General features: G+C 42.0%; 55 protein-coding genes, 1 tRNA gene, 1 other RNA gene, 1 pseudogene and 1 CRISPR repeat array (1 of these 59 only partly in view). Of the genes and pseudogenes, 37 read left to right on the top strand and 21 right to left on the bottom strand.

Going from position 1 to position 57,671, the window contains the following annotated elements; translation table 11 throughout:
- The 5 genes from ACGF7G_RS02870 to ACGF7G_RS02850 all read right to left on the bottom strand — a co-directional run.
- Positions 1 to 53 carry the start of a siderophore-interacting protein gene (locus ACGF7G_RS02870; protein ID WP_387463406.1) on the bottom strand. It extends 784 nt beyond the left edge of the window, so 53 of the gene's 837 nt are visible here — the first part of the coding sequence; its start codon is at positions 51 to 53; its stop codon lies beyond the left edge, outside the window.
- Positions 54 to 190: 137 nt separating this feature from the next.
- Positions 191 to 1,240 carry a histidine kinase gene (locus ACGF7G_RS02865; protein ID WP_339959206.1) on the bottom strand — a complete coding sequence of 350 codons (1,050 nt, stop codon included), beginning with the start codon at positions 1,238 to 1,240 and terminating at the stop codon, positions 191 to 193.
- Positions 1,241 to 1,487: 247 nt separating this feature from the next.
- Positions 1,488 to 1,646 (bottom strand): DUF2474 domain-containing protein, encoded by a 159-nt coding sequence (locus tag ACGF7G_RS02860; protein WP_133813203.1) that lies wholly within the window; start codon positions 1,644 to 1,646, stop codon positions 1,488 to 1,490.
- Positions 1,627 to 2,634 carry a cytochrome d ubiquinol oxidase subunit II gene (gene cydB / locus ACGF7G_RS02855; protein ID WP_387463403.1) on the bottom strand — a complete coding sequence of 336 codons (1,008 nt, stop codon included), beginning with the start codon at positions 2,632 to 2,634 and terminating at the stop codon, positions 1,627 to 1,629. The genes ACGF7G_RS02860 and cydB overlap by 20 nt, the downstream gene beginning before the upstream one ends.
- On the bottom strand, positions 2,624 to 3,961 hold the full coding sequence (locus ACGF7G_RS02850) for a cytochrome ubiquinol oxidase subunit I (protein WP_387463401.1): 1,338 nt from the start codon (positions 3,959 to 3,961) through the stop codon (positions 2,624 to 2,626). The genes cydB and ACGF7G_RS02850 overlap by 11 nt, the downstream gene beginning before the upstream one ends.
- A 130-nt stretch (positions 3,962 to 4,091) precedes the next feature.
- Between ACGF7G_RS02850 and ACGF7G_RS02845 the strand changes: the two genes are divergently transcribed.
- On the top strand, positions 4,092 to 5,513 hold the full coding sequence (locus ACGF7G_RS02845; RefSeq protein WP_387463399.1) for a PLP-dependent aminotransferase family protein: 1,422 nt from the start codon (positions 4,092 to 4,094) through the stop codon (positions 5,511 to 5,513).
- Between the two features lie 186 nt (positions 5,514 to 5,699).
- Here the strand turns inward: ACGF7G_RS02845 and ACGF7G_RS02840 are convergent, their stop codons facing one another.
- The 3 genes and pseudogenes from ACGF7G_RS02840 to ACGF7G_RS02830 form a co-directional block, all read right to left on the bottom strand.
- Positions 5,700 to 6,512 (bottom strand): hypothetical protein, encoded by an 813-nt coding sequence (locus tag ACGF7G_RS02840; protein ID WP_387463397.1) that lies wholly within the window; start codon positions 6,510 to 6,512, stop codon positions 5,700 to 5,702.
- 124 nt (positions 6,513 to 6,636) lie between these two features.
- Positions 6,637 to 7,443 (bottom strand): hypothetical protein, encoded by an 807-nt coding sequence (locus ACGF7G_RS02835; protein WP_133813199.1) that lies wholly within the window; start codon positions 7,441 to 7,443, stop codon positions 6,637 to 6,639.
- A 454-nt stretch (positions 7,444 to 7,897) separates the two neighbouring features.
- Positions 7,898 to 8,403, bottom strand: a pseudogene (locus ACGF7G_RS02830) (DNA helicase); the annotation flags it as partial.
- A gap of 110 nt (positions 8,404 to 8,513) precedes the next feature.
- Here ACGF7G_RS02830 and ACGF7G_RS02825 point away from each other — a divergent pair.
- Both ACGF7G_RS02825 and ACGF7G_RS02820 read left to right on the top strand, forming a co-directional pair.
- A complete protein-coding gene (locus tag ACGF7G_RS02825) occupies positions 8,514 to 9,170 on the top strand; it encodes a DUF4433 domain-containing protein (protein ID WP_387463395.1) in 657 nt (218 codons plus the stop codon).
- A complete protein-coding gene (locus tag ACGF7G_RS02820; protein ID WP_387463393.1) occupies positions 9,167 to 10,234 on the top strand; it encodes a macro domain-containing protein in 1,068 nt (355 codons plus the stop codon). Before ACGF7G_RS02825 ends, ACGF7G_RS02820 begins: the two co-directional genes overlap by 4 nt.
- Positions 10,235 to 10,387: 153 nt before the next feature.
- On the opposite strand, the gene ychF is transcribed toward ACGF7G_RS02820, so the two are convergent.
- On the bottom strand, positions 10,388 to 11,479 hold the full coding sequence (gene ychF, locus ACGF7G_RS02815; protein ID WP_133813197.1) for a redox-regulated ATPase YchF: 1,092 nt from the start codon (positions 11,477 to 11,479) through the stop codon (positions 10,388 to 10,390).
- Between the two features lie 137 nt (positions 11,480 to 11,616).
- On the bottom strand, positions 11,617 to 12,207 hold the full coding sequence (pth, locus tag ACGF7G_RS02810; RefSeq protein ID WP_387463390.1) for an aminoacyl-tRNA hydrolase: 591 nt from the start codon (positions 12,205 to 12,207) through the stop codon (positions 11,617 to 11,619).
- Between the two features lie 286 nt (positions 12,208 to 12,493).
- On the opposite strand from pth, the gene ACGF7G_RS02805 reads away from it, so the two are divergent.
- Both ACGF7G_RS02805 and ychH read left to right on the top strand, forming a co-directional pair.
- Positions 12,494 to 14,203, top strand: a complete 1,710-nt coding sequence (locus ACGF7G_RS02805; RefSeq protein ID WP_387463389.1) for a phage tail protein — start codon at positions 12,494 to 12,496, stop codon at positions 14,201 to 14,203.
- 142 nt (positions 14,204 to 14,345) lie between these two features.
- A complete protein-coding gene (gene ychH / locus ACGF7G_RS02800; RefSeq protein WP_133813194.1) occupies positions 14,346 to 14,621 on the top strand; it encodes a stress-induced protein YchH in 276 nt (91 codons plus the stop codon).
- A 123-nt stretch (positions 14,622 to 14,744) separates the two neighbouring features.
- Here ychH and prs read toward each other — a convergent pair whose 3' ends face one another.
- The 3 genes from prs to lolB all read right to left on the bottom strand — a co-directional run bounded on the left by prs (position 14,745) and on the right by lolB (position 17,256).
- Complete coding sequence (gene prs, locus ACGF7G_RS02795) at positions 14,745 to 15,692, bottom strand: ribose-phosphate diphosphokinase (protein ID WP_133813193.1); 948 nt, start codon at positions 15,690 to 15,692, stop codon at positions 14,745 to 14,747.
- Between the two features lie 74 nt (positions 15,693 to 15,766).
- Positions 15,767 to 16,633 (bottom strand): 4-(cytidine 5'-diphospho)-2-C-methyl-D-erythritol kinase, encoded by an 867-nt coding sequence (gene ispE, locus ACGF7G_RS02790; RefSeq protein ID WP_387463387.1) that lies wholly within the window; start codon positions 16,631 to 16,633, stop codon positions 15,767 to 15,769.
- The gene (gene lolB / locus ACGF7G_RS02785; protein WP_387463385.1) at positions 16,633 to 17,256 is read right to left on the bottom strand and encodes a lipoprotein insertase outer membrane protein LolB; all 624 of its coding nucleotides are present in this window, start codon (positions 17,254 to 17,256) and stop codon (positions 16,633 to 16,635) included. The genes ispE and lolB overlap by 1 nt, the downstream gene beginning before the upstream one ends.
- Positions 17,257 to 17,498: 242 nt before the next feature.
- On the opposite strand from lolB, the gene hemA reads away from it, so the two are divergent.
- The 5 genes from hemA to kdsA are packed head-to-tail and all read left to right on the top strand — an operon-like array spanning position 17,499 to position 22,429.
- A complete protein-coding gene (gene hemA / locus ACGF7G_RS02780; RefSeq protein ID WP_387463383.1) occupies positions 17,499 to 18,761 on the top strand; it encodes a glutamyl-tRNA reductase in 1,263 nt (420 codons plus the stop codon).
- A gap of 31 nt (positions 18,762 to 18,792) precedes the next feature.
- Positions 18,793 to 19,875, top strand: a complete 1,083-nt coding sequence (prfA, locus tag ACGF7G_RS02775) for a peptide chain release factor 1 (RefSeq protein ID WP_387463381.1) — start codon at positions 18,793 to 18,795, stop codon at positions 19,873 to 19,875.
- Entirely contained in the window at positions 19,875 to 20,723 is an 849-nt protein-coding gene (gene prmC / locus ACGF7G_RS02770) for a peptide chain release factor N(5)-glutamine methyltransferase (protein WP_387463380.1), read from the top strand. Before prfA ends, prmC begins: the two co-directional genes overlap by 1 nt.
- A complete protein-coding gene (gene sirB1, locus ACGF7G_RS02765; protein ID WP_387463378.1) occupies positions 20,707 to 21,516 on the top strand; it encodes an invasion regulator SirB1 in 810 nt (269 codons plus the stop codon). Before prmC ends, sirB1 begins: the two co-directional genes overlap by 17 nt.
- Before the next feature lie 58 nt (positions 21,517 to 21,574).
- A complete protein-coding gene (gene kdsA / locus ACGF7G_RS02760) occupies positions 21,575 to 22,429 on the top strand; it encodes a 3-deoxy-8-phosphooctulonate synthase (RefSeq protein ID WP_133813186.1) in 855 nt (284 codons plus the stop codon).
- An 89-nt stretch (positions 22,430 to 22,518) separates the two neighbouring features.
- Here the strand turns inward: kdsA and dauA are convergent, their stop codons facing one another.
- Positions 22,519 to 24,234: a C4-dicarboxylic acid transporter DauA gene (dauA, locus tag ACGF7G_RS02755; RefSeq protein WP_387463376.1), complete on the bottom strand. Its 1,716-nt coding sequence runs from the start codon at positions 24,232 to 24,234 to the stop codon at positions 22,519 to 22,521.
- 678 nt (positions 24,235 to 24,912) lie between these two features.
- Here dauA and ACGF7G_RS02750 point away from each other — a divergent pair.
- The 13 genes from ACGF7G_RS02750 to ACGF7G_RS02690 all read left to right on the top strand — a co-directional run bounded on the left by ACGF7G_RS02750 (position 24,913) and on the right by ACGF7G_RS02690 (position 38,891).
- A complete protein-coding gene (locus tag ACGF7G_RS02750) occupies positions 24,913 to 25,605 on the top strand; it encodes an SDR family NAD(P)-dependent oxidoreductase (RefSeq protein ID WP_387463375.1) in 693 nt (230 codons plus the stop codon).
- A 243-nt stretch (positions 25,606 to 25,848) separates the two neighbouring features.
- Positions 25,849 to 26,097, top strand: a complete 249-nt coding sequence (locus tag ACGF7G_RS02745; RefSeq protein WP_133813183.1) for an acyl carrier protein — start codon at positions 25,849 to 25,851, stop codon at positions 26,095 to 26,097.
- Between the two features lie 81 nt (positions 26,098 to 26,178).
- The gene (locus tag ACGF7G_RS02740; protein WP_387463374.1) at positions 26,179 to 27,099 is read left to right on the top strand and encodes a hypothetical protein; all 921 of its coding nucleotides are present in this window, start codon (positions 26,179 to 26,181) and stop codon (positions 27,097 to 27,099) included.
- A 106-nt stretch (positions 27,100 to 27,205) separates the two neighbouring features.
- Positions 27,206 to 27,841 carry a hypothetical protein gene (locus ACGF7G_RS02735; protein WP_387463372.1) on the top strand — a complete coding sequence of 212 codons (636 nt, stop codon included), beginning with the start codon at positions 27,206 to 27,208 and terminating at the stop codon, positions 27,839 to 27,841.
- The gene (locus tag ACGF7G_RS02730) at positions 27,831 to 29,015 is read left to right on the top strand and encodes a beta-ketoacyl synthase N-terminal-like domain-containing protein (RefSeq protein ID WP_387463371.1); all 1,185 of its coding nucleotides are present in this window, start codon (positions 27,831 to 27,833) and stop codon (positions 29,013 to 29,015) included. The genes ACGF7G_RS02735 and ACGF7G_RS02730 overlap by 11 nt, the downstream gene beginning before the upstream one ends.
- Positions 29,016 to 29,101: 86 nt before the next feature.
- Complete coding sequence (locus tag ACGF7G_RS02725; RefSeq protein ID WP_387463369.1) at positions 29,102 to 30,853, top strand: carbamoyltransferase; 1,752 nt, start codon at positions 29,102 to 29,104, stop codon at positions 30,851 to 30,853.
- Positions 30,854 to 31,068: 215 nt separating this feature from the next.
- Positions 31,069 to 31,944 carry a hypothetical protein gene (locus tag ACGF7G_RS02720; RefSeq protein WP_387463368.1) on the top strand — a complete coding sequence of 292 codons (876 nt, stop codon included), beginning with the start codon at positions 31,069 to 31,071 and terminating at the stop codon, positions 31,942 to 31,944.
- Positions 31,945 to 32,019: 75 nt separating this feature from the next.
- Positions 32,020 to 33,012, top strand: a complete 993-nt coding sequence (locus ACGF7G_RS02715) for a hypothetical protein (protein ID WP_133813177.1) — start codon at positions 32,020 to 32,022, stop codon at positions 33,010 to 33,012.
- Between the two features lie 219 nt (positions 33,013 to 33,231).
- On the top strand, positions 33,232 to 34,674 hold the full coding sequence (locus ACGF7G_RS02710; protein WP_387463366.1) for an acyl-CoA reductase: 1,443 nt from the start codon (positions 33,232 to 33,234) through the stop codon (positions 34,672 to 34,674).
- 12 nt (positions 34,675 to 34,686) lie between these two features.
- Entirely contained in the window at positions 34,687 to 35,610 is a 924-nt protein-coding gene (locus ACGF7G_RS02705; RefSeq protein WP_133813175.1) for an acyl transferase, read from the top strand.
- Positions 35,611 to 35,644: 34 nt separating this feature from the next.
- A complete protein-coding gene (locus ACGF7G_RS02700; protein WP_387463365.1) occupies positions 35,645 to 36,727 on the top strand; it encodes an alkanal monooxygenase in 1,083 nt (360 codons plus the stop codon).
- Positions 36,728 to 36,741: 14 nt separating this feature from the next.
- The gene (locus ACGF7G_RS02695) at positions 36,742 to 37,716 is read left to right on the top strand and encodes an alkanal monooxygenase (protein WP_387463363.1); all 975 of its coding nucleotides are present in this window, start codon (positions 36,742 to 36,744) and stop codon (positions 37,714 to 37,716) included.
- A 62-nt stretch (positions 37,717 to 37,778) separates the two neighbouring features.
- Positions 37,779 to 38,891 carry a long-chain fatty acid--CoA ligase gene (locus ACGF7G_RS02690; RefSeq protein WP_387463362.1) on the top strand — a complete coding sequence of 371 codons (1,113 nt, stop codon included), beginning with the start codon at positions 37,779 to 37,781 and terminating at the stop codon, positions 38,889 to 38,891.
- Between the two features lie 323 nt (positions 38,892 to 39,214).
- Here ACGF7G_RS02690 and ACGF7G_RS02685 read toward each other — a convergent pair.
- Positions 39,215 to 39,340: non-coding RNA, RtT sRNA (locus ACGF7G_RS02685), on the bottom strand.
- Between the two features lie 46 nt (positions 39,341 to 39,386).
- Positions 39,387 to 39,476 (bottom strand) — tRNA-Ser (locus ACGF7G_RS02680).
- 324 nt (positions 39,477 to 39,800) lie between these two features.
- Between ACGF7G_RS02680 and ghrA the strand changes: the two genes are divergently transcribed.
- Both ghrA and ACGF7G_RS02670 read left to right on the top strand, forming a co-directional pair.
- Positions 39,801 to 40,742 carry a glyoxylate/hydroxypyruvate reductase GhrA gene (ghrA, locus tag ACGF7G_RS02675; RefSeq protein WP_387463360.1) on the top strand — a complete coding sequence of 314 codons (942 nt, stop codon included), beginning with the start codon at positions 39,801 to 39,803 and terminating at the stop codon, positions 40,740 to 40,742.
- A gap of 72 nt (positions 40,743 to 40,814) precedes the next feature.
- Positions 40,815 to 41,354: a molecular chaperone gene (locus tag ACGF7G_RS02670; protein WP_387463359.1), complete on the top strand. Its 540-nt coding sequence runs from the start codon at positions 40,815 to 40,817 to the stop codon at positions 41,352 to 41,354.
- 66 nt (positions 41,355 to 41,420) lie between these two features.
- On the opposite strand, the gene ACGF7G_RS02665 is transcribed toward ACGF7G_RS02670, so the two are convergent.
- Both ACGF7G_RS02665 and mdtH read right to left on the bottom strand, forming a co-directional pair.
- Entirely contained in the window at positions 41,421 to 41,984 is a 564-nt protein-coding gene (locus tag ACGF7G_RS02665; RefSeq protein ID WP_387463357.1) for a lipoprotein, read from the bottom strand.
- Positions 41,985 to 42,021: 37 nt separating this feature from the next.
- Positions 42,022 to 43,227, bottom strand: coding sequence for a multidrug efflux MFS transporter MdtH (mdtH, locus tag ACGF7G_RS02660; protein WP_387463355.1), 1,206 nt, complete (start codon positions 43,225 to 43,227; stop codon positions 42,022 to 42,024).
- A gap of 188 nt (positions 43,228 to 43,415) precedes the next feature.
- Here mdtH and rimJ point away from each other — a divergent pair, with 188 nt between their 5' ends.
- From rimJ to ACGF7G_RS02640, 4 genes are all read left to right on the top strand, one after another.
- Entirely contained in the window at positions 43,416 to 44,000 is a 585-nt protein-coding gene (gene rimJ, locus ACGF7G_RS02655) for a ribosomal protein S5-alanine N-acetyltransferase (protein ID WP_133813167.1), read from the top strand.
- A 283-nt stretch (positions 44,001 to 44,283) separates the two neighbouring features.
- A CRISPR array of direct repeats spans positions 44,284 to 44,853; the repeat unit is 28 nt; unit sequence GTTCACTGCCGTACAGGCAGCTTAGAAA.
- A gap of 112 nt (positions 44,854 to 44,965) precedes the next feature.
- Positions 44,966 to 45,400 (top strand): DUF29 domain-containing protein, encoded by a 435-nt coding sequence (locus ACGF7G_RS02650; RefSeq protein ID WP_133813166.1) that lies wholly within the window; start codon positions 44,966 to 44,968, stop codon positions 45,398 to 45,400.
- Between the two features lie 68 nt (positions 45,401 to 45,468).
- Entirely contained in the window at positions 45,469 to 47,007 is a 1,539-nt protein-coding gene (gene murJ / locus ACGF7G_RS02645) for a murein biosynthesis integral membrane protein MurJ (protein ID WP_387463353.1), read from the top strand.
- Positions 47,008 to 47,393: 386 nt separating this feature from the next.
- A complete protein-coding gene (locus ACGF7G_RS02640) occupies positions 47,394 to 48,161 on the top strand; it encodes a thioesterase II family protein (protein WP_133813164.1) in 768 nt (255 codons plus the stop codon).
- A gap of 78 nt (positions 48,162 to 48,239) precedes the next feature.
- On the opposite strand, the gene argS is transcribed toward ACGF7G_RS02640, so the two are convergent.
- Entirely contained in the window at positions 48,240 to 49,970 is a 1,731-nt protein-coding gene (argS, locus tag ACGF7G_RS02635) for an arginine--tRNA ligase (RefSeq protein ID WP_133813163.1), read from the bottom strand.
- 859 nt (positions 49,971 to 50,829) lie between these two features.
- On the opposite strand from argS, the gene ACGF7G_RS02630 reads away from it, so the two are divergent.
- The 6 genes from ACGF7G_RS02630 to cutC all read left to right on the top strand — a co-directional run bounded on the left by ACGF7G_RS02630 (position 50,830) and on the right by cutC (position 54,987).
- Positions 50,830 to 50,985: a hypothetical protein gene (locus ACGF7G_RS02630; protein WP_387463352.1), complete on the top strand. Its 156-nt coding sequence runs from the start codon at positions 50,830 to 50,832 to the stop codon at positions 50,983 to 50,985.
- Complete coding sequence (locus tag ACGF7G_RS02625) at positions 50,982 to 51,251, top strand: hypothetical protein (protein WP_387463351.1); 270 nt, start codon at positions 50,982 to 50,984, stop codon at positions 51,249 to 51,251. Before ACGF7G_RS02630 ends, ACGF7G_RS02625 begins: the two co-directional genes overlap by 4 nt.
- A 409-nt stretch (positions 51,252 to 51,660) precedes the next feature.
- Positions 51,661 to 52,215, top strand: a complete 555-nt coding sequence (locus ACGF7G_RS02620; protein ID WP_387463350.1) for a cytochrome b — start codon at positions 51,661 to 51,663, stop codon at positions 52,213 to 52,215.
- Between the two features lie 24 nt (positions 52,216 to 52,239).
- The gene (locus tag ACGF7G_RS02615) at positions 52,240 to 52,818 is read left to right on the top strand and encodes a YceI family protein (protein WP_387463348.1); all 579 of its coding nucleotides are present in this window, start codon (positions 52,240 to 52,242) and stop codon (positions 52,816 to 52,818) included.
- A gap of 664 nt (positions 52,819 to 53,482) precedes the next feature.
- Positions 53,483 to 54,073 (top strand): VOC family protein, encoded by a 591-nt coding sequence (locus tag ACGF7G_RS02610; RefSeq protein ID WP_387463426.1) that lies wholly within the window; start codon positions 53,483 to 53,485, stop codon positions 54,071 to 54,073.
- A 167-nt stretch (positions 54,074 to 54,240) separates the two neighbouring features.
- The gene (gene cutC, locus ACGF7G_RS02605) at positions 54,241 to 54,987 is read left to right on the top strand and encodes a copper homeostasis protein CutC (protein ID WP_387463346.1); all 747 of its coding nucleotides are present in this window, start codon (positions 54,241 to 54,243) and stop codon (positions 54,985 to 54,987) included.
- 52 nt (positions 54,988 to 55,039) lie between these two features.
- Here cutC and cmoB read toward each other — a convergent pair whose 3' ends face one another.
- Entirely contained in the window at positions 55,040 to 56,011 is a 972-nt protein-coding gene (gene cmoB / locus ACGF7G_RS02600; RefSeq protein ID WP_387463344.1) for a tRNA 5-methoxyuridine(34)/uridine 5-oxyacetic acid(34) synthase CmoB, read from the bottom strand.
- A complete protein-coding gene (gene cmoA / locus ACGF7G_RS02595) occupies positions 56,008 to 56,766 on the bottom strand; it encodes a carboxy-S-adenosyl-L-methionine synthase CmoA (RefSeq protein ID WP_387463343.1) in 759 nt (252 codons plus the stop codon). Before cmoA ends, cmoB begins: the two co-directional genes overlap by 4 nt.
- A 287-nt stretch (positions 56,767 to 57,053) precedes the next feature.
- On the opposite strand from cmoA, the gene ACGF7G_RS02590 reads away from it, so the two are divergent.
- On the top strand, positions 57,054 to 57,305 hold the full coding sequence (locus ACGF7G_RS02590; RefSeq protein ID WP_133813157.1) for a type II toxin-antitoxin system Phd/YefM family antitoxin: 252 nt from the start codon (positions 57,054 to 57,056) through the stop codon (positions 57,303 to 57,305).
- On the top strand, positions 57,295 to 57,576 hold the full coding sequence (locus tag ACGF7G_RS02585) for a type II toxin-antitoxin system RelE/ParE family toxin (RefSeq protein WP_387463340.1): 282 nt from the start codon (positions 57,295 to 57,297) through the stop codon (positions 57,574 to 57,576). Before ACGF7G_RS02590 ends, ACGF7G_RS02585 begins: the two co-directional genes overlap by 11 nt.
- The last annotated feature ends 95 nt before the right edge of the window (positions 57,577 to 57,671 follow it).

Below are 57,671 nucleotides of genomic sequence, written 5' to 3'. Positions count from 1 at the left end.
CTCGGGGGTGCAGGGCGGTAAATATTTTTCTCTTCAATTGTTTTATTAGCCACGTAAAATTCCTCTGGAAAATTTATTGAAGGTAATGATCTGATAAAGCGAAATGCAGTGTAACAGTAAATAACACAAATGCTAATCATTATCATTCAATAAGTTGCGCTGATGCCAGTAATTTGATTTATCTGTCTTTTCAGTCCAGTGATAATTGAATTTCTATTTCTGTACCACCATTTTTACGGTTTTTTATCTGTAATTGTCCACCGATGAGCGTGACTCTGTCTTGGATAATCGCCAGCCCAAATCTGTTTTTATCAATTGCAGTTAGATTGATGCCCCGGCCATTGTCACTGACAACAGCAATGACTTTGTCATCAAGAGGATAAATACGGATACTGATCCAGTTTGCATTGGAATGCTTGTAGCAATTGTTTAAACATTCCCGGATGATTTGGATTAAATGTTTACAGTAACTGTCAGGGATGTGTTGATGTGTCAGGCGGTAATTGAATTCAATATTGAAGCCCAGACGATGGTTAAACTCGTTAATCAACGTCTGTAAAGATTCTTGCAGATGACATTGAGGCTGCTCGTTCCTAAAGGTTGCCAATAATTCTCTTAGTTGGCGGTAAGCGATATTCAACTCATCCTTAATCATATTGAGCGAGGTTAAACTTTGCTTGGATAAGTGATCACTACCGATATACAAGCAATTAACCTGAATCTTAAGGAAAGAGAGCGATTGGGCAATTGAATCATGGAGTTCTCGGGAAATAGCCGCCCTTTCTGCCGCTAAGATACTTTGATGGTGGCACTGGATTTGGTTTTCCCGTAACAGTTTATTCGTCATTAAGGCAACCACATTCTGAACCAGGCTTTTTTCATCGGGGGTCAAGTCACTATTTCTGTGTGTTTTTATCCAGAGTGTTCCATAGTTATCAATATTATCATCCAGACTCCATCTCATAATCAGAGGCATATCGAAATAGGGGCACTGGTGAGGATTGCGGAAGAAATATTCTTGTTGCGATGGATAAAAGATGATTTTGGCTTCACAGAAAGGGATCAGGCGATTGAGATGAGAAAAAATCTCCTGTAACTTTTCAGGAAGAAGTTTACAGTTTTGTAGTTTGAAATGGCTTTGACAAAGGAAATCCAAATGGCCATTTTTTTGTTTCAGTGCGTTAATTTCTGCTTTGTATCTTGAATGTTGCCATGCTTTGACAGGAACAGAGTTATGCACTACTTTTATCAGGAAATACACATTTGTAATGTTTAACATTATCAGCAACGGTAGAATTAAATCTTGAATAGACGGTTTATTGATCAATAACAGTGTGAAAAGTAAAAATAAATTTACAATAGAGTTGATTACAAACAACTTTTGGTTTGTGAAGAGAGAGTTATTTGAACTTGTTTTCATCAGGTTAAGATTCCGTTCTGCAATACTGATGAAAACTTTAGCTCAATTTATTAAATAGTGTTAACAATTACTTTAATTTCATTCCTGCTGCTGTCATCAGAAGGCGAAATAGCGTGGAGACAGCAAAAAGAGCCATCACACTGCAAAGCCAGATTATCGCCATCCAGCCTATCCGTTTCCATACGGAAGGGCGTTGGATGTTTTGATTAGTGGTAGCCTTGTTCATGGTTCACTTTCCCCCGGAAAACGTAGTAGCTCCAATAGGTATAAACTAGGATCACTGGGATGATCAGCAGGGCACCGACCAGCATAAAACCTAAACTTTGTGGTGGTGCCGCAGCGGCTTCATAACTGATCGCTGGTGGGATCAGGTTAGGCCAGATACTGATACCCAATCCACTGTAGCCAAGGAAAACCAGCAACAGCGCTAACAGAAACGGGGTGTAATGGGTTTTGCGTTTGATGGAACGCAATAGTTTCCAGCTGGACCATACTACTAACAGTGGTACAGGAAGGAAGAATAATAAATTAGGTAAGCTGAACCAGCGTTCCGTAATTGCCGGATGGATTAATGGTGTCCACAAACTGATAACGGTGATGACAGCCAGCATCAGCAGAATAAGTGGGCGGGCTACACGGTACATCGCCTGTTGCAGATGGCCTTCGGTTTTCATAATCAGCCAGCCGCAGCCTAACAGGGCGTAAGCCACGATGAGCCCAAAGCCACAGAATAGTGGGAAGGGGGAAAACCAGTCAAAATAGCCACCCGCATAAGCCCGGTTTTCAACAGGGAATCCCTGAATAAAAGCGCCAACCACAACCCCCTGAACGAACGTGGCAATCACAGAACCACCGATAAAGGCTTTATCCCAAATGTGACGATGTTCAGGGGCAGATTTGAAACGGAATTCAAAGGCGACACCACGAAATATCAGGCCAAATAACATTAATGTCAGGGGGATGGCCAGTGCATCAAGGATAACGGCATAAGCCAGAGGAAAAGCACCGAATAAACCTGCACCTCCAAGCACTAGCCAGGTTTCGTTGCCATCCCAGACAGGGGCGACACTGTTCATCATTAAATCACGGTCGCTGTCGCTTTTAACTGTGGGATAGAGCAGCCCAATCCCAAGATCAAAGCCATCCATGACAATGTACATCATGGTGCTGAACACAATGATGATGAACCAGATTAACGGCAGATCAATACCCATTTTTTAACTCCTTTTTGGGGCCTTTGCGGATAAGTTTCATCATATAGGTGTAACCCACACCAAATACCGAGCTATAAACCACGATAAACAGCAACAGGCTGATGCTCATATGTATCTCACCGTGTGCGGATACCGCGTCTTTGGTGCGTAACAGACCATAAACCACCCACGGTTGACGGCCTATTTCTGTGGTAAACCAGCCGGCAAGAATGGCGATCAGGCCGGAAGGTGCCATCAAGAACATAAAACGCAGGAAGGGTTTTGATTGGTAAAGCCGTTGCTTATAGCGCAGCCAGAGTCCCCAGCAACCGGCAATTATCATCAGCATACCCAGGCCGACCATCACTCTGAATGACCAGAAAACCATCAGGGCGTTTGGTCTGTCTTCCGGTGGAAACTCTTTAAGTGCAGGAACCTGTTTATCGATACTGTGGGTCAAAATCAGGCTGGCGAGATAAGGGATCTCCACGGCATAACGTGTCTCTTCCCGTTCCATATCAGGAATACCAAACAGGATCAGCGGAGTCGCTTCACCGGGACGATTTTCCCAATGGCCTTCCATTGCCGCGATTTTGGCGGGTTGATGCTTAAGTGTGTTAAGACCGTGGGCATCACCAATCAACGCCTGCAAAGGCGCAATAATCAGGATCATCCACATCGACATGGATAGCATTTTTTTCATTGCTGTCGAGTCATTGCCTTTTAATAAATGCCATGCCGCTGAAGCCGCAATAAAGAATGCTGAGGCAAGGAATGCCGCGGTACACATGTGAGCCAGACGGTATGGAAAGGAGGGATTAAATATCACTGCCAGCCAATCGACGGGGACAACCTGATTATTGATAATTTCATGGCCTTGTGGGGTTTGCATCCAGCTATTGGAGGCCAGTATCCAAAAGGTGGATATCAGAGTACCCAACGCAACCATACAGGTAGCGAAAAAATGTAATTTTTCACCCACTCGGTTCCAGCCAAATAACATCACACCAAGAAAGCCTGCTTCAAGAAAGAACGCGGTCAGTACTTCGTAAGTCAGCAAGGGGCCGGTGATCGAACCGGCAAACTCGGAGAAAAAACTCCAGTTGGTGCCGAACTGATAAGCCATAACCAGGCCGGAAACCACTCCCATGCCGAAGTTAACTGCAAAAATTTTCGACCAGAAGTGATATAACGCTTTGTAATCGGTATGACGGGTTTTCAGCCATAATCCTTCCAGTACCGCTAAAAAACTTGCCAGCCCAATCGTGATTGCTGGAAAGATAATGTGAAAGGAGACCGTAAAAGCGAACTGAATTCTGGCCAGTTCCACAGCACTTAAGCCAAACATAGTGACCTCTTATTGTTGTTTGAATAAAGGCAGGAAATGTGTGTGGGTAAGTAAAACATGAAAAAAATAACTATAATAGTGACAGTTTTCTGTATATTGACTATAACAGTTTCTACGGAGGTCTGAATTTATGAAGCGTTATGAACAATTTGCTAAGCAAATTCTGCAACATATTGAAGATGGTACCTGGTTGGTAGGAGATAGATTACCCTCACTGAGGGAGTCAGTGAAATTATCGGGTTTGAGTTTGATGACAGTTGTTCAGTCGTATCAGTTATTGGAAAGTCAGGGATGGATCACTTCCCGGCCTCAGTCTGGTTATTATGTCACCAATCGTTTGCAACCATTTGCGGCGGCGAAAGGGGGAAAGCGATTACATCTGAGCGAAAGTGTGGAAATAAGCGCTTCTATTTTTGATGTATTACAAGCGTGCAAAGATCCTTCGATTATTCCTTTTGGTTCAGCATTCCCGGATCCATCCTTATTGATTCAGCCTAAACTGACCAAAGCGTTAGCGGCAGTCGCCAGGCGAATAGCACCGCACAGCTCTTTAGCCAACTTACCACCGGGTAACGATAAGTTACGCCGTAACATATCGCGCCGCTATGCGATGCATGGTATTCATGTTTCTCCTGATGAAATTGTGATTACTGCCGGTGCGATGGAATCACTGAGTTTCAGTTTGCAGTCAGTAACTGAGCCGGGTGATTGGGTGGTCATTGAATCGCCAGCTTTCTATGGTGCTTTGCAGGCAATTGAGCGTTTACGCTTAAAAGCGCTGGCAATAAAAACTGATCCGCAACACGGTATTGATTTAGATGCGTTGGAGGAGGTGCTGCAAAAGTATCCGGTAAAAGCCTGTTGGTTAATGACTCACTTCCAGAATCCATTAGGTGGAACGATGTCTGCCGAAAATAAATCACGGTTGGTGAATATCCTTAACCGTCACCAGGTGGTACTGATTGAAGATGATGTGTATGGTGAACTCTATTTCGATCAGCAACGGCCTGTACCGGCGAAAGCTCTGGACAGTGAAAGCAACTTTATGCACTGTGCTTCATTTTCCAAATGCCTGGCACCGGGATTCCGGGTGGGTTGGGTGGCGGCAGGAAAGCACGCCAGAAAAATCCAGCAGTTACAAATGATGAGTACCGTTTCTGCTAGCATACCGACGCAACTGGCTATTGCCGATTATCTTGCCGAAGGGGGATACGATAAACATTTGCGCCGTCTTCGCCGTGTATTGGAGCAACGTCAACACCAAATGCTACGGGCGATTGGTGACTATATGCCCGCATCAGTGAAAGTGAACCGCCCGAAAGGCGGATATTTCCTCTGGCTGGAATTTGAGCCACTGTTCAGTGCCGAGCGGCTTTATCAACTGGCATTGGCGGAAGGGATCAGTATTGCGCCTGGCAGTATGTTTTGTACCAGCCAACAGTTTAACCATGCCTTTCGTCTTAATGTCTCTTTTGATTGGGATGAGGAAATGGAACGTGCTATGCAGACTTTAGGCCATCTTTGCCATACTTTATTGGCTGAATGTGGGTAATAACTATAACGTATTGGGGTTTATGATAACCAGATAGCAGGACATGCTAGAAGTCAAGGACTGATTATCGTTACCAACAATGAAGTGTTTTACATCGGAGATATTCATCATGGTGTCCACGATGCATTTGCGGACACCATTTTGTCAGTTATTTCACCATATCAACTTATTCTATACACAGTGTCTTTACTTTTCTTTCTTCTTGGTTGTCATATTGTCAATCCAATCTTCTAATGTTTCCTTCTGTATTTTCTCGAATGCGGGCCGCGCATTTCTCCATGCTTCGTAACTCAGTTGATATTCGGCTTGCGGTAGAAGGTAAGTAGATTGGAATTCGATAGTGCCTTTATTATCTTCTAAAGCGATTATTGAAAACTCAGACCAATATAAGAAGCATGATACACCTCTTGGCGAGGTGGTAAGTACGTTTTGTACGAAATTAGATCGAGTCTGCTTCTTACCCGCATAGGATAATGCAGCGAGAGCCAATTGTCTCAAGGGGAGCCTCATCTGGCCTCTCTCCAGATAAGTTAAACCTTGGAAGCTTTCCAGGAAAGAGTTGATCAAAACATCCATATTACGGCTTTTTTGAACAACATTTTGTACGCTTTTTGATATTAAGGAAAGGATCGGTACACCCGATAATTCTTTTGTAAATGCAAAGAAGTGCTCTTTATTGCCTTTGCCTTCAGGATCTAACGCATTATAATCTGAAACTGCACGACATATATTCACTATCGTTTGCAGACCTTCAGTAACGCTTACCGGATATTTATATGATGTAGCAGATTGTTTTGCAAGTAGTGCATAATTTTCTGTAGCTGCGGCGTTAGCTGGACTTTGTACTTTGGAATAATCTTCAAGATTGGAAATATCTGTGAAAATGTTATCCGAACGTTGCCAATCTTTCAGCAACCTTGTTCCTCCTTTCTCAATATGTTCTATCCATTCTTGGGATTTTTTTACTGCGTAATCAGGATTGCTTAAGATATTTTCCATGATTTTTGTCCTTTATAAGTTTATTAAACTAGATATTGAATGTTAAAATATTGTTGAAAATAGGGAACGATATTGAGTCCTATTTGCAACAATGCCTATAATCTGTTTATAAAAATATTTTAATTTATGTTTTTAGTTTGGTTGTCATACAGTCAATTAAATATTCGGTTGATATTTTATTTTCTTTCTCGAATGCTGGCTTTACATTTTCCCATGATGCTTGACTGAGATTATATTCTGCCTGTGAAAGTTTATAGTTGGATGTGAATTTTATAGTACCTTTATTATTCACTCTCTTTATTGTTAATACAGAGGAATATAATATAATTGAAGCACCATTTGGGGATTTAATAAGAACGTATTGTACGAAATTAGATTGTCTTTCTTTCTCATCCGCATATGATAAAGCAGTATTAGTCAACGCTTTTAGATAGATTTTTATTGTAATTTTATCCTGAGGGGAGAGACCTTTAAAAGCTTGAACAAAAGAATCGATTAAGATATCGGTATTATGGCTTTGTTGAGTAATAATACTTGATTCTACCCACAGTAAAGAGAGAAATGGAGTATTCGCTATTTCTTTGGTGAATGCAATGAACTTCTGCGCATTGCCATTACCTTCTGGTTCTAAAGGATCATAGCCTGAAGCTATCCGGCATAAGTTGATGATAGTTTGCAAACCCTCCGTGACGCTGACCGGGTATTTATATGATGTAGCAGATTTCTTTGTAAATATGGTGTATTCATCTGTTGCTGCTACACTGGCTGGGCTTTGCACGTCAGAAAGATTTTCAGGTGCCGGGAAATGAGAAGAAATGTTATCGGGATATTCCTGTGTTTTCAGGTATCTTAGTTCTCCTGGTTTAATATACTCCAGCCACTCTTGAGCCTTTTTAAATTCATAATCAGGGCTGGTGAATATATTCTTCATGATTATTTTCCTTATAAATTTATATAATTAACTATTGAATGTTTATTTTTGATTTAGGTTAATTATGTATTTCAGGAAATATAATTTATTTTAGATCAATAAGATATCGTTTTATTTTGTGTGATAAATATATTTTCTGAAAGCCGGTAATATCTATGCCAATTGATAGAAATTGCATCTATGATATTTCCATAATAGTTTAAAAATACAATATGTAAAGTTTATTATCATAAAATTTGTTTTTAGGGTGCTTTATAAAAATAACCCTTTGTTATACAATTTGATAATGTATTTATATCTGCTCTGCTAATGATTTGCTTTATCATCAATTATATGTTGATTTGTTTTTTGTTTATATTGAGTTGAAATGAATAATTATAAGTAGGGATTGTTGTTGATTGTATTATCTTATTGGTTAAAATGCTTTTTGTCGTTTGGTTAATTCTGTTTTATTGTTCTTGGTAAATACATTATATCCGGTTACCAGCGTAAATTTATTTTTGGCGCGGGATATCGCCATCATATTTTCCGACATGTGCTTCTGAGAAAGGTTGATCTGATTATTATAGGGAACAACATAGCCTGTATCACAGTTTGCTTCCCACCCGATTTTCCTTAGGGACTCAAACTCTCGCAGGTTGGATAGATTTCTGGTGTGATTCCCTTTGGCTGTGGTAATCAGTGATAATGCTTCTTCGCCGTTGTCATGTGTCATCGGAATTAAGTTGATTATCATAAAAACTGTTTATTACAGAACTGAATGATTTTTGGATAGCATCGGTAGTGCTTTTTGAGTAAATTGATGGGGATATTATTCTGAAAAAGTTCGATAAAAGAGTCTGGAAGGCTATATTTTGCGCAGTCATAAAATTCAGCCGGTGGCGTAATCTGGAGTTTCACTGGAACATGTGGTAATTGTTTTCTATCCTCGACAATAATGATATTTCTGGTACAACCTAGTACTTATATTCCTGATATTCTAACAGAAAAAACAGTAGTAGCCTTACGAAAGAGATATCAATTAGATATGCAGGTTAATAACAATCCACATATGTTTTCAGGAGTTTGAAATGGCATATGATTACAGCACCAGACTCAACCCTGAAAAAGCTCTGATCTGGCGTATTGTCCACCGGGATAATATCCCATGGATTCTGGATAACGGGCTGCACTGTGGTAACAGCCCTGTTCAGGCTAAAAACTGGGTCAACATTGGTAACCCAGAATTGATTTGTAAGCGCGCCAGTTATCCGGTTCTTGTCGGTATGGGTGGTGTTTTGCATGATTACGTCCCGTTTTATTTTACCCCTTTTTCACCTATGTTGATGAATATACGCAGTGGTCGTGGAGGCATTAAACAACGGCCAAATGATGAAATGGTGATTCTGGTCAGTAGCCTGCATAGGGTTGCTGCACAAAATGTGCGTTTTGTTTTTACCGATAGTCACGCTTGTTACAACTGGGCGAATTTTTATACCGATCTGGCTGATTTAAATCATGTTGACTGGCGCATTCTGCAAGAGCGGGATTTCAAACGTGACCCGGAAGATCCGGCAAAGTTTGAACGTTATCAGGCAGAGGCACTTATTCATCAGCATTGTCCGATTGCGTTGCTGAAAGGGATGGTTTGTTATACCGACACTGTCAAGTTACAATTAGAAAGCTGGCTGATTCAACGCAACATAACTATGCCCGTTTATGCCCGGGCAAGATGGTATTTCTCATGATTAAATATACACAAGGTAATTTACTGGATGCCCCTGTAGAAGCATTGGTGAATACGGTCAATACTATGGGTGTCATGGGGAAAGGCATTGCCCTCATGTTCAAAGAGCGTTTTCCACTCAATATGCAGGCCTATGCCAAAGCTTGTAAGCAGAAGCAGGTAGTGACTGGAAAGATGTTCGTCACTGAAACCGGTGAGTTGATGGGGCCACACTGGATAGTCAATTTCCCCACCAAACAGCATTGGCGTGTTGACTCCAAAATAGAATGGATTGAAACCGGATTGCAGGATTTGCGCCTGTTTCTGATTGAAAACCAGGTGCGTTCCATTGCTATTCCACCGCTAGGTGCCGGTAATGGGGGACTGAACTGGCCTGAGGTGAAAACTCGGATTGAGAAAACCCTGTCCGATCTCCACGACACAGAAATTTTGATCTATGAGCCAACGGATAAATATCAAAATGTTGTCAAAAATACTGGGGTAAAAAAGTTAACGCCAGCCAGGGCGATGATCGCAGAACTTGTGCGGCGCTACTGGGTGTTAGGTATGGAATGCAGCCTGCTGGAAATTCAAAAGCTGGGGTGGTTGCTACAGCGCGCTATTGACCAGCATCATTTGGAAGATGTGTTAACGCTACGATTTGAGGCAAATTATTATGGCCCTCATGCCGCTAATCTGAATCATCTGCTAAATGCGCTGGATGGTAGTTATCTCAAAGCAGAAAAACGCATCTCAGATAGTCAGCCATTGGATGTAATCTGGTTTAACGATAGGGAAAGGGACTATGTGAGCGCTTACCTGCACAGTGAAGCCAAAAGCTGGTTACCTGCACTTGAACAGGTGAGCCAGTTAATTGATGGCTTTGAATCACCGTTTGGTATGGAGTTACTGGCTACGGTTGATTGGTTACTGGCTCGCGAAAATTGCCAGCCAACACTGATATCCGTGAAAGAGGGATTACATCACTGGCCTGCCGGTGAAAGGTGGGCGAATCGAAAATTGAAATTATTCGATGATGATAGCCTGCAATTTGCTATTGATCGGATAGTTAAGTTTCATGCCTGAATACTTAAGGGTAACTTTTTCTGAGCACCGTCGGCTAACATAAATGTGTCGTTGTCGAAGATTGAAAATCAGAATCCACGCAGTTGCGTGGATTTGAAGTGATTTATTCAGTCTGTGAAACACCATGCGACGTTACGAGAGATGAGTAATAATTTAAACATTAAACAAGAAATTCATCACATCGCCATCTTTAACGATATATTCCTTACCTTCTGAACGCATTTTGCCGGCCTCTTTTGCGCCTTGTTCGCCTTTATAAGTGATGAAATCTGCAAAAGCGATAGTTTGCGCACGGATAAAGCCTTTTTCGAAATCAGTGTGGATCTTACCGGCAGCCTGTGGTGCGGTTGCGCCGACAGGGATTGTCCATGCCCGGACTTCTTTCACGCCGGCAGTGAAGTAAGTTTGCAGATTCAGTAACTGATAACCAGCCCGGATAACGCGGTTTAAACCGGGTTCTTCCAGACCAAGTTCAGCCATGAACTCTTCACGTTCATCATCTTCTAGCTCTGCGATATCGGCTTCTACCGCAGCACAAACAGGTACGACAACCGATCCCTCTTTTTCTGCGATTGCACGAACAATATCCAGATGAGGATTGTTTTCAAAACCATCTTCGTTGACGTTAGCAATGTACATCGTGGGTTTCAGCGTCAGGAAGCTCAAGTAGCGGATAGCAGCTTTCTCTTCAGCACTGAGATCCAATGCCCGCAACATACCGGCTTGTTCCAGATGCGGCAGGCATTTTTCCAGCGCTTCCAGTTCGGCTTTGGCATCTTTATCGCCACCTTTGGCTTTTTTCTGGACGCGATGAATGGCTCGCTCACAAGTGTCCAGATCGGAAAGGGCCAGTTCTGTATTGATGATCTCAATATCAGAGGCTGGGTCAACCTGACCAGAAACGTGAATGATATTGTCGTTGACGAAGCAACGCACAACATGGCCGATAGCTTCCGTTTCACGAATATTAGTCAGAAACTGGTTGCCCAGACCTTCACCTTTTGATGCGCCTTTCACCAGACCGGCAATATCGACGAATTCCATTGTGGTAGGCAGGATACGTTGAGGTTTTACAATTTGCGCCAGTTGCTCAAGCCGTGGATCGGGCATCGGTACTACACCGGTATTTGGTTCAATGGTGCAGAACGGGAAGTTTGCTGCTTCGATACCTGCTTTGGTCAGCGCATTGAATAATGTTGATTTCCCGACGTTAGGCAAGCCAACGATACCGCATTTGAATCCCATAAGTTTTCACCTTAAATTACTTATAAATCAAAAGGCTGGAGTAGCCTTTGTGATGAATCAGAAAAAAATTGGCGCCATTATACACGGAATGGCGAGCTATCACGATCCCGCAAATAGGATTTATCTATTCTGTATCGTCAGGCACTGGCTTTGAAGCTGTGCAAGCGGTTGATCGCTTTATCTATACCTTGTTTTATTAGAATATCCGTGCAGCGCAGAGCTTCATCAATCGCGTCATTAATCAGCTTTTGTTCACTGGCTGGTGGTTTTCCCAGCACAAAGCCAATAACTTTATTTTTATCACCTGGATGACCGATACCAATACGTAAGCGATAGAAGTTAGGATTATTGCCAAATTTGTTTTGAATATCTTTCAAACCATTATGACCGCCATGACTTCCGCCCAGCTTCATTTTTGCTACTCCCGGCGGTAAATCGAGTTCATCATGTGCCACCAGAATTTCATCTGGTTGGATACGGTAAAAGGAGGCGAGGGCCGCGACAGATTTACCGCTGAGGTTCATAAATGTTGTCGGGACTAACAGACGAACATCATGGTCGCACATATTAATTCGGGCGGTGTAACCGAAAAATTTACTCTCTTCTTTCAATGGCTGATTGTGGCTCTGCGCCAGCAGGTCGAGGTACCAGGCCCCGGCGTTGTGCCGGGTTTGGGCATATTCAGCACCAGGATTAGCCAGACCAACAATTAATTTTATGTTACTCACTATTTTTCTTCACTTTTAACAGTAAAAACAATAAAGAGGGGTAGTTTACCTGTCAGGTGCGATGAGTACAAAGTTCAGTTTGAAAGCGAAGAAGCATGACTTTGAAAATATTGAATCTTTTATTGTTGTTAATTGTACAAAAATAATTAACTGTCTGGGTGATAAGAATGTTTAATTATTGTTTTTACGAGCTAGACTATAATTTGAATAAATAGAGGAAAAATGTTTTTTACAATAATTAAACATATTGATTATGCAATGAGGTTATTTAATTTTAGGAGGATATATGAGTCAAAAAAATGATTTTAAAGCTTTTTCTAGTAGTAATAATGCCAATGTAGTGAGCCAAGAAGGATATGAAGAAAGCCGGAGTTTAAAGACCGGGTTTCCGCCAGAAAATATCACTACTCATTTGCTCAATAAGGTATTACGTCAGTCATCAACAATAGCATCTGTTGTGGCTAATTTTGTCGCGACATATTCCGGTGATGATATTCTGGATGATGGTGATATTGTTAAACTCACTACCCAATTAAATAGAGCGTTAGAACAAAAAATTGCAACCGAAGTGCCAAGTGCTTCATTAACACAAAAAGGTGTTACTCAGCTCACAGATAAAACCGGTAACAGTAATACCCTTGCGGTGACGCAGAAGCTTGTTTCTGATGTAAATGATAACGCGAATGACCGATTGGCAAAAAATCAAAATGGCGCAGATATTCCTGATAAAAACGCGTTTGTAAAAAACCTCGGCTTATCGGAAACTGTGGCGTTGGCGAAAAATGCGGTATCGGCCGATGGTGGCAATTATTCAGGGTATTTTAGGTTTAAACAGGTTGAAACACTTCCCACCGAACGTAATGCAACTATGTTAGTTTCTGTGCAGGGCGCTAAACCAACAAGTGAGATGGTTGCATTTACACTTTACAATTGGTACGACAATTATATTAAAACAGGTATTGTGCGTGGTAGTAGCGTAGATACCTATGGATATACTGTAGATATTAATGGCAAACGGGTTTTCTCTGTTTCTCCTGCGGGCCAAATTGAAGCGGCGTCAGCGAATATAAAGGGGAATGCGGGTGTTTTTAACATAATACATGACACTGGTAAACATGCCTATTTTCAGTTTCTTGAGGGAGCAAAAAGAACGGCTTACGTTGGATTTCCAGGTGACGGGTCACAAAATTTTGATATTTGCAACGAAAAAAAATCTGGCAGATTGACAATTGGTGGAGAGTTGGCTGCATATATTAATAACAATCGGGTTTTTTCTGTTTCTCCTGCGGGTCAGATTGAAGCTGCATCAGCAAATTTAAAGGGGAATGCGGGTATTTTTAATATAACATACAGTACTGGCGGACATGCCTATTTGCAGTATTATGAAGGGACGGCGAGAACGGCCTTCGTTGGATTTCCAGGTGATGGGTCACAAGATTTTGATATTTGCAACGAAAAAAGATACGGCAGACTGACAATTGGCGATAAATTGAAATATAACGGTAATCCTATTGCCATCTTTAATGATAATTGCATCGCCGATACTAATGGCAATATCAGAATATCCAGCCCCGTAGTGAGTATTTATCCAGACGGAACTTATGCGTTAACTCGCGAAGCGGAGGGGGTGACTGTCGAGCGGATAGATACCGGGAAATATCGTATCAGTGGCTGCGACGGTTTTGCTAAAGACGGTGCATGGGGAATTCACGGTGGTACCATCGTCCCGGCAGACAGCAACGGGTTAAATCTTATTTGGGTTAATGAATTAGTAGACACGTCTAGCGGCGATATAACAATCGAATGTTATCATCGGCAAAATACCGATGCGCCGATATTTACTCAAAATAAGCGCGTAAAGAGCGTTAACAGTGACGGGGAAGTCATTTATTACAATGATGGTGAGCTATGCGATATCCCCGATGGACGAGTGATTAATGTTCGAATTCAACGCCAAAAAAATCACCAGAATTTAGGCGAAGAGAGGGACGGCTAGGGAGTTGCGATGAAATCTCTGTTAGTTGTGATCGCGTCCGCAATGACCTTTTGGCAAATAGGGCTATACTCTATAGTGTAAGTAAACATAAGCTTTTTGACTTTAGGTTCTTAGTATGCTCGAAGAGTGTTGGAGGTAACATATGAAACGTCAGAGTGCCTTCATAGTTGGTAATGTATTAATGGGTGTTGGTATGTTGACTATCGTTAGCAGCCTGGCTTATACATTACTGCCCCATATCTTCGGTTTTGGCTGGCCTGAGTTTTTATCTGAAGCAGCGCTATTGGGAGTTTTTGTTGGTGCTCTTGTTTGGTTAGCTGGTGCCGGTGTGGGAGGCCGGGAAGGTGTGGCAGATCGTTACTGGTGGTTGAAAAATTACGACGAGCGTTATCGTCGTGGTGATCATCGGTATCCATAACAAAAACAGTGTTAGTCAGAATTTTTGCTAATGGAGGAATATTATTATGACTCCGGATAAGCAGAAAACCCGTTGAAGTTCTTGGCAACGGGTTTTTTCTTAAGCGCGATTTATGGCTGAAACTTAGTGTTCAAACATCGCAGAGATTGACTCTTCATTACTGATGCGACGGATCGCTTCAGCTAGCATACCGGATAAAGTCAGAGTACGAACCTTATTCAGCGCCTTGATCTCAGCAGATAATGGGATGGTGTCACAGACAATCACTTCATCAATAACCGAGTTTTTGATGTTGTCCACCGCGTTGCCGGAGAAAATCGGGTGAGTTGCATAGGCAAATACACGTTTAGCACCACGCTCTTTCAATGCTTCAGCCGCTTTGCATAATGTACCGCCGGTATCAATCATGTCATCAACCAGTACGCAGTCGCGACCTGCAACATCACCAATAATGTGCATCACCTGAGAAACGTTAGCACGTGGTCGGCGTTTATCAATGATAGCCATATCCGTGTCATTCAGCAGCTTAGCGATAGCGCGGGCGCGGACAACACCGCCAATATCCGGGGAAACAACGATAGGGTTTGCCAATTCTTGCTGCAACATATCTTCCAGCAGGATCGGGCTACCAAATACGTTATCAACCGGAACGTCAAAGAACCCCTGGATCTGTTCAGCATGCAGATCAACTGTCAGTACGCGGTCTACGCCGACACTGGACAGGAAGTCTGCGACAACTTTTGCGGTAATCGGCACACGGGCTGAACGGACCCGGCGGTCCTGACGGGCATAACCGAAGTAAGGGATTACTGCGGTAATACGTCCGGCTGAGGCACGGCGCAGTGCATCAACCATAACGACCAATTCCATCAAGTTGTCGTTAGTCGGTGCACAAGTGGACTGGATGATGAAAATATCACCACCGCGTACATTTTCGTTAATTTGTACGCTGACTTCACCGTCGCTGAAACGACCGACAGCCGCGTCTCCAAGATTGGTGTACAGGCGGTTGGCAACACGTTGTGCTAGTTCAGGAATGGCGTTACCAGCAAAAAGCTTCATATCGGGCACGAGAAAAACCTCAGGCTTGCGTCCAGAGAGATATTGTTGACCAATGCTCAAATGAACGATATCTGTTCATTGGTTCAATAACCGGGTATCCCAGAGCGAAAACTGTGCAAAGGTGAATTGTTGACGCCACGCGCAACAAAACCATGCAACCACTCAGGGGCTTGATTTAACACCTTCCGGGCCGATGCTTCTGATTCGAATTCGCCGAATACACATGCACCGGTCCCTGTCAGGCGTGACGGCGCGTATTCTAGCAGCCATGAAAGAAGCTGTTCAACCTTACGAAAACGTTTTCTTACAAGAGATTCACAATCATTTGCGTACGGAGCCTGTAATAATGCGGCCAGAGAGCGAATTGGCGTATCACGTTTTAATTCCGGATCTGTGAAGATGCGCAGAGTTGGGATTTCAATCCCAGGGTGCGCAACCAGATACCACTTCTCTTCCGGCTCTGCTATGTGCAGGATTTCACCAATACCTTCTGCAAATGCGGCGTGCCCTTTGATAAAGACTGGCACATCAGCACCAAGACTTACACCGAGGGTTGCCAGTGTCTCGTCTGTGAGGCCAGTTTGCCAGTGGTAATTCAGGGCAATCAGTACGGTAGCGGCATTCGATGAACCGCCTCCCAACCCACCGCCCATAGGCAGACGCTTGTTGATACAGATATCTGCACCTTGATGAGCAATGCCAGTGCTGTGTTGATGGCTGTAGGATTGCAACAGACGCGCCGCGCGAATAATCAGGTTGTTATCGTGCTCCACACCTTCTACCGGTGTCAGTAAGTGGATTTCATTATCCTGACGTGGGGTGATGGTAATTTCATCACCATAATCCAGAAACTGAAACAGAGTTTGCAACTGGTGATAACCATCAGCGCGGCGACCGGTGATATAGAGAAACAGGTTAAGTTTTGCCGGTGAAGGCCAGGTCAGCGTCATTATTTTGTGGTCCAGTTATCCATTTTCAGCTTAATGCGGCGGTCGCCCTGAGTCAGTTCAAGACGGTCAGGAAGAGAGGGGGTTGTTGAGCTATCGTAGGATTGATAATTAACCTGCCATGTTGCGCCATGTTGTTGATAGTTTAAGGTTTTCAACAGATAGTTAGCATCCAGCTTGAACTCTTTTGCGTCACCGGGCAGACCGGTTATCCAATGTCGCAGATTATCCAGTGGAATATCCATATCGGTGAGTTGATAAATGATCTCTTCAGGATTATCACTGAAATATTTTTTACCCTGGTTATCGGTTAATTGCGTCATGCCGGGTTGAACGACCAGTTCTAATTCAGTGCTGCCCAGAGGATTCGTTAATAATAAACGGTAGCGCTCAGGGTTATATTGTTGCCAGAAAAAGCGGGCATAAACTTTCTTTTCATTAGTCAGATAGGCAAAAGATCCACGGGTCTGGTATTGGTTCAATTGGTGTAGTTGTTGTGTGTGTGCCCGCCACTGAGGGGAGTCTGCCGAACCGGAACCACCGGGTTGTGTTAATGTACAGGCGGTCAGCAGCACGCAAGAGAGTGGCAGCAGACGGAATAGTGATAATTTTTGCATTGGCTTCATCGGCAATCTCTGATTAATAACATGAAAATGTTTACACCACTTAATAATGAAGAATGGCGCATTAATCCAGTTAAATCTCAAAAAATATCCTGAATAATGAGATTAGACGTGGTTGATCGTCTTTTATTGAACGGAGGTATCAAGTAGAATGCACAGCTAATTGAGAGTCCTTATTAAGGGTGATGATTTCATCAAAACAAGATGTTTTTTACGATGAACAGCCTTCCTGCTGATAATTCAATATGACTTTGTTAGCACTTGGTATCAACCATAAAACCGCTCCTGTATCCCTGCGTGAACGGGTGACTTTTTCACCGGACACTATCAGTGAAGCACTCGGCAACCTTCTCCAGCAGCCTCTGGTGAGGGGAGGCGTTGTATTGTCAACGTGTAACCGTACAGAGCTTTATCTCAGTGTAGAACAGCAGGATAATCTGTATGAGCAATTAATTAACTGGTTGTGTGAATACCACCAGCTTAATCCCAGGGATCTAAAATCCAGTATTTACTGGCATCATGATAATGAAGCCGTCAGCCACTTGATGAGAGTGGCGAGTGGGCTGGATTCGTTGGTACTTGGAGAGCCTCAGATCCTTGGGCAAGTGAAGAGAGCATTTGCCGAGTCGCAGGACTGCCGTTCTTTATCGAGTGAGTTGGAGCGATTGTTTCAAAAATCATTTTCTGTTGCCAAGCGCGTCAGGACTGAAACAGAGATTGGTTCAAATGCGGTTTCCGTCGCTTTTGCGGCTTGTACCCTGGCGCGGCAGATTTTTGAAACACTTTCTGAACTGAATATTTTGCTGGTTGGTGCAGGGGAAACCATTGAGCTGGTCGCCCGCCATCTGAAAGAGCATCGGGTGCACCATATGATGATTGCTAACAGAACGAGAGAAAAGGCGCAGGTATTGGCTGACGAAGTTCAGGCGGAAGTGATCACTTTGTCTGAAATTGATACACGTTTAGCCGAAGCTGATATTGTCATCAGTTCAACCGCCAGCCCTTTGCCTATTATTGGTAAAGGCATGGTTGAACGTGCATTAAAGTTACGCCGTAACCAACCCATGCTGCTCGTTGATATCGCGGTTCCCCGCGATGTAGAACCTGATGTGGAAAAATTGAACAACGTCTATCTCTACAGTGTTGATGATTTGCAGGCAATTATTCAGCGCAATCTTGCCCAGCGCAAAGCGGCGGCTGTTCAGGCTGAATATATTGTTCAGCAGGAAAGTGGTTATTTTATGGACTGGCTGCGTTCACAAGGTGCAGTCAACTCAATCCGTGAATATCGTGCTCAGGCAGAACAGATGCGGGCTGAAATGACAGACAAAGCGCTGGCTGCTATCAACCAGGGGGCTGACCTGGAACAGACAATAAATCAATTGACTCATCAATTGACGAATCGTCTGATGCATGCTCCTACCAAATCACTCCAGCAGGCTGCCAGCAATGGTGACCTGGGGCGTCTTAATTTATTACGTGACAGCCTGGGGCTGAAACATAATTAACCATATCTCGGAATAGGGTCTGAAATCACGAATGAAGCCTTCTATTGTTGCTAAATTGGAAGCATTACAAGAACGTCACGAAGAAGTTTTGGCTCACCTCAGTGATGCTGATGTGATTGCTGATCAGGAGCGTTTCCGTGCTTTGTCACGGGAATATGCTCAACTGACGGATGTGACGAATTGTTTTAAGGTCTGGTGCACGGTGCAGGATGACCTTAAGGCCGCTGAAATAATGCTTGATGACCCTGAAATGCGGGAAATGGCACAGGAAGAGATCAAGGATGCCAAGGTTCGTAATGAGGAATTAGAACAGCAGTTGCAATTGTTGCTGCTACCGAAAGATCCTGATGATGAACGCAACTGTTTTCTTGAAGTTCGCGCCGGCACCGGGGGTGATGAAGCGGCTATTTTCGCCGGGGATCTGTTTCGTATGTACAGCCGTTATGCTGAATCCCGTCGGTGGAAAGTCGAGGTGATGAGCGCCAATGACGGTGAGCATGGTGGTTATAAAGAAATTATCGCTAAAGTTTCCGGTGAACAGGTTTATGGTCATCTGAAATTTGAATCTGGTGGTCATCGTGTTCAGCGTGTACCGGAAACTGAATCGCAAGGGCGTATTCACACTTCTGCCTGTACCGTTGCGGTTTTGCCGGAGATCCCGGAAGCAGAATTGCCAGAAATCAGCCCAAGTGATTTGCGTATTGATACGTTCCGTTCGTCTGGTGCCGGTGGTCAGCACGTCAACACCACGGATTCCGCTATTCGTATCACGCATATTCCAACCGGCATTGTGGTTGAGTGTCAGGATGAGCGCTCTCAGCATAAAAACAAAGCGAAAGCGATGTCGGTATTGGCCGCGCGTATTCGTGCCGCCGAAGTGCGTAAGCGCCAGGAAGCAGAAGCCTCGGAGCGCCGTAACTTGCTGGGTTCCGGTGATCGTTCAGATCGCAACCGTACTTACAACTTCCCGCAAGGGCGGGTGACGGATCACCGTATTAACCTGACCTTGTACCGCCTTGATGAAGTGATGGAAGGCAAACTGGATATGCTTGTTCAGCCGATCGTTAATGAATATCAGGCCGATCAATTATCAGCGTTGTCAGAGCAGGATTGATGGATTATCAATCCTGGCTTAAACAAGCCACAACACAGTTATCAGCCAGTGACAGCCCTAAACGGGATGCAGAGATTTTGTTGGGGCTCGTCACTCACCATTCCCGAACTTACCTATTGGCATTCGGGGAAACGCAACTCTGTTCAGCGCAGTTCAGCCAGCTTGAAACGTTACTGGCTCGCCGGGTAAAAGGTGAACCCATTGCTCACATTACCGGCGAACGCGAATTCTGGTCGTTGCCACTAAATGTTTCGCCTGCCACATTGATCCCGCGGCCTGACACGGAGTGTCTGGTTGAAAAAGCGCTCGAACGGCTTTCACCGGTACCTTGCCACATTCTGGATTTGGGAACCGGCACCGGTGCGATTGCGCTGGCGATGGCCAGTGAGCGCCCTGATTGCCGGGTTACCGGGGTTGATATCAATCCTGATGCGGTCATTCTGGCGCAGGGTAATGCTGAAAAACTGAAAATACAAAATGTGGATTTTCTGCAAAGCAGTTGGTTCTCTTCGTTGGATAATCAACAATTTACTATGATTGTCAGTAATCCGCCTTACATCGATGAAGCCGATCCTCATCTGTTTCAAGGTGACGTGCGGTTTGAGCCAGAGAGTGCATTAATTGCGGCAGAACAGGGAACGGCTGATCTAAAGGCAATTATCAATTTGTCACGTCATTTTCTGTTACCTGGTGGATGGTTGTTGCTGGAGCATGGTTGGCAACAGGGAGACGTTGTAAGAAGCCTGTATTCTGAGAGTGGTTATCAGCTGGTGGCGACTTTTCAGGATTATGGCGGTAATGAGCGAATAACACTGGGTCAGTGGAAAAGTGATGAAAGCCATAGCTGATTATGAATTTAATAACGCATCTTTAAGTAGCGGTATTCTGTTAATATCCGGAGCCATCCGCTCCGACTTTCCTCAGAATTCAGTGGAGAAGCAGCTTCAGGTATTAATTGATGAAGCCAGACGTGAAATATCTCCACAGATGAACAGAGAGGAACAGCTGGAAAAATTACTCAGGCTGTTTTATCAGAACTGGAAATTCGGCGGTGCTAGTGGTGTTTATTGTCTGTCAGATACATTCTGGCTGGATAAAGTACTGCAAACCCGTCAAGGTTCTCCTGTGGTTTTAGGGATCATTCTTATCCATATTGCTCAGGCTTTAGAACTGCCCTTTATGCCGGTGGTTTTTCCGACACAGTTGATTCTGCGTATTGATTGCCCGGATAAACCGGTGAGATTTATTAATCCAACCGATGGCGAAGCGCTGAGTGAATATATGCTTGATGTGTGGTTAAAAGGGAATATTGGCCAGACAGCCAAATTGACGGCGGATGATTTGCAGGAAGCTGATAATATCAGCATCGTATATAAAGTGCTGGAGACGATAAAAGTTGTATTAATGGAAGAAGGCCAGTTGGAACTGGCGCTGAAAGCCAGTGAAGCCGTTCTGATGTTTGATCCCGATGACCCATATGAAATACGTGATAGAGGGCTTATGTACGCCGAACTTGATTGTCATCATATTGCGGTTTCTGATTTAAGCTATTTTGTCGAACACTGTCCGGAAGATCCGGCGGTAGAAACGATCAGAAAGCAGCTATACTCCATTGAGCAGCAATATATTGTATTGCATTGATTATGCTCTGCACTGATTCATTTGGTTAATTTATTTGCCCTTAATAGGAGGTATAAGTATGCAACAGAAAGTGGTTAATATTGGTGATATCAAGGTCGCTAACGATCTGCCGTTTGTTCTCTTTGGTGGTATGAATGTCCTTGAGTCACGGGATTTGGCCATGAGTATTTGTGAGCACTATGTGACAGTGACACAAAAACTGGGCATTCCTTATGTTTTCAAAGCTTCCTTTGATAAAGCGAACCGATCATCAATTCACTCTTACCGTGGTCCTGGGCTGGAAGAGGGAATGAAGATTTTTCAGGAGCTGAAACAAACTTTTGGTGTGAAAATTATTACTGACGTGCATGAACCAGCACAGGCGCAGGCAGTGGCGGAAGTGGTTGATGTGATCCAACTTCCGGCATTTCTGGCGCGTCAGACTGATTTGGTTGAGGCAATGGCCCGCACTGGCGCGGTGATTAACGTTAAAAAGCCACAATTTATCAGCCCAGCCCAGATGGGGAATATTGTTGAAAAATTCAAAGAAGGCGGCAACGATCAGGTGATCTTGTGTGATCGTGGCAGCAACTTTGGTTATGACAATTTGGTTGTGGATATGCTGGGTTTCAATGTCATGGTTCAGGCAACGGGGGGGCATCCGGTGATTTTTGATGTCACTCATTCACTGCAATGCCGTGATCCGTTTGGTGCCGCGTCGGGTGGCCGTCGTGCTCAGGTGGCTGAATTGGCGCGTGCGGGAATGGCCGTTGGTATTGCCGGCCTGTTCCTTGAAGCTCATCCCGATCCGGTCAATGCGAGGTGTGATGGCCCATCAGCGTTGCCGTTGGCAAAACTTGAGCCATTCCTGATCCAGATGAAAGCGATTGATGACGCAGTAAAAAGCTTCCCTCAGCTGGATACCTGTAAATAATCGGGTACATCGAGTGATGAAGGTGTTTGGCGCTGGTTTACAGCGCCATTATTGGGAAAAGGTGGACCAAGCTCCTTTTTTCAATGGCTTCAATTATCCATTTTGCAATTGAAATTCAACTCTTCCATTGCCCGTGGCAATGTTGCATGGAAACTGAGATGGTTTTCAACCCATTGAACTCTGGCTCTGGCCAGTGTTTTTAAAGGCTGAAATGGAATATCGCAAACAGCAATATATTTATCCTTACCCACTTCATCGATAAAGCGCTGGAAAGCGTGCAACCCACCGGCATCCAGCACAGGAACGGCATCCCATTGCATGAGGATCGTCTGATAACCTGCGCTTGCTTCCTTTAATTCTGTAAAGATACGTTCAGCCGCAGCGAAGAATAACGGGCCATTGATGCGAACAACCAGCAGACTGTTATCCCCATTTGTTTGTGGCAATTGGCTGATACGGGTCATATTGGCTATCCGACGCATAAACAGCAGTGAGGCTAACACGATACCAATCGTAATAGCGATGACCATATCAAACAGTACCGTGAACGACATACAAAGAACCAGCACAATAATGTCATCCCTTGGCGCACGACGGATCAGATAGATAACTTTATGTATCTCGCTCATATTCCAGGCGACCATGAGCAACAGGGAGGACATGGCGGCCAGCGGAAGATAGGAGAGCATTGGCGCCAACGCCAGTAAAGTTAATAACACCAGCAGAGAGTGAACAATTGCTGAAACCGGTGATGTTGCACCGGCTCTGATGTTTGCCGCTGATCGGGCAATGGCAGCGGTCGCGGTAATACCACCGAAGAACGGTACAGCGATATTGCCCAACCCCTGACCAATTAATTCACTGTTTGAGTGGTGCTTCTTACCTGTCATACCATCCAAAACAACGGCGCAAAGCAGTGATTCAATCGCACCCAACATTGCCATTGAAAAGGCCGCGGGCAATAAAGCTGAAACTGTTGCCCAACTTATCTCAACGTGATGAGAGTCTATATCGGGTAAACGCCACGGTAAAACGAATTGAGGAAGGATCGGGGGGATACCTTGGCCTTGCGTACCATCATTCAATAGGTAACTGAATTCAGAACCGATAGTCGCAGCATCCTGACCAAATAAATTCATTATCCCCATCACGGCGGTTCCCGCGATCAAGGCCGGAAGATGCCCGGGTAATTTCAGCCCAAGCTTAGGCCAGTAAATCAGAACCGAAAGTGTCGCCAGCCCAATCAGCGTATCACTTAAATGCAGCGTTGGCAGCGCCTGAAACAGCGCAGCAACCTTATCAATATAACTCTCTGGTACATGTTCCAATTGCAGACCAAAAAAATCTTTTACCTGCATGGTGGCGATAGTGATGGCGATCCCCGAAGTAAAACCCAGTGTCACCGGTAGAGGAATATACTCTATCAATTTGCCAAAGCGGGCTAACCCCATTACCAGCAGGATAATCCCCGACATGAATGTCGCAATGAGCAAACCACTCAGGCCAAATTGCTGAGATACCGGATAGAGAATGACAACGAAAGCGGCTGTAGGGCCGGAAACACTATAGCGTGAGCCGCCGGTTACCGCGATAACAATACCAGCGATAGCGGCGGTGTAAAGCCCGTATTGTGGCGCGACACCACTGCCAATAGCCAGTGCCATAGCGAGTGGGATAGCGATAATACCGACAGTAATACCGGCAATAATATCTTTAATTAAACGAGTAAAAGAGTAGGGTTCTTTCCAGCAAGCATCAATTACAGCACTAAACGGCCGTATGCCGTTCATTCTACGAGTTTTCATCTGTGCATAAACCAAAAAAATAAAAGGAAAAAGCAATAAGGTCATTATAAGCCAAATTGCAGGAATAATGCTTTTAGTTCAAAACGATAGCGCCATACATCAAACTCAATGTAAATAGATTAACGCCAGGAAAGAGAAAAGTAAAAGGGAGAATAACGCTATTATCACTGAAAAATATCTTGGAACCGATTCTATTAGGTATTTAATCTTATTGGTGAATTTTATTAGGTTAATTTCATAAATAATGTTTTCAATGTTTTTTGACTTGATTGTATATATTTTTTTATTAATTATGGAATTGTGATTTTTATTTTTAAAATGAATTAATCTGATTGGTAATGATTTGTGATTGTTATTGTTTTGTAATTAAATGATTGCTTGTGCATTTACTACTTTTATTATTATGCATGGATTAAATTAGCCGTATCAAATGATTTCACAATTTAGATTTTCCCCTTAATTTTGCGTGTAATTTAACCAATGTTTTAATGTCGCTTAAATATTAGATTAATAATTTGACAGATATAAGAACCCACCCTATTATTTAGAGTGACTCATGGAATTAGATGAATCAAATTAGCCAAAAATACTTTTTTTAACTAATATTTATTCTGAATGCTTTACTTAAAGTAGGGTTGACTGTTGAAAATAACTTTTGGATAAGGTAGGGATGTTTAAATGCATAAATATAACAGTAAGGTACTTATTATTGGTTCATCAAGTGACATTGGGAATGCGATTTGTCAGCATGCGGTAGCGAGTGGCTATGAAATATTAGGGACTTCACGTAAACCGCATAATGAAGAGATTCATTTAGATGTTATGTCGGATAACAGCGTAAAAGAAGCAATTGAAATTGCAATTGAAAAGATGAGATGTATTGATGCTGTTATCTATACACCAGCGATGTCATTGGATGGTTTGTTGCATGTTCAGGATATTGAGAGCTGGCACGATGTTTTTAATGTCAATTTATTCGGTGCTGCAAGAGTGGCAAAGTATTTGCTTCCGCATTTTATGAAGAATCGTGATGGTGTGATGCAATTTATCTCTTCTACAGCGAGTGTACGTGGATCACCAGGTGCCACAGCTTATTCTTGTTCGAAAGCAGCCATGAACGCATTAGTAAAAAATATCGCCAATGACTATGGGCGTTTTAATATCAGGGCCTACGCTGTGATGCCGGGATATGTTGATGGTGGCATGTTACGTCATATTTCTTCAGAAAGAAAAGTGGAATTAGCTAGAAGTATTGCATTAAAACGAATGGCGGATGTTGATGAAATTGCCCGTTTTTGTGTCGGGGCATTGAGTGCGTCAACTTATATAACAGGTACAACCCTTCGCATTGATGGAGGATTGATTGGTTAATAACAGTATTATAAATGTTGCCAATCGCTTTAATGTGAAAATGATTGCCGGTTATCATTCCTGTGTTGGTCAAACTATTTGGAATAGAGACCGAAACTAATGATTAAATATCTTTATTCTTATATCGTTTATGAATTATTTTTTTTGAATAAATCAGCTAGGATAAATTTTTAAATATATTTATTTATATAAATATATCTATAAACCATTAAAGCCGGATATACACATATTGGGGATGATGATATGGACAATATTGACATGGTTAATGAAGAACTAGCAAGTATTCTATTGAATGTTGCTGAGTTAGACTCTGATTTTGAAATAACGTCGAATAAATTATTGAAGAGTGATCTTGGCATTGACTCACTAAAATTAATTGATGTCATTCTATCAGTTGAACGAACCTTTGGAAAAGAAATTTCTGAAGATGCACTTGCTCGTATTCAAACCGTAGGTGAACTATGGGAAGAAATAAAGCATAACTTGTCATAGTTGGGTTCATTTTCAATGAAAAATTAAGAGCCTATCCCATTAGCGTTATTTTATGTTCATTCGCAAGGACGGTCTGCAACAATGACGTCTATTGGGATAGGCTCTGGAATTCTCTATTTATTAAACATGAGTTGGGTGAAAATGTTGACTTTTAACGTGGAAAATTTAGCTATTTATCCGAATATATTTCGGCATGAGAGAGCGGGGGAGTTTTATCTTCCCTCTGATATTTCTGAATTTGTAAGCAATAAAGGTGATCGTTTTCGTGATGATTTCAGTCGCATTTGTACCTATCTGGCAAATAAGCTTATTGCAGAAGATAGAAATGTAGAGAATGAATCTGTCATTGTGGGGACAGAATATGGCAACCTTGACGCCATGCTTCGTTTTCAGCGGCAGATAAGGAATAATGATAAAACGGTATCCGCTCAACAATTTCCTTATGCTACCACAAGTTCCGCTTCAACCTTTATTAACATTGACAAAAAGGTGACAGGAGGAAATTGTACCCTAAATGCAGGCAGTAAAACGCCGGTTATGGTATTCATTCAAGCGTTACTTAATTTATATAATAGATCAGCAGGTATTAGCCATCTGTTTTTCGGTGATGTCTATTGTGCAGAAGCACTTGATGATATACGAAAAAAAACCAGCAACCAGAAATCAATATCTTCTGGTGTAATGTGTGTGGGTTTGTCGAGTGGAAAACAATTTACCGCAGATTTTTTCTTCGGGTCAACAGTGGAAGAGGTAAAAAGGCAGCTTGACAATTTATCACCGGAGACAAAGATTTTTATATTCAATACGTTAAATAAGAATGAAGCTTTAATTAATACGATTAAAGATTATAATATCATTGAATATCAAGAATATAACGGTGCTTTTCTATTTCATGAATTTATGAACGCTATTCAGTGTAGTCAAAAAGAAGAGGCGTTTGTATTTATCACAATCGATAACATGAATGCCTCAGGCGTAAGGGTGATACATAATGATGAGTGATCGTATTAGCCATGTTTTTTCACCTGATGATGAGATATTCAAATATCATTTTCCTGACACCCCTATTGTGCCTGGTATCTTGCCGGTAGCCGCTTTTTGTAAGGAGATGGCTGATAAATCTGTTGATTTTATCAATTTGAGAAATCTGTTCTTTTATCAATTTATACGGCCTAATGAAGATATTAAATATAGCCAGGAGAGAAATAAGATTTCTGCAACGGTATCTGAACAGCTCTGTTTTTCTTTTTTTCTGGATTATTCTGGCAAAGATGAAGGGTGTGAAATCAAAAGAGATCTTTTCTCATCTTCTCTATTATCATTGCCATTGCGTGAACCTGAATTTTGGTTTTTGCCGAAGACCGTCTATATTAATGATATATCAAATAGTGCAAATTGTCATTTGAATATTAAATTGTTGCAGGATGAATCCGCTTATTTACAAAAATTCCAATATTCTACTTTGCTTATCCTTGTTGAAGCCATGGGGAATTTGGCATTAGTTTTACAGCATCAACAACAACAAAACATTTTAACTGAAAGTGATTATGTTTTTGCCAGATTCGGTGAATTGGCTTTCAGTCCGGATATTGAACATATTAATTCCCCTGTATTTATTGAAACCAAAGTGACACGGTTTGGTTCAATAATGTGTTGGAATGCATGGGCATATAGTGAAGGGGAAAAATTACTTTGGATAAATGACGCTATATCAATTAAGAGGAAGGGGAACGATGTTGGATAAAATATATATTACCGGGCTTGGCGTCGTCACTCCAATTGGTATAGATGTCGAAAGTTATTGGCAGAAGCTATGCGCTGGAGAGTCAAATTTTACTCGATTGGTGCCTGTCTATGCTTCTATGAAACCAAATTTTGTTGCCGGAAAAATTTCGGCAGGGCCACGTATGGAGATAAAAGCCAGGGCACCAAAATGTACAGGGGCACAGGTTCCTGATTCTTCTCTGTATGCTGTAGATGCAGCACTCCAGGCGATAGCGGATGCAGGATTACAACCGGGATGCGCTGAATTGCGCAATGCATTAGTGTGTGTTGGTAATAATGAGGCTGAGGCGGATATTCTTGATCAATTAGTTGAAGGTATGCCCGTAAACTGGAATGCCAATATCTATTCGAGTCATGCAGTTTCCGATAATGTTGCCCGCGCAATGGGTTCCTCCGGGCCTTCCATGACGATACATAATACCTGTGCCTCAGCAAATATTGCTCTGGAAACAGCACTACGCATGATGAAAGCAGGAATTGTTTCAACATCCGTAATCGGCGGAGGAGACGCTTTTTCTAAAAAGGTGTGGTCAGGTTTTTACATGCTTAATGCATTGGGGGCGGAACAGTGCCGTCCGTTTTCGCAATTAAGGCGTTTTATTACCATATCGGAAGGCGCGGCTTTTTTAGTGTTGCAGAATAGAAAACAAGTTGGTGAACATCAATCTCCTTATGCTGAATTGATCGCGACTGCAAGTAATAATGATGCATTACATCCGACTAACCTGGATATTAGCAGTGTCACCCAATGTCATGAAAAATTATTGAGTTCGGCGGGACTGGAAGCGGGAGATATTGATGGTATCTATGCACATGGTACTGGAACAAAAGCTAATGATGCAGTAGAAGCATCCATATTCTCTGAATATTTCTCCAACTCGGTGGTTTCAGCGATTAAAGGAACTATAGGGCATATGATGGCAACGGCGGGCGCGATTGGCGCAGTCAGTGCTTGTTTATCTTTGAGAGATCAGATGATGCCGCCAACGAATATCTTGCCGGAGGATTTTGAATATCAATTCAATTTAATTACTCATAGTATGGAAATGAAACATAATTTACGCTATGTACAAAATAATGCATTTGGTTTTGGTGGTAATAACGCGATTACTTTATTTGGTAGGGTGACTTAATTCTTCATGATACAAAATGAACTATGAGAATAAAGCGTATAGCCTGATTTTCATGAAACAAAAATAATAATTTTGAGGTTAATAATATGATTATATTGGGTATCAGTGGTCTTCCTAATTCTCAACGTTTCATGCGGGAGAATTACCCGGGTGTGAGTAAATTAGACGAGCGCATTTGTCAGGGAGTAGATAGTGCGGCCTGTTTGATTATTGATGGAAAAGTTGTTGCCGCCGCCGCGGAAGAACGCTTTACCGGAGAGAAAGGCACGGGACAATTTCCTGCTCATGCCATTAACTATTGTTTGGCGGAAGCGGGTGTTACGCAAGATGATATACAGGTTATTGCTCACGGTTTTAATTATGATCACTATCGTCGTTTTTTTGTATCGAACAAAAAAATGTTCGAGGGTGCTTTCAGTAACAAAACAGTGATTGATGCATTTGCTTCTGCTGGGTGGCAGAATATCGAACCGCGTTTTCAAGCGGTAGATCATCATTTGGCTCATGCGGCGTCTGCCTTTTATCCCAGTGGTTTCCCGTCTGCACTTTGTGTCGTTTCAGATGGTATGGGTGAAATAGAATCCTTGAGTATTTATCTTGCTAAAGACCAGCAATTCCAAAAATTGTACAGTCAGCCAATTAGTTCTTCATTAGGTGAGCTTTATTCTATCTGTACCCGGTTCCTTGGCTTTGTATTTAATAGTGATGAATATAAAGTCATGGGACTTGCCGCCTATGGTAATCCTGAGCGATACCGTCATATTTTCAATGAATTGGCCCAATTCGATGCAGATAGTGGATCAATACATATAAACTGGTCACCGCAACTGTTTGATAATGCGGAATATGGTTTTCCTGTTGCGATGACACAGCTCAGTGATATGTTCGGTCTTACACCGAGAGGTGAAGATGATATTTTGCTGGATGTTCACCAGGATTTTGCTGCGGGGTTGCAGGAAAAATTCGCACTTTTGCTGAAACAATTAGTTACGTATTGGTTGCAAAAAACCGGTGAAACATCACTTTGTCTTGCCGGCGGATCATTTTTAAACTGCAAAGCCAATCAAGTCCTTTGTCAGCTTGATCAGGTGGAAAATGTTTTTGTCCAACCTGCATCGGGTGATGATGGGACTTCTTTGGGGGCGGCGCTTTTTGTTGCCGGTAAATACCACAATAATTCAGATCGTTACTTTAATCCCTATCTTGGCCCTCGCTTCTCAACAGATGAAGTTCGTAATGCATTATTCCGGCATGGTTGTAATGCAGGAATGAAATGGCGTTATTTAGGGTTGAACGATGATTATTTTGTTTCTGCGGCTAACGATATCGCAGCAGATAAAATCATTGCCTGGTTCCATGACCGGATGGAATTTGGACCAAGAGCACTTGGCAATCGTTCGATTCTCGCGCTTCCGGCAGGTGAAGGAATAAAAGACAGAATTAATAGCACGGTGAAGTTTCGTGAGGCTTTCCGTCCATTTGCACCTGCCATTTTGGATGAGGACTGCGATATTATTTTTGAGACACGAAATCTATCGCCGACCCGATATATGCTTTGCACTGCGGGAGTAAAACCAGAAATGGCAGGGCCGGTCTCCGGTATTGTTCATGCGGATGGAACGGCACGTATTCAGCTTGTGGAACGGACTATGAATGAAACTTTTTGGCGGTTACTGAAAGCGGTACAGGAAATAACCGGTTATGGTTGTCTGGTGAATACTTCATTTAACGTTAGGGGACAGCCACTTATCATGTCACCTGATGTTGCGATAGAGACGTTTTTAAAAACTTCATTGGATAAACTTTATATTGAAGGATTTATCGTATGGAAAGAATAACGTTGAAATGCTAAAGAAAATGGCTGAATTGAATAAAGTTTCGGTTAATTGATTATTGTCGATTCTTTGGCGCAAATGTGTTTCCTTATCATCTTGGCAGAATACTTGAATATGATATTGGATGATATGGGAACACATTCTTTCAATTTGGCGAGCCGGGATTGCCTGCTGGACAACATAAGGTAACTATCGATCAGCAAAGGAAATATAAAAATATGATAAAAGAACTCCAGCAGCGTAAGCTGCTATCAATTGTGCAATCACAGAATGGTCTTATTGGGTACCGGTTTTCTGATAGTTTATATGCTGTTGCCGAACTCCTTGATAAGGCACTTTTGCAAGTTTTAAGTAAAGGAATATCGGTTACTTCACATTCGTGTACCACATTATTACCTCGATCCACCTTGGAACGTATCAGTTTCTTTGACAAATTGCCTAGCAATCCATTGCATGTTTATCCTCATTTAACTCACGATGTCATAAGTGAAAATAGCGGGGATGCATGGGTACTGAGTCCATCGACTTGCTATCATACTTTTTCTCATTTGATAGATAGTACTCATGATTGGGAATTGAAATATTTTACGGCTAAAGGACAGTGTCATCGATACGAACCGGTTAAAGATGAGCCTACTCGTATGGGGAATTTTACCATGCGTGAATTAATATTGGTGGGGATACAGGAAAAAGTAGAAACGCAATGTGAAATAATATTTGGGCAAACCGTTAAATTCTTACGACTACTGTTTCCTTCTCTTTCGGTGGAAAAAGCCAGCGATGTATTTTATGGCGAGCATTCTAAAGTGACTCGTAAAGTACAATTATCAATGGGCGTCAAGTGTGAAGTGCTTATTCCTTGGTTTGATAAATATAACGTTAGCGTTGGTTCACGAAATTTACACCGGGATTTATTTACCACAAATTTTAATATTATCAGTCGTGTCAGTGATTGCCCTATGCATTCTGCTTGTATTGCTTTTGGGATGGAGAGACTACTTTTGGCTCTGTTATCACATACTTTTAATTATGAACCTGATTTACTTATCGAAAATATATCACAAGCAGCTGAAATAATATTAAAGGAAAAATAACTGTGATTGCAGGACATAATATACTGGGTCCTCTATTCATAAATAAATCCATTGTATCGAGGTGATAAAATACTTATGGAAAATATGATGGATAAATCGAAAATAAACGTCGCTATCAATTGTTTTACCGGTAGCCTGACAAGATTACTTAATCTACAGGGTAAAAATATTTTTGAGGCGGAGATCTTTGAAGCTGGCAATGGTTATTTATTTCGTAGTGGTTATGATGAATTGAATATGCCTGAATACACTTTCTCGGTTGAAACTGTTGGACTAACTGGCGCGGTATCTTTAGGTGCAAATATGGTTTCACTACCGATAGATTACCCACATTGGTGTTGTCAATTATATGAATTATTATGTCAGAAGAAAGGTGTAGTTGCTTGGGTCAATTCGGCACATTTATCTTATTCTGAGGTTTATGCTAATAAACCAGAATACCTTCATGCTGTGCTGATCACCGCTATTACGGATGATTATTCACAAGTGCGTATCTTTGATTCTTTGGTGGTTGATCGGGAATCCTATGCTTGTGAGGCATGGATGCCCTCCGGGCAATTTTATTTAGCGCTTTCCGATAAAGTGCCCAGTGAAATTTATGATCATATGGGGAATTTTTATATTGTTGATTCGTTGAGAAATCTGGAAATAATACCTGTGAGAGAATCACTTATTCGGCAGGCTGAATTATTTAATACTTCACCTGAATGTTATGATTCGCTGAGAAATTATAGTAAATTATGCTTGGATTTATTTCAACAAGCAGAGGATAAAGCTTGTCGGGCCGCCAAAAGATTGTTTGATCATATCAGTGTGTTGTATGTGATACCCAATTTGAGTTTGTTAAAATATTCTTTAATCAGGGCAGATATTGCGCCTGCTCTGATTGAACATTGCACGGAATTGATTGGTCATTGGAAAGCTTTATCCATTTTAGCCCTCAAGTTTGAAGCCACATTATCACTTCAAGTATTGAAAAAAATAGAGGACCGTTTTAATCACATTGATCAAATGACTAACGTGATGTGGGGGGAATTGTATAGGTATAAAGATAAATCATGTTATTGATCATTATGGCGTACTGGATAATTATATATAAATTAAGTTAATTTATAAGCATGATGATAATTTTCATAAACATTATCACGCATAAATAAAGTCGCGACGCTTTTGATTGAAATTTTTTATTAACAATTCTTGTTGATATGAAAGTTTTCGTTTATTATTTTAATAGATATTGGCAAACTGGATTAGGCAGTAATTACCCTTATTAAATGGATGGCGAATATGACTAAAAAAATTTCATTCATTATCAACGGTCAAGTCGAAATATTTCCTGAAAGTAATGAATTAGTTCAATCCATTGATTTTGGTGATAATCGTGTTTATTTACCCATATTGAATGATTCTCAAGTAAAAAACATTATTGATTATAATGAAAATAATAAATTGCAGTTGCATAACATTATCAACTTTCTCTACACAGTAGGGCAAAGATGGAAAAATGAAGAATATTCAAGACGCAGGACATACATTCGTGACCTGAAAAAATACATGGGATATTCAGAAGCAATGGCCAAGCTGGAGGCCAATTGGATATCGATGATCTTATGCTCTAAAGGTGGTCTTTATGATCTGGTAAAAAATGAACTTGGTTCTCGCCATATCATGGATGAATGGTTACCACAGGATGAAAGCTATATCAGGGCTTTCCCGAAAGGTAAGTCTATACATCTGCTGGCCGGTAATGTCCCGTTATCGGGTGTAATGTCTATATTACGTGCCATCTTAACAAAGAATCAATGTATTATAAAAACCGCATCAAGTGATCCTTTTACAGCTAATGCATTAGCGTTAAGTTTTATCGATGTAGACCCTAATCATCCAATAACGCGCTCTTTATCTGTTGTATATTGGCAACATCAGGGTGATACATCACTCGCAAAAGAAATTATGCAACATGCGGATGTCATTGCTGCTTGGGGAGGGGAAGATGCGATTAATTGGGCAGTAAAGCATGCACCTCCCTATATTGACGTGATTAAATTTGTCTCTAAGAAGAGTTTCTGCATTATTGATGACCCTGCTGACTTGACGTCCGCAGCGACAGGGGCGGCTCATGATATTTGTTTTTACGATCAGCAAGCTTGTTTTTCCACCCAAAACATATACTACATGGGAAGTCATTATGAAGAATTTAAGCTGGCGTTGATAGAAAAACTGAATTTATATGCGCATATATTACCAAACGCCAAAAAAGATTTTGATGAAAAGGCCGCCTATTCCTTGGTTCAAAAGGAGAGCTTGTTTGCAGGATTAAAAGTAGAGGTTGATGTTCATCAGCGCTGGATGATTATTGAGTCAAATGCGGGTGTGGAACTTAATCAGCCCCTTGGCAGATGTGTATACCTTCATCATGTCAATAATATTGAGCAAATATTGCCTTATATTCAAAAAAATAGGACGCAAACCATCTCTATTTTCCCTTGGGAGTCGGCATTTAAGTATCGGGACGAATTAGCCTTAAAAGGTGCTGAACGGATTGTAGAAGCAGGAATGAATAATATATTTCGAGTGGGTGGGGCTCATGACGGAATGAGACCGTTACAACGATTAGTGACATATATTTCTCATGAAAGGCCATCTCACTATACTACTAAGGATGTTGCGGTTGAAATAGAACAGACTCGATTCTTGGAAGAAGATAAGTTCCTTGTATTTGTCCCTTGATAGGTAAACAGTATGGAAAATCAATCCAGATATAAAACCATCGACCATGTTATTGGCGTTGAAGGAAATAAAGAAATTCATGTCTGGGAAACACTGCCAGAAGAAAACAGCCCAAAGAGAAAGAATGCAATTATCATTGCCTCTGGCTTTGCCCGGAGGATGGATCATTTTGCTGGACTGGCGGAATATTTGTCGTGGAATGGATTTCATGTGATCCGCTATGATTCACTTCACCATGTTGGATTGAGTTCAGGGACAATTGATGAATTTACCATGTCTATAGGAAAACAGAGTCTGTTAGCCGTAGTTGATTGGTTAAATACACGAAAAATAAATAACTGCGGTATTTTGGCTTCAAGCTTATCTGCACGGATAGTTTATGCAAGCCTGTCTGAAATCAATGCGTCGTTTTTAATCACTGCGGTTGGTGTTGTTAACTTAAGATATACTCTCGAAAGAGCTTTAGGATTTGATTATCTCAGTTTACCTATTGATGAATTACCGAATAATCTGGATTTTGAAGGCCATAAATTGGGTGCTGAAGTCTTCGCGAGAGATTGCGTTGATTTTGGCTGGGAAGATTTAACTTCCACAATTAATAGCATGATGCATCTTGATATACCGTTTATTGCTTTTACTGCAAATAGCGACGATTGGGTAAAACAAGATGAAGTCATCAAATTGTTATCAAATATTCGTAGTAATCGATGCAAGATATATTCTTTGCTAGGAGGTTCACATGATTTGGGTGAGAACTTAGTGGTCCTGCGCAATTTTTATCAATCAGTTACGAAAGCGGCTATCGCGATGGATAATGGCAGTTTGGATATCGATATTGATATTACTGAGCCGTCATTTGAACATCTGACTATTGCGACAGTCAATGAACGCCGAATGAAAATTGAGATTGAAAATCAAACAATTTCGCCGTCTTAACTCTATCACTCGGATAGAAACATAAGGACTATTTATGAAATTCGGAAATTTTTTGCTTACATACCAACCACCTCAGCTTTCTCAAACCGAGGTAATGAAACGTTTGGTTAAATTAGGCTGCGTCTCTGAGGAGTGTGGTTTTGATACTGTCTGGTTATTGGAGCATCATTTCACAGAGTTTGGTTTGCTTGGTAACCCTTATGTCGCTGCGGCATATTTACTTGGTGCAACCAAAAAACTGAATGTAGGGACTGCTGCAATTGTTCTGCCCACCGCTCATCCAGTACGCCAACTTGAAGATGTGAATTTGCTGGATCAAATGTCAAAAGGACGATTTCGGCTTGGTATTTGTCGGGGGCTTTACAACAAAGACTTTCGCGTATTTGGCACCGATATGGATAACAGTCGCGCCTTGATGGAGTGCTGGTACGGGCTGATAAAGAATGGGATGACAGAGGGCTATGTCGAAGCTGCCAATGAGCATATTCGGTTCGATAAGGTAAAAGTGGGTCCGACGGCATATAGTCGAAGTGGGGCACCTGTTTATGTGGTTGCTGAATCAGCCTCGACCACTGAGTGGGCTGCTCAATTTGGTTTGCCGATGATCTTAAGCTGGATTATCAATACTAACGAAAAGAAAGCTCAAATTGAGCTCTATAACGAGGTGGCTCAAGAATATGGACACGATATTCATAATATCGACCATTGTTTATCATATATAACCTCTGTAGATCATGACGCAATTAAAGCGAAAGAAACTTGCCGGAATTTTCTGGGGCATTGGTATGATTCCTATGTCAATGCCACGACTATTTTTGATGATTCAGACAAAACGAAAGGTTATGATTTCAATAAAGGACAGTGGCGTGACTTTGTATTAAAAGGACATAAAGATACCAATCGCCGCATTGATTACAGTTACGAAATCAATCCCGTAGGAACGCCGCAGGAATGCATTAATATCATCCAAAAAGACATTGACGCCACAGGAATATCAAATATTTGTTGTGGGTTTGAAGCTAATGGAACAGTAGACGAAATTATTACTTCCATGAAGCTTTTCCAGTCTGATGTAATGCCATTTCTCAAAGAAAAACAACGTTCGCTATTATATTAGCTAAGGAAAATGAAATGAAATTTGGATTGTTCTTCCTTAACTTCATCAATTCAACAATTGTTCAAGAACAAAGTATAGCCCGCATGCAGGAAATAACGGAGTATGTTGATAAACTGAATTTTGAACAGATTTTGGTGTATGAAAATCATTTTTCAGGTAATGGCATTGTTGGTGCTCCTCTGACTGTTTCTGGTTTTTTGCTCGGTCTAACTGAAAAAATTAAAATTGGTTCATTGAACCATATCATGACAACTCATCATCCTGTCCGAATAGCGGAGGAAGCTTGCTTATTGGATCAGTTGAGCGAAGGGAGATTTATTCTAGGATTGAGTGATTGCGAAAAAAAAGAGGAAATGCATTTTTTTAATCGCCCTGATAAATACCAACAGCAACTATTTGAAGCGTGTTATGACATTATTAACGATGCTTTAACAACTGGTTATTGTAATCCAGATAACGATTTCTATAGTTTTCCCAAAATATCCGTAAACCCTCATGCTTACACGCAAGGCGGGCCTCGGAGATATGTAACGGCAACGAGTCATTATGTCGTTGAGTGGGCAGCCAAAAAAGGCATTCCTCTTATCTTTAAGTGGGATGATTCCAATGATGTCAGACATGAATATGCTGAAAGGTATAAAATTATTGCTGATAAACAGGGTATTGACCTATCAGCTATAGATCATCAGTTAATGATATTGGTTAACTTTAACGAAGATAGTCAGCAAGCTAAAGAAGAGACACGCGCATTTATAAGCGATTATGTTTCTGAAATGCATCCTGATGAAAATCTCGAAAATAAACTTGAGGACATAATCACAGAAAACGCTGTCGGAGATTATGAGGAATGTATCACGGCGGCCAAGTTGGCAATTGAAAAGTGTGGTGCAAAAGGTGTATTGCTATCCTTTGAACCGATGAATGATTTAATGCACCAGAAAAACGTCATCGATATTGTTAATGATAAGATTAAAAAGTATCACATGTAATAAGAGAGTATGGCAGCAACGCTGCCATAATTTCTAATATTATCTGTAGGGGTAAAACAGGCATGACTTCATATGTTGATCAACAAGAAATCATAGCAAGCTCAGAAATTGATGATGTGATTTTTTCGGGTGATTCATTAACTTGGTCTTACGATGAGCAGGAAAAAATCAGAAAAAAACTTGTGCTTGATGCATTTCGTCATCACTATAAACACTGTCAAGAATACCGTCACTACTGTCAGGCACATAAAGTAGATGACGGTATTACGGAAATTGATGACATACCTGTATTCCCAACATCAGTTTTTAAGTTTACTCGTTTATTAACGTCTAAAGAGAACGAGATTGAAAGTTGGTTTACCAGTAGTGGCACGAATGGTTTAAAAAGCCAGGTGGCGCGTGACAGACTAAGTATTGAGAGACTTTTAGGCTCTGTGAATTATGGCATGAAATATGTTGGTCATTGGTTTGATCATCAAATAGAGTTGGTCAACTTGGGGCCAGACAGATTTAATGCTCATAACATTTGGTTTAAATATGTTATGAGCTTGGTAGAATTATTATATCCTACAACATTCACCGTAACAGAAGAGCGAATAGATTTTGTTAAAACATTGAATAGTCTTGAACGAATAAAAAGTCAAGGCAAAGTTATTTGTCTTATTGGTTCGCCGTACTTTATCTATTTGCTCTGCGGTTATATGAAAGAGAAAAATATCTCATTTTCTGGAGATGAAAGCCTTTATATCATAACGGGGGGAGGTTGGAAAAGTTACGAAAAAGAATCCCTGAAACGCGACGATTTCAATCAGCTTCTATTCGATACCTTCAACCTCAGTAATATGAGTCAGATCCGCGATATATTTAATCAAGTTGAACTCAACACTTGTTTCTTTGAGGATGAGATGCAACGTAAACGTGTTCCGCCGTGGGTATATGCGCGAGCACTTGATCCTGAAACGTTGAAACCTGTACCTGATGGAATGCCGGGTTTGATGAGTTATATGGATGCGTCATCAACGAGTTACCCGGCATTTATTGTCACCGATGATATCGGGATAATCAGCAGAGAATATGGTCAATATCCTGGTGTGCTCGTTGAAATTTTACGTCGTGTTAATACGAGGACCCAGAAAGGATGTGCTTTAAGCTTAACTCAAGCATTTGACAATTGACATCTTTCCAATTACAGGAGTTATAATGACTACAAGGTTTGATATAGAACACGGAAGACGGGTTTACACAGAAAAGTTAGTATGTCGCTTGCAAATGTAAATTTGAATAATAAATCAGAGTTAATAAAATATGTTGAAAGTATGGGTTTTGAAAAATACTTTGACGAATATTGGCATAAGGATAATGTCCTCATAAATATAAAACAGGATGATACAAAGCGTACTATTTTGTTTTTACCAGCTCGAGGGTTCTCGTCCCTCCCTGCATCGGGGAATATATAAGCAAAAAGCCCAGATATTTAACCTGAGCTCTTTTTCAAATCTGGCGGTGAGGGAGGGATTGACTCGCTAGCGCTCGCCCTACGGGCCGCCTTTGGCGGTCCAAAACGGCGTTGCCGTTTTGTCAAACCCAGTTCGAGGGTTCTCGTCCCTCCCTGCATCGGGGGATATATAAGCAAAAAGCCCAGATATTTAACCTGAGCTTTTCTTCAAATTTGGCGGTGAGGGAGGGATTCGAACCCTCGATACGTTTTCACGTATACACACTTTCCAGGCGTGCTCCTTAAGCCTCTCGGACACCTCACCGTATTTTTTTGTCGCAGTCACTTTGTTTGACATCATCGCTGCAACGGGGCGCTACTATAGGGAAAAGCATTACAAGCGTCAACACTCTTCTAATACTTTTCTTTGGTTTTTTGATTGGTTAGCTAAATAATCATCAGTTAGGTGAATTGATGCCCATCTGACGTTGTTGAAGTAAACAGATGCAAGTTTTTTAATAAGAAAAAAATGAATTTGTTAACTACTTAACATTCTCAACATTTTCAAAAAGATGATTAACAAAGGGGCTTGCAACCTGATATCAATCAGATAACCCTGTACAAAAAAATAAAAGAGGATAAATAAGTCATGGATATTATCTTTTACCACCCTTTTTTTGATGCTGCTCAGTGGATTCAAGGTATGCAACAGCGACTGCCGAATATTAATATCCGTCAATGGAAACGAGGCGATAATGATCATGCAGATTATGCAATGGTTTGGGTGCCTCCCTATGAGATGTTGGCAAATCGCTCCGGATTGAAGGGGATTTTTACCCTGGGAGCAGGAGTAGAGGCCATTTTGAAACAGGAACAACAAAGACCAGGGATGTTGCCTGCCGGTGTACTATTAATGCGGCTCCAAGACGCAGGTATGGGATTACAAATGCGGGAGTATGCGGTAGCAACGGTTTTACATTACTTACGCCGCATGGATGAATATAAGCTGCAACAAGGGCAGAAAATGTGGAAACAACTCGAGTCACATGATCGCCGGGATTTTGTGATTGGTGTGTTGGGCGCAGGGGTTTTAGGGCGCAGTGTTGCTGAGACGCTGGTTGAGTTTGGTTTTACCGTACGCTGCTGGAGCCGTACGCCAAAGCAGATTAATAAGGTAGACAGTTTTTATGGTCAAGATCAGTTGGGCGATTTTCTCTCTGGCAGTAAAGTGCTGATTAATCTATTACCTGATACACCGCATACCCGTGGCATTCTGAATTTATCGCTGTTTAGTCAGTTAAAACCGAAGTCCTATCTGATTAATCTCGCACGAGGCTCCCATTTGATAGAACATGATCTATTGGTAGCGATTAATAAAGGCTATATCGCGGCGGCTTCATTGGACGTATTTACTGAGGAACCATTACCGAAAATGCACCCATTCTGGACACATCCCCGTATCACTGTTACTCCTCATATTGCTGCCATTACTATTCCCAATATCGCTATGGATAAAATCAGTGAAAATATTCAGCGGATTGAAAAGGGTGAATTACCAACGGGTGTTGTGGATATTAAATTGGGATATTAACAGCGTCTCTTTACAGTCAGGCCGGTTATTGGGGACAATAGCGGCAAAATAGCGATGTATTTGGAAAATGAGATGAATGAATTTTCAATAGTCTGCCGCATTTTAGGGACGTTGTTTAACCGCCAGCCACAAGATCCGGTTCTGCAACCCCTTCTGACAATGATTGCGGAAGGTAAACTGAAACAATCCTGGCCATTAGAGCAGGATATATTGCTGGATCGCCTGCAACAGAGTTGTGAACTGCCGGCAATGACAACGGATTATATCGCGTTGTTTGGTGGTGATGATACCCGTGTGCCAAGTCGTCGTTTTGACTATACCGGGGAGAGTGAAAACGATATTCGTCAGTTTCTGACCGAACGCGGTATGCCATTGTCAGATGGGCCGGTTGATCAGTTTGGTTCTCTGTTATTAGCGGCTTCATGGCTGGAAGATCAGGCGGCAGAAGATGAAGTTCAGGGGCAAATTGTGTTGTTTGATGAGCATCTTCTGCCGTGGTGTGGGCAATTGCTGGGAAAGGTGGAAGCCCACGCAACAACCGGTTTTTACCGGACATTGGCAATGATTACTCGTGAAGCGTTGCAGGCGTTACGGGAAGAGTTGGATTCTTAGTTTGAAATGGATGAAAAGGCAAATAATTGACGATTATTTGCCTTTTCTGCGATATCTCGATAAAAATTATTTATCGGTCAGCATGATAACAAATTTGCCAGGTTTGACTTCTAACCCTTTTGCCAATTTTTTGGCGGCGGCTTCAGCTTTACTGTGATCCGGTTTCAATACATACACGGGGTGAATATCAAAAAAAGCGCTGAGTGATTTATTCAGATAAGGAAGCAGTGCGTTAATCGACTTTTCCATTTTTTCCGGTGTGATTTGGTAATCAACGATTTCTAATTCTTTCAGAAAAATAGCGCCTTTTTCTGGATCAAACACCGGTTGCGCTTTTAGTGTCAGCTTCATATCCGCTTTAGCTGGGCCAAGCAGGGAGACAATATTGACCTTTGCCTGGCCGGTTAATGCTATTTTATCGGGTTCTGTCCGGCCAATTTGGCTGGACAATTCTGTCAGTTCTATATCCGCGTTGGCGATACCATGTAATTCAATCTGTTTCTGGTAATGGACATGTTTCGCCAGATAGCCGTTAATCAGCTCTTCGCTGATACTGAAATCTTTGAATTGATCGCAACCGCTGACCAACCCGGCCAGCAGCAATACTGCCCCCAAGAAAAATTTTTTCATATTGACTCCTTTATTTTGAAGGACAGATTTTACATCATTAATTGCCACTAAGCATGGCGGATTCAATTTTACGCTGGTTAAACTGGCGGTGCAGTGCATACAACGTGATAAAACCAATAATGCCTAACAGGATCCAGGGCAGTTGCGGCATGTTTAGCGTATGGCCGGTATCATATAACCAACCGCCGCCGGTATAACCCAAAGCGCCACCCAGAGCCAGGCCGAGGCGGCTAAAGCCCATATAACTGCCACGGGCGCGGGGATCGGCTAGTGAAGCGCTTAATGTCTCACGGGCAGGTTCTGCGGTGATGGTACCAAGATAGAACAAGCAAATAATACCAAACAGCGTATTGATTTCACCAATCAAACCTATTGGGAACATGCTCAGGCTCATCAGGAAAAGCCCTGCCATCAGGCGTTGTTCCAGCCGGAAACGTTTTTCGCTCCAGCGGGCAATGGGATAAAGTAAAGTCAACGAAAGTGCCGCTTCAATGGCGTACATCCACTTCACCGCCGCAGGCGTCCCGGCGATTTCATTGACGATAATTGGGAACATCAGCATTACCTGTACAGACAGCATAAAGTAGCCGGTCAGTGTCAACACATAAGTGAAGAAGCGGCGGTCTTTAATGACGCGTCCCATACCTTCCCAGATTGGCGTACGGGTAGTAGAAATCCGGTATGCGGGGAGTTGCCAGGCATTCCAGATGGCGGCCAAAACGAAAATAACAGCACCTGTCCAACAGACAAGATGGAAATCATATTGCAGCAGCCAGCTACCAATCAGCGCACCGACAACGGCCCCGGCGCTATCTTGCATTAGCAGCAAGGAATAAAAACGGCCACGCTCGTGAGGGCGGGTGAGTTTGATAACCAGAGCGGTCCGTGGTGGATCAAATAAAGTGCCGCCTAATGCAGATAATATGCAGGCAAGCCATAAGATCCACGGCTCAGTGGCTAATCCGATTAAAGCAAAGCCAAGGGCGCGCAACAGCATCCCGGTGACGATCATCGGTTTTGCGCCAAAGCGGTCGGCAATTGCGCCACCGAAAATGCCCAAACCTTGTTGGACAAACTGACGCAAACCAAGAGCAAAACCGACAACCAGCCCAGCCCAGCCTAGTTGTTCAACAAAATGTATTGATATTAAAGGAAAAACGACGAAGAAGCCCAGAACAACCAGTAAGTTATCGAATAACAGGAAGTACTTGCCCAGGCTACGTGCTTGCGAAACCAGTGACATTGCTCACCATTGGAATATTAAGAAGAGGAGAATAATATAATTCTTCTATATTCTGTACTTAATTTAATCTTTAGGGTAGTGATTTATGGATAATATTTTTTTATCGTAAGCGGGTGGTTGGCAGATGTATTTTACAGATAATAACTTAAATTTTTAATGGATAAATTAGGCATAGCTAGGGAGAAATCATGTTTGGTTATCGTTCCACTTTACCGAAGGTTCGTCTGATAACAGAACGAATGGTGGTGCGTTTGGTGTACGAGCGGGATGCATATCGTTTAGCTGAGTATTATTCAGAAAATCACGAATTTCTTAAACCTTGGGAGCCGACCCGGGATAACAGCCATTGTCAGCCTTCTGGTTGGACAAACCGATTGAATTTAATCACGGAAATGCAAAGACAGAGTGCAGCTTTTCATTTCTTGCTGCTTGATTCAAATGAAAATGAAGTAATTGGTGTGGCGAATTTCAGTAATATTTTGCGGGGTGCTTTTCATGCTTGTTATTTGGGATATTCTCTTGGTGAAAAATGGCAGGGAAAAGGGCTGATGTATGAGGCATTGCAACCCGCTATTCGCTATATGCAGCGTCAGCAGGGGATGCATCGGATTATGGCTAATTATATGCCTGATAATCATCGTAGTGGTAACTTGTTGGAACGATTGGGCTTTGAGCGTGAAGGATATGCAAAGCAATATCTGATGATAAATGGGATTTGGCAGGATCATGTATTAACCGCACTGACAGATGAAAAATGGAATGGAAAAAGTTGATTATCAGAGATTGTACTGCCAGATAAACCAGGAACTGTCTAACTTTTTGGGGCAGTTCATCTTGGGGCTTTTGCTCATTAATGAACAAATAGATGTAGAGAGAAGGAGGGAAATGTAACTTGAAAGATAGTGTTTCCTTATACCTTATTTTTGACCCTTTTTTTTCAGCTAATTTTAATATATTGTTTTTTAAAGAAATATTATTTCTCTTGTAAAAAAGGGTTTTGTTAATTTTTATCACTCTACTCTTTAAAAGTCAGCAGGTTAAGGTTAGTATCTAACAGTTCACTGCCGTACAGGCAGCTTAGAAACCAAACAACAGCAAGCCATCAGTAAGTTTACAAGTTCACTGCCGTACAGGCAGCTTAGAAATATCTGCTTCAGGTAGGCATCTAATCGTTTCCGTTCACTGCCGTACAGGCAGCTTAGAAAAGTAAACAACATGCTTTCAATACAAACAGGAAGTTCACTGCCGTACAGGCAGCTTAGAAAATCAATTGAAAACATTGATGATGAAAGAGTCATGTTCACTGCCGTACAGGCAGCTTAGAAATGTCAAACAGGGTTACGGTGAGCACGAAAAGAGTTCACTGCCGTACAGGCAGCTTAGAAATTCGGCAAGGGTGGGGCGAGTACATGCTTGCAGTTCACTGCCGTACAGGCAGCTTAGAAAAATTGGTGTGCAATATAAATACATAGTAATCAGTTCACTGCCGTACAGGCAGCTTAGAAAACCAGAAGAACTCCCGCCCGTATGCCGTGTTAGTTCACTGCCGTACAGGCAGCTTAGAAATTGATATTTGTCACCGCACCGCTGATCATTCGGTGTACTGCCGTACAGGCAGTTTAGAAATTAGAGATTAGAAAGATCGATTTATAATACCCTTTTGACGCAAGTGATATTCTCTGACAGACTGCAATACATAGGAGCTATCTGTATAGCGGACTTATCAACGGAGGCAATCATGGGTTATACCCGTTACGAAACTGATGTGGTCGCTTGGGCGAATGAGCAAGCAGCATTATTACGTGCAGGTAAATTCTCTGAGATCGATATAGCCAATATTGCTGAGGAGATTGAGGACGTGGGCAAGAGTGAAAAACGTGAACTGGCAAATCGTATGGCGGTTTTGCTGGCCCACCTTCTAAAATGGCAATTCCAGCCTGGGCGTCGTGGTCCAAGTTGGCAGCGAACTATCAAGGAACAGAGAAAAGCATTGGAATTGCATATAAAAGAGACATCTAGCCTGAAAAGTACAATGGCTGATGAAAACTGGTTGGCTAAAGTTTGGGCTGATGCCGTTTCTTCCGCTGCCGACGAAACAGGGCTGGATATGTTCCCGGATGAATGTATCTGGAATATAAATCAGATCTTTTCCCAAGAATTCTATCCTGATTAAGCTTTAGTGAACTGACTTATTTGACGCACTGACTTCGGTTGGTGCGTTTTTTTGTTGAGATAAATACAATGAATTTATTGAAATCGCTGGCTGCGGTCAGTTCTATGACCATGTTTTCCCGGGTTTTGGGCTTTATCCGTGATGCCATTATTGCCCGTATATTTGGGGCAGGGGCAACAACGGATGCCTTTTTTGTTGCATTTAAATTACCTAATCTGTTGCGCCGTATTTTTGCAGAGGGCGCATTTTCTCAGGCATTTGTACCGATTCTGGCTGAATATAAAAATCAGCAGGGAGATGAAGCGACCCGGACGTTTATTGCCTATGTTTCCGGTATGCTGACGTTAATTCTGGCGGTTGTTACGGTGCTGGGTATTTTAGCTGCACCGTGGGTGATTTATATTACTGCGCCGGGTTTTACCGATACTGCGGATAAATTTGCTCTGACGACAAATCTGTTAAGAATAACTTTTCCTTATATTTTTCTGATATCGCTGGCCTCGTTGGCAGGGGCGATATTAAATACCTGGAATCGGTTTTCTGTACCGGCTTTCGCCCCGACATTGCTTAATATCAGCATGATTGTATTTGCGCTGTTTGTCGCCCCTTATTGCAATCCACCGGTGATGGCGTTGGGTTGGGCGGTTGTTGCCGGTGGTATTTTGCAACTTGTCTATCAACTTCCCCACCTGAAAAAAATTGGTATGCTGGTATTACCACGCATTTCTTTCCGTGACAGTGGTGTATGGCGGGTTATCCGACAGATGGGACCGGCGATCCTTGGGGTTTCAGTCAGCCAGATTTCATTAATTATTAATACAATTTTCGCCTCATTTCTGATATCAGGTTCCGTGTCCTGGATGTATTATGCTGACCGTTTGATGGAATTACCTTCTGGTGTATTGGGCGTTGCCCTTGGAACCATTCTTTTGCCTTCGCTGGCGAAAAGTTTTTCCAGTGGCAATCATGAGGAATATACTAAACTGATGGATTGGGGGCTTCGGCTTTGTTTCCTATTAGCACTGCCTTGTGCTATCGCGTTGGGTATTCTGGCAGAACCTTTGACGGTTTCTCTTTTCCAGTATGGTAATTTCACTGCATTTGATGCGGCAATGACTCAGAAGGCATTAATTGCTTACTGTTTCGGCCTGATGGGGATAATTATTGTCAAAGTGCTGGCACCGGGTTTTTATTCCCGTAGAGATATCAAAACCCCAGTGAAAATTGCAATTATGACTTTAATTCTGACTCAGCTAATGAATCTGGCTTTTGTTGGTCCACTGAAACATGCCGGGTTGGCGCTTTCTATCGGTCTGGCAGCCTGTTTCAACGCCAGTATGCTTTATTGGCAATTACGGAAGAAAAATATTTTTAAACCGCTGGCAGGTTGGGGCATTTTCTTATTTAAACTGATTGTGGCAATTGCAGCAATGGTTGTCGTGTTAGCGGTGACTTTATGGTTGATGCCAGCATGGGAACAGGGAAATATGGCTATGCGTCTGTTGCGGTTAATGATGGTGGTTATCGCTGGGGCTGGCAGTTATTTCGCTGCATTGATGCTGATGGGGTTCCGGTTGAAAGATTTTGCCCACCGCGGTTTATCATAACTTTAGGTGTCCCGGCGGTTATTCTCGGATCAAGCCGCGTTGTTGATCTTTCGAAGACTGCTGGGATATCAATTTCCATAAAATTGTTGTAAACAACTAATTGATTTATGAGTATATTTTCATTATTGAAATATTCATAATTAAGTGATGTCTCAGAATTTTATAGTCACTTAACTTAATAATGTTTGAATGAAAAATTAATTGTGCGTGTCAGGTCGTATTTTTTCATGAAAATATAAGGGATTCTGCTATAAATCACAATTATCATATGGGCTATATTTGTTATGCTAACTCACTGATCCGAATGTGATTTGGAACAGCTATTAGATTAAGTTTGTCAGGTAAATAATAACAAGATGAACATTTAACTGAGTGGGGAAGAGTTCATGTGGTTTGAAAAATTAAGTCATATTCAATCAGGTAAAACTGATCATATCTTATTTTGTTTTCCTTATGCAGGTGGCTCGGCAGAAGTTTTTCGTAGCCTGAGTACCTGCCTGGAGAAAAATATCGCGGTATATGCATTACAATTGCCGGGTAGCGGCAGTCGTTTTGATGAAGCGTTAAATCGGGATATGGAAAATATTTTGCAGGCAGTACATGAAGAAATGAGACATCTGATTAACGGTAGCCGGTTTTCTTTATTTGGGCACAGCAACGGTGGTTTATTTGCTTATGAATTAGCTAACCGGTTAAACAATGAGAACCAATCTCCGGCAAACGTATTTATTTCCGCAGAAGCGGCTCCGCATATTACCAGTTTTAAACAAGATCCGTTTGATTTGTCTGATGCACAACTGGGTGAGCTATTGGTCAGATATGGTGGAACCCATGATGAGGCCCTCAATAATGAAGATTTCAAAGCGATATTCTTTCCTGTTATTCGTAATGATTTATCGCTTAATTACCATATGAAGCATTATTTGCGACAAGGGCAAAGTGTCTCTGAACTCGTTTTGATTCATGGGCGAGAGGATAAAACGATGTCAAAAGAGGATATGCTGGCGTGGGAAAACTACACTTGTGGTGGTATTGATATTCATTTCGTCGATGCTGATCACTTCTTTATCCAGCATATACCGAAAGTGGTTGCTAATATTATTCATACCAGAATTGCATTGAGTACCAGACAAAAGCGGATGATGACTATGTAGTATAAATATTAACCAGCGTGATAAGACAATGTATGCCTATATCACGCCAATTTTCCAGAGAAAACAGCGATTGTACGGTTACATCCGTTCTACCGTCTCAATGCCCAAGGTATTCAGACCTTGTTTCAGCGTCTTGGCGGTCAGCAAAGCCAGTTTCAGGCGGCTCTGGCGTAATTCTTCGCTTTCAGCATTCAGGATCTGACAGTGTTCATAGAAACTGGAGAACAAACCGGCTAAATCGTACAGATAAGCACACATAACATGTGGCGTACCTTCACGGGCGACGGTAGTGATAGTCTCTTCAAATTGTAACAAACGGGTCGCCAGAGCTTGTTCACGATCCTCATTTAGGATAACCGGTAAAGTCAGGCTACTTTCATCAATATCAGCACGTTTGAAGATCGAGGCCACGCGGGTATAGGCATATTGCATATAAGGTGCGGTGTTACCTTCAAAGGCGAGCATATTATCCCAATCGAAGATGTAATCTGTCGTACGGCTCTTGGAGAGATCGGCATATTTCACTGCGCCGATACCCACAGTTTCAACCACTTTTTTCAGTTCATCTTCTGGCATATCCGGGTTTTTCTCACGGATAAGTTTATCGGCACGTTCAATGGCTTCATCCAGCAGATCGGTCAACCTGACAGTACCGCCTGCACGGGTTTTGAACGGTTTGCCATCTTTACCCAGCATCATGCCGAACATATGGTGTTCCAGCGACATGGTTTCCGGTATATAGGCCGCCTTACGAACGATGGCCCATGCTTGCATCAAATGCTGATGTTGACGGGTATCGATGTAATAAAGAACCCGTTCAGCGTGCAGGGTTTCATAACGATATTTTGCACAGGCGATATCCGTTGTCGTGTAAAGATAGCCGCCATCCTTTTTCTGGATAATCACGCCCATCGGTTCACCTTCTTTGTTTTTAAACTCATCAAGGTAAACCACGGTTGCGCCATCACTTTCTACCGCCAGACCTTTCTGTTTCAGATCAGCAACAATACCGGGCAGCAGATCGTTGTACAGACTTTCCCCCATCACAGCATCTTGAGTCAAAGTGACATTCAAACGGTCATAGGTTTGCTGGTTCTGGGCCATAGTAATATCCACCAGCTTGCGCCACATAGTACGGCAATACTCATCGCCGCCTTGCAGCTTCACCACATAGCCACGGGCGCGGGCCGCAAACTCCTCATCTTCATCATAGTTCTTTTTTGCTTCACGATAGAACGCTTCCAGATCGGCCAGTGCCATATTGCCGGCATTTTCGTTCTGTATTTTCTCCAGATAGGCAATCAACATACCGAACTGGGTTCCCCAGTCACCAACGTGGTTAGCGCGGATAACCTTATGGCCGAGGAATTCAAGAGTACGCACCGCAGCATCACCAATAATGGTGGAACGCAGATGACCAACATGCATCTGTTTAGCGACATTGGGTGCGGAATAATCGACAACGATAGTTTGCGGTTCGACTGAGGTAACGCCCAATTTCTCATCTTTCAGTGCAGTTTCGATATTCGCTGCAATCCAGGTTTTATCAAGAAAAATATTAATAAAACCGGGGCCGGCGATTTCAACTTTACTGGCGATACCTTGCAGATCCAGCAGGCTAACAACTTTTTCTGCCAGTTGTCGGGGCGGCATACCCACTTTTTTCGCGGCGGCCATCACACCATTGGCCTGATAGTCACCAAATTGTGCTTTCGCGGATTGACGGACGTGAGCTTCGCTGTCGGCTGGAGCACCTGCTGCAATCAGCGCCTGGCTGACTTTTTCTGAAAGAATCGCCTGAATATTCACCTGGTTACCTTAAATTACGATTAGGAAAGAAAATAAGCATAATACCACACGAGTTCGGATAAAAAGACGAGAATATGGATAAAATTCGGATAAACAGACGAAAAATGTATAGCAAATATAATGATTAAATAAAGCCCTACTGTTGCTATTGTTCAGCTATAGGATGAGAAGACAAAGAACGTGTTTTCTTAAAAAATCGTTAATAATTTTAGCGAAAGAGCAGAAAAAATAAGAACTAGTTTGCAAGATAAAGGTCAAAGCATTGCTTGTGTGTGATGTGTTCCCCGTGTTTACGGGGATGAACCATATAATACGGATTTGGCTATTAAATAGGGAATATGTTCCTTGCATTGGCGGGGATCAAACGGTGATATTTGCTGTGATGAGCAGGAAACATGGTATGGATTATTCAGCTGTGTAGCTATGATTAGAGTTAGTCGAATCGTTAATAAATAATGGCAAAATGGGTTTTAAATTGTCATGTTTTGAAAAGAAATGTCAGCGTGAATGCAGTAATAACATGATGATGAGCTGCATTATAATCGTGGAGTATGAGTATGTTGTGATTAATCTATTTGTTTTTTGTCTGGTAGGAATGCAATTCAATGATGAATTGCATCGCCAGGTATATAAATCATAATTTCACGATTGGCAATGAGGTAATCACTTTATTTACTTGATGTGAGCATTCGTCAGTTTTAAATGAGAAAGCCTTATGGGATTTTCACTGCGTTATATTTGGGCCGTGTGTTGTATTCACGTTAAAAAAAGGAAATAAAACCAATGGATATATCTGATCCGCGTCTGTGTTTCGATTGTAAGAAGTATTTGAAAAACTGGGTAGAATTTCAGTTGGTGGATGAATAGGATAAGCCGCTGGCTAGTTCAGCCCAAGTCAGGCTATCTGTCGGTCATCTGCTTGATAGCCATTATGGATGCGCGTATTCTCAGTCAGTTATTACCGGCAATGATAATCAGCGATTGGTCAGCATTCCTGACACCGGTGAGTGAGTGATCGACACACCTGAGCCACAGATTTATTACCGTCCTGAAAATTGTGGTCAAAGTGAGAGTGAAAAGCCCTTTGTCCTGGGCCATCATTTATTTGAGGCTTGGTTCCATTCTGATTACGCCTTGCAAGGGCAGGTATTTTCGCTTATTAGCGATTTATGGGAAAACCACGGTAAGCAGGTTGAGAAACTGGATGAACCCGCAGGGCAATTACGGGAGCGGCTCACTCATTGGTTGAAAGTGCGTTTAGAAAACGGCGGTTTTAAATAACAAGAAATGCAGTTAAGTTTTCTTTATTTTTCAATAAGATAAATTTCTTGTTGTGAAATATTAAATTGAAAATGATATTTTGTCTTTATTATAGCTGCTTGTTTTTCAGGTAATTATGTTTCTTATAAACAGAAAATAAGATAATTGATTCTTTCATTAGCTAAAATCCTAAAAACAATATAACAAAAAAATATATATTATGTGTTTTTTTGCATTATTTCTGATGCGATTCATTTCTATTTTATTGTTATTTAATATTTTTTTATTTTAAGTTGATCTCATTGATTAAAATTGAGAATCTTTTGCAAATTATTTGTTGAAATTTTTAATAAAAAATAAATTAATATCGTTTATGATTTAATAAATCCAAAAGAATAGCTCACCAGCATTGACCTAAAAAGGAACTACTATGCTTTGGAAGAATACTTCTAACCAATTTGGTCATTTATCCGTCCTTTTACACTGGCTGGTTGCATTGACCGTATATGGCATGTTTGCACTGGGGTTGTGGATGGTGACATTAGGGTATTACGATACGTGGTATCACGGAGCACCTGAAATTCATAAAAGCATCGGAATCCTGCTGCTGATAGCGATGGTTGTGCGTATTATCTGGCGTTTTGCTTCTCCGCCACCAAAACCTTTAGCCAGTTATAGTCGCCTGACCAGAATCAGCTCTGTTTTAGTACATATTCTGTTGTATATTTTACTGTTTAGCATTCTGATTAGTGGTTATTTAATTTCGACGGCTGATGGGCAGCCGATTTCTGTCTTTGACTGGTTTACTGTGCCAGCCACATTAACCGGTCAGGGCAAACAGGCAGATACTGCGGGAATGATTCATCTTTACCTTGCCTGGACTGTGGTGATTTTATCGCTATTACATGCTGTTGCTGCGTTAAAACATCATTTTATTGACCGTGATGCAACCCTGAAACGTATGCTGGGTTTCCGTCCTGAATAATACAAAACGATTATGGAGAATAATATGTTGAAGAAGACGTTACTTGGCCTGACTGCGGGTGCATTGTTATTGAATGCAAGTTCTGCGTTAGCAGCCAATTATAAAATTGATATACCGGGTCAGCACGCCTTTATTGAATTCCGCATTCAACATTTGGGTTATAGCTGGTTATATGGCTCATTTAAAGATTTTGATGGTTCTTTCACATTTGATGAGAAAAATCCGGCTGCGGATAAAGTTGATGTGACGATTAAAATAGCCAGTTTGGATACTAACCACGCCGAACGTGATAAGCACCTGCGCAGTAAAGATTATTTTAATACGGAGAAATACCCTGAAGCAAAATTCACTTCAACCGAAGTGAAAAAAGATGGGAATAAATATGCTATTACAGGTGATCTGACTTTAAACGGTGTGACAAAACCAGTGGTATTGAATGCAGTACTGATGGGGGAAGGTAAAGATCCATGGGGTGGTTACCGCTCAGGTTTTGAAGCTTACGGTAAGATCAAATTGAAAGACTTTAATTTCAAAGCAGATTTGGGTCCTAAATCACAGGAAGCGGATTTACTGATTTCTGTCGAAGGCGTTCGGGAAAAGTAATACCTTGATTATTTAATGCAAACTGAATAAATAAAAACCTGGCTAATGCCAGGTTTCAGGGTTGATTAACCCATTATCCTTTTTATATTGCATTATTTTTATGGTTTGCAATTTACTATCATTTTGAAAATCACGTTTATCGATTTAAATCAGACTGTTATATAAAAGCTTTAATACCTCTGTTTTCGTGCTTTTAAATGGTTGTGGCAGGACAGGTAAATGTAAAAGAAGCGAAGGATAACATCGTTGATAAAATACATTAAACATGATAGGGGATAAGCCGTTTTATTAACGATGTTGTTCTTACTATGTGAATCCACCATCCCATATGCTGAACTTACAGTGTGTAAAGATAAGGTAAGATATCTTGTAAATCCGACACATCAATACCCTGACTTGGAAGATAGATTGCCTTCAATAAATACCAGTATTGAAAAAACTATCTGTGATTTTATTCAGAAGTATAGTCCTGTTGCTAATGTGTAGTTGAGATAAAGATGGCCCCTGACCTGAATGATTCAAATACATATATATCCTCAAAGCACAGCCCCTGATTTCAATTGTTACAAACCGGGAGTATTATCTGAGGCTTGAAACAGCGGAGGCTCCTCGGCGTTCAGGTCTGGAGGAGATACCCATTTATTACATGTTAATCCGGGATGATATGACACCTTTTTCTTCTGTTGTTGAATTACAGAACATTGTTGAATTACAGAATATCGCTGAATTACAGGATTTAGTTGCTGATCTGGCAATGTTTACACATAAACTAGCCCAATTCGGGCAGCGGCTTAACTTGGATTTTGATAAATATCAGGCCGATCATATCTCTTTACGTTGTAATGATATGGCCGTAGCGGAACGCTGGCGTAAAGGTTTTTTGCAGTGTGGAAGTCTGATGTCGGAAAGTATTATTAATGGGCGTCCAATCTGTTTATTTGATTTGGCACAGCCAATGACAGTGCTTAACTGGCGAATTGATTGTGTTGAATTGCCATACCCCGGCAAGAAAGCCTATGCACATCAGGGATGGGAGCATGTGGAGCTGGTGCTGCCCCTGGCACCGGAAATGTTGTCGGCAAAAGCATGGGCATTATTACCGCAGCCTTTGCCAGCCGGTTTTTCTGTTAAAGAGAGTCAGCCCAAAGGGGAGCGGGAGCGGCTGCCTAATCCTACCTTAGCAATCACTGATGGTGAGATCACCGTCAAATTTCACCCGTTTACATTGCGTGACATCGTTAAAAGTGAGCACTAGTCAGCAAAATTAACTTTTTCATCCCTGTGATCCAGATAAAAATTCTGACCTTGTGATTTCCTACAAATCATTGGGAATAATTAAATGTCATAGTTAGTGAATTGAGTTACTGAATCGTTTAGGTTCATTAATTGCTTGTTATTGACTGGGTGTTCAAGGAACTTCTGATGACAAAGTTAGAAATTTGTTGTTTTAGCGTAGGTTGCGCATTAATCGCACAACAGGCTGGGGCTGACCGGATAGAGTTGTGTGCCAGTCCGACGGAAGGGGGATTAACACCGAGTTTTGGTACATTGAAGCAGGCTATTGAGCAATTAACTATTCCTGTACATCCAATTGTACGTCCAAGAGGCGGTGATTTTTGCTACAGCCATTCAGATTTTGAGGTGATGAAAAATGATGTCGCCCAGATCCGTGATATGGGATTTATGGGCGTCGTTTTTGGTGTGTTAGATGAAGAAGGACATATTAATTTGCCGCGGATGCAACAATTGATGGCGTTGTCCGGCGATATGGCTGTCACTTTTCACCGTGCGTTTGATATGTGTTTTAATCCCAATGTAGCACTGGATCAGCTAACTCAGCTTGGTGTTAAACGAATATTGACTTCCGGCCAGCAACAGAATGCTGAATTGGGATTACCTTTATTGAAAGAACTTCATCAGGCCAGTCAGGGGCCAATTATTATGGCGGGCGCGGGTGTTCGTCTGAGTAATATCCATAAATTTATGGATATAGGGCTAACGGAAGTTCACAGCTCTGCCAGCCGGGTGATGCCTTCCACCATGACCTACCGCAAAGCCGGGGTGACAATGAGTTCTGACAGTGAAGTAGATGAATTCTCACATTACTGCGTTGATGGTAGTGTGGTAGAGGTCATGAAAGGGATGCTGAGTCTGACTTTGTTTGAATAAATCTTGCTGTTAAGCAAATGTTGAACTGGCCCTGTTGGGCCAGCTCTCAAACTCAGGGTTTACGGGCAATCAGTACCGCACGCAGCGGAGCTGGATAACCCTCAATGGTTTTACCGTTATCCTCAGGATCGAGAAAATCAGATAACGATTCCGTTTTCATCCAGTCTGTACGGTGCTGTTCTTCCGTAGTGGTTATTGCCTGATCAACAATCCTTACATCAACAAAACCGCATTTTTCCAACCAGACTTTTAGCATTTTCGCTGATGGGATGAAGTAAACATTACGCATCTGGGCATAGCGTTCGCCAGGAATTAGACAGGTGTGTTTATCACCTTCAACAACCAAACTTTCCAGCACCAATTCGCCATCGGACACCAGTTGGTTTTTTAATTGCCAAAGATGGTCGAGTGGGGAACGGCGGTGATAGAGGACGCCCATTGAAAAAACGGTATCAAAAGCGGCCAGTGCCGGTAATTGTTCGATTCCCAGAGGTAAAAAATGAGCACGTTGATCGCTGCCAAGCAACTTTCTGACCGCTTCAAACTGGCAGAGAAAAAGTTGAGTCGGATCGATACCAACCGCAAGTTCAGCCCCTTCACCGACCATTCGCCACAGGTGATAGCCGCTGCCACAGCCAACATCAAGAATTGTCCGGCCCGTTAAGGGAGAAATATGGGGCAGTACCCGATCCCATTTCCAATCTGAACGCCATTCAGTGTCGATATTCACACCATAAAGAGAGAATGGTCCTTTGCGCCACGGCATAAATATTCTCAATATATTGGTAATACAGACTTTTTCACCGGCGGATAGCGGTGGCTCCCGTTCTGCGATCACACCATTTTTCAGATCTAATTTGGTCGGTGAAATTTCGGGTAGGTTTTCCAGGGTTTTGACCCACGATTTAAAACTGCCATGCAGGGCTGCTTTTTGCCATTCATCCAGTTGTGCCGGAAGACCATGAAGCCAGTGTTGGAGGTTGTTCTTGGCGATAAGCTGATAAAAGTTACCGAAATCGATCATTTATCGACTCCTTTTATCGCCAGTAATGAGCCAAAATTGAAACACTGAAACCAGACTTCAACATGTTTAAAGCCAGACTGATGAAGGCGGGATTTATGTGTTTCGACAGAATCAGTCAGCATCACATTTTCAAGCATACTGCGTTTCTGGCTGATCTCTAGCTCGCTGTAGCCGTTAGCACGCTTAAAATCGTGGTGCATATTGAACAGTAATTCACCAATTTGTTGATCTGCAAAGCTGAATTTCTCTGATAAAACTAACACACCGCCCGGACGTAATCCCTGATAAATCCGGTTAAGCAAACCTTGCCGATCTTGCGGGTCGAGAAATTGTAAGGTGAAATTCAGTACAACCATTGAGGCATTCTGAATATCAATATCGAGAATATTGGCTTCAATAACGTCAACGGGTGTGTGCGCCCGGAAAGCATCAATATGGCGACGGCAGCGTTCTACCATAGCCGGAGAATTATCAACTGCGATGATCTTACAATTTTCCGCTGTAATATTACGGCGCATTGCCAGGGTTGATGCGCCAAGGGAACAACCCAGGTCATAAATCTGACTGTTTGATGTCACGAAACGACTGGCCAGCATACCAATCATGGAAACGATATTTGCATAACCTGGCACAGAGCGTTGGATCATATCAGGGAAAACTTCTGCAACCCGTTCATCGAAACGCCAGTCACCCAGATTGGCAATGGGGGCGGCAAACAGGCTATCCCTTTGATTGTGAGGATCTTGATTTGACATAACAGCATTGATTATTAGAAAAAATAGAAGGCGGCATTCTAACAGATGTAAAGCTTGACCTTGAACCAATTTTCTCTGATTTAAAAATGGTGAGTAATGGAAATATTTGAGGAATACGAGTATCGCACAAAAAATCATGTCATGGTGTTATTATCCTTTGATTTCATTGGTGAGTAGTGTAGAGGATTTTCTGGTTCTATATAAAATAAAAAAGTGAAGATGCATTGAAAAGCACCTTTAAATGACCTATTGTTTGCTTCTTATAGATATAAAGAGTGAGGTGGTGTATGGCATATCAGATCTTAACAAATGTAGCGGCAAGTATTACCGATTTGAAACGTAACCCAATGGGGACATATTTGCAGGGGGAAGGTGAAGCTGTTGCAATCCTGAATCGGAATGAACCTGCGTTTTATTGTGTGCCGCCTGAATTATTTTCTTACTATCAGGAACTGGCTGAGGATGCCGTACTAAACAAAATTGTGGATGACCGCTTAAAAGATGCTGAATTTGTCAGTGTGAATCTAGATGATCTATAGTCTGCAATTTGAAAAGCGGGCCTTAAAAGAGTGGAAGAAGCTAGGTCATCCCGTCAAGGAGCAGCTAAAGAAAAAACTGGTTGAACGCTTAGAAAACCCTCATGTGCCGTCAGCAAGATTAAGTGGACGCGCTAACCGATATAAAATTAAATTGCGGTCTTCTGGCTACCGTTTGGTTTATGAAGTGAATGACAATAAGATTATCTTGCTGGTAATTGCTATTGGTAAACGAGCCGGAGATGTGGTTTATACCCTTGCCAATGAACGGTAAAAGACACAACATGTGCCCGCGTTGCATATCAACGCCGGGAAGTCTTCCTCATATGGAACCCGCTACGGTTAGAATAATAGGCAGCAGAACTTGCT

The organism is Photorhabdus sp. RM323S (assembly GCF_042879375.1).
Taxonomy (GTDB): domain Bacteria; phylum Pseudomonadota; class Gammaproteobacteria; order Enterobacterales; family Enterobacteriaceae; genus Photorhabdus; species Photorhabdus tasmaniensis.
This window is presented reverse-complemented; position numbering and strand designations above follow the sequence as displayed.

What these genes read in the sequence shown, in the direction of transcription:
- rimJ (WP_133813167.1), top strand. Translation starts at nt 43,416, where the DNA reads ATGTTTGGTTATCGTTCCACTTTACCGAAGGTTCGTCTGATAACAGAA.
- ACGF7G_RS02820 (WP_387463393.1), top strand. Translation starts at nt 9,167, where the DNA reads ATGATTAAATATACACAAGGTAATTTACTGGATGCCCCTGTAGAAGCA.
- ACGF7G_RS02640 (WP_133813164.1), top strand. Translation starts at nt 47,394, where the DNA reads ATGTGGTTTGAAAAATTAAGTCATATTCAATCAGGTAAAACTGATCAT.
- lolB (WP_387463385.1), bottom strand. Translation starts at nt 17,256, where the DNA reads ATGAAGCCAATGCAAAAATTATCACTATTCCGTCTGCTGCCACTCTCT.
- ghrA (WP_387463360.1), top strand. Translation starts at nt 39,801, where the DNA reads ATGGATATTATCTTTTACCACCCTTTTTTTGATGCTGCTCAGTGGATT.
- hemA (WP_387463383.1), top strand. Translation starts at nt 17,499, where the DNA reads ATGACTTTGTTAGCACTTGGTATCAACCATAAAACCGCTCCTGTATCC.
- prfA (WP_387463381.1), top strand. Translation starts at nt 18,793, where the DNA reads ATGAAGCCTTCTATTGTTGCTAAATTGGAAGCATTACAAGAACGTCAC.
- ACGF7G_RS02725 (WP_387463369.1), top strand. Translation starts at nt 29,102, where the DNA reads ATGATTATATTGGGTATCAGTGGTCTTCCTAATTCTCAACGTTTCATG.
- ACGF7G_RS02620 (WP_387463350.1), top strand. Translation starts at nt 51,661, where the DNA reads ATGCTTTGGAAGAATACTTCTAACCAATTTGGTCATTTATCCGTCCTT.
- cmoA (WP_387463343.1), bottom strand. Translation starts at nt 56,766, where the DNA reads ATGTCAAATCAAGATCCTCACAATCAAAGGGATAGCCTGTTTGCCGCC.
- dauA (WP_387463376.1), bottom strand. Translation starts at nt 24,234, where the DNA reads ATGAAAACTCGTAGAATGAACGGCATACGGCCGTTTAGTGCTGTAATT.
- ACGF7G_RS02585 (WP_387463340.1), top strand. Translation starts at nt 57,295, where the DNA reads ATGATCTATAGTCTGCAATTTGAAAAGCGGGCCTTAAAAGAGTGGAAG.
- ACGF7G_RS02630 (WP_387463352.1), top strand. Translation starts at nt 50,830, where the DNA reads ATGAATAGGATAAGCCGCTGGCTAGTTCAGCCCAAGTCAGGCTATCTG.
- ACGF7G_RS02825 (WP_387463395.1), top strand. Translation starts at nt 8,514, where the DNA reads ATGGCATATGATTACAGCACCAGACTCAACCCTGAAAAAGCTCTGATC.
- cmoB (WP_387463344.1), bottom strand. Translation starts at nt 56,011, where the DNA reads ATGATCGATTTCGGTAACTTTTATCAGCTTATCGCCAAGAACAACCTC.
- ACGF7G_RS02805 (WP_387463389.1), top strand. Translation starts at nt 12,494, where the DNA reads ATGAGTCAAAAAAATGATTTTAAAGCTTTTTCTAGTAGTAATAATGCC.
- ACGF7G_RS02690 (WP_387463362.1), top strand. Translation starts at nt 37,779, where the DNA reads ATGACTTCATATGTTGATCAACAAGAAATCATAGCAAGCTCAGAAATT.
- ACGF7G_RS02835 (WP_133813199.1), bottom strand. Translation starts at nt 7,443, where the DNA reads ATGAAGAATATATTCACCAGCCCTGATTATGAATTTAAAAAGGCTCAA.
- ACGF7G_RS02860 (WP_133813203.1), bottom strand. Translation starts at nt 1,646, where the DNA reads ATGAACAAGGCTACCACTAATCAAAACATCCAACGCCCTTCCGTATGG.
- ychF (WP_133813197.1), bottom strand. Translation starts at nt 11,479, where the DNA reads ATGGGATTCAAATGCGGTATCGTTGGCTTGCCTAACGTCGGGAAATCA.
- ACGF7G_RS02615 (WP_387463348.1), top strand. Translation starts at nt 52,240, where the DNA reads ATGTTGAAGAAGACGTTACTTGGCCTGACTGCGGGTGCATTGTTATTG.
- ACGF7G_RS02750 (WP_387463375.1), top strand. Translation starts at nt 24,913, where the DNA reads ATGCATAAATATAACAGTAAGGTACTTATTATTGGTTCATCAAGTGAC.
- ACGF7G_RS02740 (WP_387463374.1), top strand. Translation starts at nt 26,179, where the DNA reads ATGACGTCTATTGGGATAGGCTCTGGAATTCTCTATTTATTAAACATG.
- ACGF7G_RS02745 (WP_133813183.1), top strand. Translation starts at nt 25,849, where the DNA reads ATGGACAATATTGACATGGTTAATGAAGAACTAGCAAGTATTCTATTG.
- ACGF7G_RS02700 (WP_387463365.1), top strand. Translation starts at nt 35,645, where the DNA reads ATGAAATTCGGAAATTTTTTGCTTACATACCAACCACCTCAGCTTTCT.
- kdsA (WP_133813186.1), top strand. Translation starts at nt 21,575, where the DNA reads ATGCAACAGAAAGTGGTTAATATTGGTGATATCAAGGTCGCTAACGAT.
- ACGF7G_RS02665 (WP_387463357.1), bottom strand. Translation starts at nt 41,984, where the DNA reads ATGAAAAAATTTTTCTTGGGGGCAGTATTGCTGCTGGCCGGGTTGGTC.
- ACGF7G_RS02845 (WP_387463399.1), top strand. Translation starts at nt 4,092, where the DNA reads ATGAAGCGTTATGAACAATTTGCTAAGCAAATTCTGCAACATATTGAA.
- ACGF7G_RS02710 (WP_387463366.1), top strand. Translation starts at nt 33,232, where the DNA reads ATGACTAAAAAAATTTCATTCATTATCAACGGTCAAGTCGAAATATTT.
- prmC (WP_387463380.1), top strand. Translation starts at nt 19,875, where the DNA reads ATGGATTATCAATCCTGGCTTAAACAAGCCACAACACAGTTATCAGCC.
- sirB1 (WP_387463378.1), top strand. Translation starts at nt 20,707, where the DNA reads ATGAAAGCCATAGCTGATTATGAATTTAATAACGCATCTTTAAGTAGC.
- ACGF7G_RS02850 (WP_387463401.1), bottom strand. Translation starts at nt 3,961, where the DNA reads ATGTTTGGCTTAAGTGCTGTGGAACTGGCCAGAATTCAGTTCGCTTTT.
- ACGF7G_RS02715 (WP_133813177.1), top strand. Translation starts at nt 32,020, where the DNA reads ATGGAAAATATGATGGATAAATCGAAAATAAACGTCGCTATCAATTGT.
- cutC (WP_387463346.1), top strand. Translation starts at nt 54,241, where the DNA reads ATGACAAAGTTAGAAATTTGTTGTTTTAGCGTAGGTTGCGCATTAATC.
- murJ (WP_387463353.1), top strand. Translation starts at nt 45,469, where the DNA reads ATGAATTTATTGAAATCGCTGGCTGCGGTCAGTTCTATGACCATGTTT.
- ACGF7G_RS02840 (WP_387463397.1), bottom strand. Translation starts at nt 6,512, where the DNA reads ATGGAAAATATCTTAAGCAATCCTGATTACGCAGTAAAAAAATCCCAA.
- ACGF7G_RS02705 (WP_133813175.1), top strand. Translation starts at nt 34,687, where the DNA reads ATGGAAAATCAATCCAGATATAAAACCATCGACCATGTTATTGGCGTT.
- ACGF7G_RS02720 (WP_387463368.1), top strand. Translation starts at nt 31,069, where the DNA reads ATGATAAAAGAACTCCAGCAGCGTAAGCTGCTATCAATTGTGCAATCA.
- ACGF7G_RS02735 (WP_387463372.1), top strand. Translation starts at nt 27,206, where the DNA reads ATGGCTGATAAATCTGTTGATTTTATCAATTTGAGAAATCTGTTCTTT.
- ychH (WP_133813194.1), top strand. Translation starts at nt 14,346, where the DNA reads ATGAAACGTCAGAGTGCCTTCATAGTTGGTAATGTATTAATGGGTGTT.
- cydB (WP_387463403.1), bottom strand. Translation starts at nt 2,634, where the DNA reads ATGGGTATTGATCTGCCGTTAATCTGGTTCATCATCATTGTGTTCAGC.
- ACGF7G_RS02650 (WP_133813166.1), top strand. Translation starts at nt 44,966, where the DNA reads ATGGGTTATACCCGTTACGAAACTGATGTGGTCGCTTGGGCGAATGAG.
- ACGF7G_RS02695 (WP_387463363.1), top strand. Translation starts at nt 36,742, where the DNA reads ATGAAATTTGGATTGTTCTTCCTTAACTTCATCAATTCAACAATTGTT.
- ispE (WP_387463387.1), bottom strand. Translation starts at nt 16,633, where the DNA reads ATGACGCTGACCTGGCCTTCACCGGCAAAACTTAACCTGTTTCTCTAT.
- mdtH (WP_387463355.1), bottom strand. Translation starts at nt 43,227, where the DNA reads ATGTCACTGGTTTCGCAAGCACGTAGCCTGGGCAAGTACTTCCTGTTA.
- ACGF7G_RS02590 (WP_133813157.1), top strand. Translation starts at nt 57,054, where the DNA reads ATGGCATATCAGATCTTAACAAATGTAGCGGCAAGTATTACCGATTTG.
- ACGF7G_RS02730 (WP_387463371.1), top strand. Translation starts at nt 27,831, where the DNA reads ATGTTGGATAAAATATATATTACCGGGCTTGGCGTCGTCACTCCAATT.
- ACGF7G_RS02670 (WP_387463359.1), top strand. Translation starts at nt 40,815, where the DNA reads ATGAATGAATTTTCAATAGTCTGCCGCATTTTAGGGACGTTGTTTAAC.
- ACGF7G_RS02610 (WP_387463426.1), top strand. Translation starts at nt 53,483, where the DNA reads ATGACACCTTTTTCTTCTGTTGTTGAATTACAGAACATTGTTGAATTA.